51 protein-coding genes and 2 other RNA genes (2 of these 53 cut by a window edge) are annotated in these 57,351 nt (G+C 65.9%); 19 read left to right on the top strand and 34 right to left on the bottom strand.

The genetic code is table 11. The features are described from left to right. Together ABQ039_RS16715 and ABQ039_RS16720 are read right to left on the bottom strand one after the other, a co-directional pair. Positions 1–1,379, bottom strand: partial view of a transferrin receptor-like dimerization domain-containing protein gene (locus tag ABQ039_RS16715; protein WP_349778351.1) — the 5' portion only. The gene continues 907 nt to the left of window position 1, outside the view; only the first 1,379 of its 2,286 coding nucleotides appear in the window; the start codon lies at positions 1,377–1,379; its stop codon lies off the left edge, out of view. Between the two features lie 108 nt (positions 1,380–1,487). Beyond that, positions 1,488–4,109, bottom strand: a complete 2,622-nt coding sequence (locus ABQ039_RS16720) for a TonB-dependent siderophore receptor (protein ID WP_184611411.1) — start codon at positions 4,107–4,109, stop codon at positions 1,488–1,490. A 283-nt stretch (positions 4,110–4,392) separates the two neighbouring features. On the opposite strand from ABQ039_RS16720, the gene queD reads away from it, so the two are divergent. After that, entirely contained in the window at positions 4,393–4,746 is a 354-nt protein-coding gene (queD, locus tag ABQ039_RS16725) for a 6-carboxytetrahydropterin synthase QueD (protein ID WP_039529685.1), read from the top strand. 192 nt (positions 4,747–4,938) lie between these two features. Beyond that, a complete protein-coding gene (locus ABQ039_RS16730) occupies positions 4,939–5,301 on the top strand; it encodes a phasin family protein (protein ID WP_126966625.1) in 363 nt (120 codons plus the stop codon). Positions 5,302–5,559: 258 nt separating this feature from the next. Here the strand turns inward: ABQ039_RS16730 and bioD are convergent, their stop codons facing one another. Next, complete coding sequence (bioD, locus tag ABQ039_RS16735; RefSeq protein ID WP_126966624.1) at positions 5,560–6,234, bottom strand: dethiobiotin synthase; 675 nt, start codon at positions 6,232–6,234, stop codon at positions 5,560–5,562. A 117-nt stretch (positions 6,235–6,351) separates the two neighbouring features. On the opposite strand from bioD, the gene ABQ039_RS16740 reads away from it, so the two are divergent. Together ABQ039_RS16740 and ABQ039_RS16745 are read left to right on the top strand one after the other, a co-directional pair. Then, complete coding sequence (locus ABQ039_RS16740; RefSeq protein WP_054592358.1) at positions 6,352–6,834, top strand: GAF domain-containing protein; 483 nt, start codon at positions 6,352–6,354, stop codon at positions 6,832–6,834. Beyond that, positions 6,831–7,223 (top strand): TfoX/Sxy family protein, encoded by a 393-nt coding sequence (locus tag ABQ039_RS16745; RefSeq protein ID WP_024938378.1) that lies wholly within the window; start codon positions 6,831–6,833, stop codon positions 7,221–7,223. Before ABQ039_RS16740 ends, ABQ039_RS16745 begins: the two co-directional genes overlap by 4 nt. A gap of 107 nt (positions 7,224–7,330) precedes the next feature. Here ABQ039_RS16745 and ABQ039_RS16750 read toward each other — a convergent pair whose 3' ends face one another. The 4 genes from ABQ039_RS16750 to dinB all read right to left on the bottom strand — a co-directional run bounded on the left by ABQ039_RS16750 (position 7,331) and on the right by dinB (position 12,892). Next, positions 7,331–8,242, bottom strand: a complete 912-nt coding sequence (locus ABQ039_RS16750) for an alpha/beta hydrolase-fold protein (RefSeq protein ID WP_349778407.1) — start codon at positions 8,240–8,242, stop codon at positions 7,331–7,333. Between the two features lie 95 nt (positions 8,243–8,337). Beyond that, a complete protein-coding gene (locus ABQ039_RS16755) occupies positions 8,338–10,581 on the bottom strand; it encodes a TonB-dependent siderophore receptor (protein ID WP_349778352.1) in 2,244 nt (747 codons plus the stop codon). 407 nt (positions 10,582–10,988) lie between these two features. Continuing rightward, positions 10,989–11,639 (bottom strand): phosphoglycolate phosphatase, encoded by a 651-nt coding sequence (gph, locus tag ABQ039_RS16760; RefSeq protein ID WP_349778353.1) that lies wholly within the window; start codon positions 11,637–11,639, stop codon positions 10,989–10,991. Between the two features lie 173 nt (positions 11,640–11,812). Beyond that, the gene (dinB, locus tag ABQ039_RS16765; RefSeq protein ID WP_104593593.1) at positions 11,813–12,892 is read right to left on the bottom strand and encodes a DNA polymerase IV; all 1,080 of its coding nucleotides are present in this window, start codon (positions 12,890–12,892) and stop codon (positions 11,813–11,815) included. Positions 12,893–13,233: 341 nt separating this feature from the next. On the opposite strand from dinB, the gene fabA reads away from it, so the two are divergent. Continuing rightward, positions 13,234–13,749 carry a 3-hydroxyacyl-[acyl-carrier-protein] dehydratase FabA gene (fabA, locus tag ABQ039_RS16770; RefSeq protein ID WP_184611415.1) on the top strand — a complete coding sequence of 172 codons (516 nt, stop codon included), beginning with the start codon at positions 13,234–13,236 and terminating at the stop codon, positions 13,747–13,749. After that, positions 13,749–14,957: a beta-ketoacyl-ACP synthase I gene (gene fabB / locus ABQ039_RS16775; RefSeq protein WP_054592362.1), complete on the top strand. Its 1,209-nt coding sequence runs from the start codon at positions 13,749–13,751 to the stop codon at positions 14,955–14,957. Before fabA ends, fabB begins: the two co-directional genes overlap by 1 nt. Positions 14,958–15,053: 96 nt before the next feature. Here fabB and ABQ039_RS16780 read toward each other — a convergent pair whose 3' ends face one another. Further along, complete coding sequence (locus tag ABQ039_RS16780) at positions 15,054–17,078, bottom strand: M3 family metallopeptidase (RefSeq protein ID WP_349778354.1); 2,025 nt, start codon at positions 17,076–17,078, stop codon at positions 15,054–15,056. Positions 17,079–17,176: 98 nt separating this feature from the next. Continuing rightward, entirely contained in the window at positions 17,177–18,280 is a 1,104-nt protein-coding gene (locus ABQ039_RS16785; protein WP_024938387.1) for a PLP-dependent cysteine synthase family protein, read from the bottom strand. Between the two features lie 133 nt (positions 18,281–18,413). On the opposite strand from ABQ039_RS16785, the gene ABQ039_RS16790 reads away from it, so the two are divergent. From ABQ039_RS16790 to gloA, 4 genes are all read left to right on the top strand, one after another. Further along, complete coding sequence (locus ABQ039_RS16790) at positions 18,414–18,815, top strand: CopL family metal-binding regulatory protein (RefSeq protein WP_184611419.1); 402 nt, start codon at positions 18,414–18,416, stop codon at positions 18,813–18,815. 103 nt (positions 18,816–18,918) lie between these two features. Beyond that, positions 18,919–20,733, top strand: coding sequence for a copper resistance system multicopper oxidase (locus tag ABQ039_RS16795; RefSeq protein WP_221232451.1), 1,815 nt, complete (start codon positions 18,919–18,921; stop codon positions 20,731–20,733). Positions 20,734–20,966: 233 nt separating this feature from the next. Then, the gene (locus tag ABQ039_RS16800) at positions 20,967–22,031 is read left to right on the top strand and encodes a copper resistance protein B (RefSeq protein ID WP_374057812.1); all 1,065 of its coding nucleotides are present in this window, start codon (positions 20,967–20,969) and stop codon (positions 22,029–22,031) included. Between the two features lie 221 nt (positions 22,032–22,252). Continuing rightward, positions 22,253–22,777, top strand: a complete 525-nt coding sequence (gene gloA, locus ABQ039_RS16805) for a lactoylglutathione lyase (protein ID WP_184611423.1) — start codon at positions 22,253–22,255, stop codon at positions 22,775–22,777. Positions 22,778–22,908: 131 nt separating this feature from the next. Here gloA and ABQ039_RS16810 read toward each other — a convergent pair. The 4 genes from ABQ039_RS16810 to glmS all read right to left on the bottom strand — a co-directional run bounded on the left by ABQ039_RS16810 (position 22,909) and on the right by glmS (position 27,101). After that, positions 22,909–22,985: non-coding RNA, sX9 sRNA (locus tag ABQ039_RS16810), on the bottom strand. 99 nt (positions 22,986–23,084) lie between these two features. Continuing rightward, positions 23,085–24,233, bottom strand: coding sequence for a hypothetical protein (locus ABQ039_RS16815; RefSeq protein WP_184611425.1), 1,149 nt, complete (start codon positions 24,231–24,233; stop codon positions 23,085–23,087). 228 nt (positions 24,234–24,461) lie between these two features. Next, a complete protein-coding gene (locus tag ABQ039_RS16820; protein ID WP_054592368.1) occupies positions 24,462–24,935 on the bottom strand; it encodes a hypothetical protein in 474 nt (157 codons plus the stop codon). Between the two features lie 336 nt (positions 24,936–25,271). Next, on the bottom strand, positions 25,272–27,101 hold the full coding sequence (gene glmS, locus ABQ039_RS16825; protein ID WP_184611618.1) for a glutamine--fructose-6-phosphate transaminase (isomerizing): 1,830 nt from the start codon (positions 27,099–27,101) through the stop codon (positions 25,272–25,274). 204 nt (positions 27,102–27,305) lie between these two features. Here glmS and ABQ039_RS16830 point away from each other — a divergent pair, with 204 nt between their 5' ends. From ABQ039_RS16830 to ABQ039_RS16855, 6 genes are all read left to right on the top strand, one after another. Next, the gene (locus tag ABQ039_RS16830; RefSeq protein WP_166770221.1) at positions 27,306–28,577 is read left to right on the top strand and encodes an efflux RND transporter periplasmic adaptor subunit; all 1,272 of its coding nucleotides are present in this window, start codon (positions 27,306–27,308) and stop codon (positions 28,575–28,577) included. A gap of 101 nt (positions 28,578–28,678) precedes the next feature. Next, positions 28,679–29,398: an ABC transporter ATP-binding protein gene (locus ABQ039_RS16835; protein ID WP_184611429.1), complete on the top strand. Its 720-nt coding sequence runs from the start codon at positions 28,679–28,681 to the stop codon at positions 29,396–29,398. Positions 29,399–29,410: 12 nt separating this feature from the next. Then, the gene (locus tag ABQ039_RS16840) at positions 29,411–30,703 is read left to right on the top strand and encodes an ABC transporter permease (protein ID WP_046344456.1); all 1,293 of its coding nucleotides are present in this window, start codon (positions 29,411–29,413) and stop codon (positions 30,701–30,703) included. A gap of 62 nt (positions 30,704–30,765) precedes the next feature. Next, the gene (locus ABQ039_RS16845) at positions 30,766–31,974 is read left to right on the top strand and encodes an ABC transporter permease (protein ID WP_047129375.1); all 1,209 of its coding nucleotides are present in this window, start codon (positions 30,766–30,768) and stop codon (positions 31,972–31,974) included. A 452-nt stretch (positions 31,975–32,426) separates the two neighbouring features. After that, entirely contained in the window at positions 32,427–33,770 is a 1,344-nt protein-coding gene (locus ABQ039_RS16850) for a sigma-54 dependent transcriptional regulator (RefSeq protein WP_053045896.1), read from the top strand. Positions 33,771–33,778: 8 nt separating this feature from the next. After that, a complete protein-coding gene (locus ABQ039_RS16855) occupies positions 33,779–35,131 on the top strand; it encodes a HAMP domain-containing sensor histidine kinase (protein ID WP_349778355.1) in 1,353 nt (450 codons plus the stop codon). On the opposite strand, the gene ABQ039_RS16860 is transcribed toward ABQ039_RS16855, so the two are convergent. Both ABQ039_RS16860 and glmU read right to left on the bottom strand, forming a co-directional pair. Next, complete coding sequence (locus tag ABQ039_RS16860) at positions 35,128–36,099, bottom strand: right-handed parallel beta-helix repeat-containing protein (protein ID WP_349778356.1); 972 nt, start codon at positions 36,097–36,099, stop codon at positions 35,128–35,130. The two genes, ABQ039_RS16855 and ABQ039_RS16860, sit on opposite strands and share 4 nt — an antisense overlap. Before the next feature lie 109 nt (positions 36,100–36,208). Then, positions 36,209–37,573, bottom strand: coding sequence for a bifunctional UDP-N-acetylglucosamine diphosphorylase/glucosamine-1-phosphate N-acetyltransferase GlmU (gene glmU / locus ABQ039_RS16865; protein WP_349778357.1), 1,365 nt, complete (start codon positions 37,571–37,573; stop codon positions 36,209–36,211). Positions 37,574–37,718: 145 nt separating this feature from the next. On the opposite strand from glmU, the gene ABQ039_RS16870 reads away from it, so the two are divergent. After that, positions 37,719–38,102 carry a GtrA family protein gene (locus ABQ039_RS16870; RefSeq protein WP_016901007.1) on the top strand — a complete coding sequence of 128 codons (384 nt, stop codon included), beginning with the start codon at positions 37,719–37,721 and terminating at the stop codon, positions 38,100–38,102. Positions 38,103–38,144: 42 nt separating this feature from the next. On the opposite strand, the gene ABQ039_RS16875 is transcribed toward ABQ039_RS16870, so the two are convergent. The 10 genes from ABQ039_RS16875 to ABQ039_RS16920 form a co-directional block, all read right to left on the bottom strand. After that, positions 38,145–38,714: a chorismate mutase gene (locus ABQ039_RS16875; RefSeq protein ID WP_104555199.1), complete on the bottom strand. Its 570-nt coding sequence runs from the start codon at positions 38,712–38,714 to the stop codon at positions 38,145–38,147. A gap of 233 nt (positions 38,715–38,947) precedes the next feature. Then, positions 38,948–39,370, bottom strand: coding sequence for a F0F1 ATP synthase subunit epsilon (locus ABQ039_RS16880; RefSeq protein ID WP_024938404.1), 423 nt, complete (start codon positions 39,368–39,370; stop codon positions 38,948–38,950). A gap of 142 nt (positions 39,371–39,512) precedes the next feature. Next, positions 39,513–40,919 (bottom strand): F0F1 ATP synthase subunit beta, encoded by a 1,407-nt coding sequence (atpD, locus tag ABQ039_RS16885; protein WP_016901010.1) that lies wholly within the window; start codon positions 40,917–40,919, stop codon positions 39,513–39,515. A 144-nt stretch (positions 40,920–41,063) separates the two neighbouring features. Next, positions 41,064–41,927: a F0F1 ATP synthase subunit gamma gene (atpG, locus tag ABQ039_RS16890; protein ID WP_047129381.1), complete on the bottom strand. Its 864-nt coding sequence runs from the start codon at positions 41,925–41,927 to the stop codon at positions 41,064–41,066. A gap of 186 nt (positions 41,928–42,113) precedes the next feature. Next, complete coding sequence (atpA, locus tag ABQ039_RS16895; protein ID WP_039525261.1) at positions 42,114–43,661, bottom strand: F0F1 ATP synthase subunit alpha; 1,548 nt, start codon at positions 43,659–43,661, stop codon at positions 42,114–42,116. Between the two features lie 47 nt (positions 43,662–43,708). Further along, entirely contained in the window at positions 43,709–44,236 is a 528-nt protein-coding gene (locus ABQ039_RS16900) for a F0F1 ATP synthase subunit delta (protein ID WP_016901013.1), read from the bottom strand. Positions 44,237–44,239: 3 nt separating this feature from the next. Continuing rightward, positions 44,240–44,710, bottom strand: coding sequence for a F0F1 ATP synthase subunit B (locus tag ABQ039_RS16905; RefSeq protein ID WP_016901014.1), 471 nt, complete (start codon positions 44,708–44,710; stop codon positions 44,240–44,242). A 113-nt stretch (positions 44,711–44,823) separates the two neighbouring features. Continuing rightward, a complete protein-coding gene (gene atpE, locus ABQ039_RS16910) occupies positions 44,824–45,126 on the bottom strand; it encodes a F0F1 ATP synthase subunit C (RefSeq protein ID WP_002814105.1) in 303 nt (100 codons plus the stop codon). Between the two features lie 73 nt (positions 45,127–45,199). Beyond that, complete coding sequence (gene atpB / locus ABQ039_RS16915; protein ID WP_016901015.1) at positions 45,200–46,000, bottom strand: F0F1 ATP synthase subunit A; 801 nt, start codon at positions 45,998–46,000, stop codon at positions 45,200–45,202. A 25-nt stretch (positions 46,001–46,025) separates the two neighbouring features. Then, positions 46,026–46,391: a hypothetical protein gene (locus ABQ039_RS16920; protein WP_016901016.1), complete on the bottom strand. Its 366-nt coding sequence runs from the start codon at positions 46,389–46,391 to the stop codon at positions 46,026–46,028. A gap of 528 nt (positions 46,392–46,919) precedes the next feature. Between ABQ039_RS16920 and ABQ039_RS16925 the strand changes: the two genes are divergently transcribed. Then, entirely contained in the window at positions 46,920–47,732 is an 813-nt protein-coding gene (locus ABQ039_RS16925; RefSeq protein WP_026064024.1) for a hypothetical protein, read from the top strand. Between the two features lie 433 nt (positions 47,733–48,165). On the opposite strand, the gene lpdA is transcribed toward ABQ039_RS16925, so the two are convergent. The 5 genes from lpdA to ABQ039_RS16950 form a co-directional block, all read right to left on the bottom strand. Continuing rightward, positions 48,166–49,998: a dihydrolipoyl dehydrogenase gene (gene lpdA, locus ABQ039_RS16930; protein ID WP_039525258.1), complete on the bottom strand. Its 1,833-nt coding sequence runs from the start codon at positions 49,996–49,998 to the stop codon at positions 48,166–48,168. A gap of 16 nt (positions 49,999–50,014) precedes the next feature. Beyond that, positions 50,015–50,662: a hypothetical protein gene (locus ABQ039_RS16935; protein ID WP_054592378.1), complete on the bottom strand. Its 648-nt coding sequence runs from the start codon at positions 50,660–50,662 to the stop codon at positions 50,015–50,017. Next, positions 50,659–52,437 carry a dihydrolipoyllysine-residue acetyltransferase gene (locus ABQ039_RS16940; protein ID WP_184615156.1) on the bottom strand — a complete coding sequence of 593 codons (1,779 nt, stop codon included), beginning with the start codon at positions 52,435–52,437 and terminating at the stop codon, positions 50,659–50,661. The genes ABQ039_RS16935 and ABQ039_RS16940 overlap by 4 nt, the downstream gene beginning before the upstream one ends. A 128-nt stretch (positions 52,438–52,565) precedes the next feature. Beyond that, a complete protein-coding gene (locus ABQ039_RS16945; RefSeq protein WP_349778358.1) occupies positions 52,566–53,324 on the bottom strand; it encodes a DUF2884 family protein in 759 nt (252 codons plus the stop codon). 235 nt (positions 53,325–53,559) lie between these two features. Further along, on the bottom strand, positions 53,560–54,087 hold the full coding sequence (locus ABQ039_RS16950) for a DNA-deoxyinosine glycosylase (protein ID WP_374057872.1): 528 nt from the start codon (positions 54,085–54,087) through the stop codon (positions 53,560–53,562). 175 nt (positions 54,088–54,262) lie between these two features. Between ABQ039_RS16950 and ABQ039_RS16955 the strand changes: the two genes are divergently transcribed. Continuing rightward, on the top strand, positions 54,263–54,934 hold the full coding sequence (locus tag ABQ039_RS16955; RefSeq protein WP_016901022.1) for an OmpW family protein: 672 nt from the start codon (positions 54,263–54,265) through the stop codon (positions 54,932–54,934). 86 nt (positions 54,935–55,020) lie between these two features. On the opposite strand, the gene ABQ039_RS16960 is transcribed toward ABQ039_RS16955, so the two are convergent. From ABQ039_RS16960 to ABQ039_RS16975, 4 genes are all read right to left on the bottom strand, one after another. Continuing rightward, positions 55,021–55,578, bottom strand: a complete 558-nt coding sequence (locus tag ABQ039_RS16960) for a DUF1453 domain-containing protein (protein WP_349778359.1) — start codon at positions 55,576–55,578, stop codon at positions 55,021–55,023. 25 nt (positions 55,579–55,603) lie between these two features. Continuing rightward, positions 55,604–55,679: non-coding RNA, sX9 sRNA (locus ABQ039_RS16965), on the bottom strand. 62 nt (positions 55,680–55,741) lie between these two features. Continuing rightward, positions 55,742–56,551: a MetQ/NlpA family ABC transporter substrate-binding protein gene (locus ABQ039_RS16970; RefSeq protein ID WP_102255818.1), complete on the bottom strand. Its 810-nt coding sequence runs from the start codon at positions 56,549–56,551 to the stop codon at positions 55,742–55,744. Between the two features lie 136 nt (positions 56,552–56,687). Further along, positions 56,688–57,351, bottom strand: partial view of a methionine ABC transporter permease gene (locus ABQ039_RS16975; protein WP_024940266.1) — the 3' portion only. Its footprint extends 29 nt past the window's final position; the window shows 664 of its 693 coding nt (coding positions 30–693); its start codon lies beyond the right edge, outside the window; its stop codon occupies positions 56,688–56,690.

Raw genomic sequence — 57,351 nt, forward strand, 5'->3', positions numbered from 1 at the left:
TCGGGGTCGCGTAGATCCGCCGCCACGCCGTTGACCAGGCGTTGCAGCGCGTGGCTGCCGCCGGCATTGAGAAAGCCGCGCCCGTTGCCGTCGGTGTTGACGTACAGCACCGCCTTGCGGCGCAGTTCGTCGGCGTGCTGTTCGGCCCATTCGGTGGAGCCGAGCAGGCCGGCCTCCTCGCCGTCCCAACTGGCGTAGACGAGCGTGCGCTTGGGGCGCTGCCCCTGCCTGGCCAGCTCACCGATCGCCTTGGCTTCGGCCAGCAAGGCGGTGGTGCCCGAGAGCGGATCGGCCGCACCGAACACCCAGCCGTCGCGGTGATTGCCGCGCACCACCCACTGGTCCGGATACTCGCTGCCACGCAGGGTGGCGATGACGTTGTAGATGGTCTTGCTGCCCCACTCCGCATCCACCTCGAGATGCACGCGCGCGGTGTCGTCGCCGCCGATGCGGTAGGTGATCGGCAGCGCGCCGCGCCAGTCCTCCGGTGCCACCGGCCCGCCCAGCGCGGCCAGCAAGGGCTGCGCATCGCCCCAACTGATCGGCAGGGTCGGGATCTTCAACACGCTGCCGGCCTGGTCGATCTTCAGGCGTTTGGCGCCCTTGCTGGCGCCGACGCCCGGGGTCAGCGGATCGCCGGGATAGATCGCGAAATTGGCAATCGAGCCGCGTTGTACGCTCCATTGGTTGCGCGCCGGGCCATCCGGATACGCCCGATCCTGGAAGTAACCGTCGTCGCGCGGATCGGAATAGATGATCGCGCCGATCGCGCCATGCTCCTGCGCCAAGCGCGGCTTGAGCCCGCGCCAACCCTTGCCGTAGCGGGCGATGACGATCTTGCCGCGCACATCCACGCCGTTGCGCGCCAGCGCTTCGTAGTCTTCGGCGATGCCGTAATTGACGTAGACCAAATCGCCGGTGACATCGCCGTTGCCGCCGTAGATCACATACGGCGGCAGCACGTTCTCGGTCTGGGTGGAGGTGCTGTCGCCCGGCAGCGGCGGCTCCTTCAGACGCGCGACATACGGCTTGGGGCCGAGCAATTCCAGCTGCGAGCTCCTGGGCGAGGGCCACAGCACCTCGAAGGTTTCGATGCGCGCATCCCAACCGTAGCCGCGCAGGCGGTTTTGCAGATCGCGGGCGTTCTCCAGGTTATGCGGCGCGCCAACGTGATTGGGCGCCGATGCCCATTGCTTCAACCAGCCGCGATAATCGGCGTCCTTCAGGCCACTATCGAAACGCGCTTCCAGCGCGCGCTGCGCCTGTGCGGCAGCGGCGTCATAACCCGGCAGCGCGACGGGTTGGGCCGCAGGTTGGGCAGCGAGGGAAGGTGCGACAAAGGCCAGGGCGAGCAGCCAGGCATGCGGCGAAGACGTCATCGGAGTTCCTTGGAAAGTGTCCGGGGGCGAACGGCGATTGGGTTGAGACAGCACGCTGGAGCACGCACGCACCATCGCACGGGCGTGCATGGGCGGTGCGTATTCCGATCAGAATCGATAATCCAGGCCCACGGTGAAGTAACGCCCGCGCAGGTCGTACTGGGTAAAGTCGTAAGGCGCACGAATGCCCGGGAACGAGGCATCGACCGGCGGCTGCTTGTCGGCCAGGTTCTCGATCTTGGCGTACAGGGTCAGCTTGTCGATGCCGGTGTAACCCAGATACAGGTCGAACTGGTTGTAGTCGCCCACGCGCGACTGCACGGCACTGGCCGCGGCGCTGGCCTTCTGGTCGTAGCCGCCGGTGTAGTACCAGGTCAGTGCGGCGCTGACGGTGCCCAGGCTCCAGTCCAGCGTGGTGGTGGCCTTGTTGCGTGGCAGCGACGGGCCGAGATTGCTGCCGGCGTAATCCTGCAACGGGCCACCGACCACGGTGGGGCGGCGGTAATCGCGCACATGGGTGTAGGCGGTATTGAGGCCGAAGTTGCCGGCTGCCTCGGTGCGCCAGCGCTGACGCAGTTCGACATCGACTCCCGAGGTCGTCAGCTCGCTGAGGTTCTGGTAGCGGTTGTACACCGCCACCAGCGTGCCGCGCTCGTTGCGGATCACGTCGGCCGGGTCGTTGTTCTGCACGATGGTGGCGTTGTTGCCGGTGCCGACCAGGTTCTCCAGTTCGATCTTGTACCAGTCCACGCTCAGGCTGGTGTCGGCCCACGGCGACAGCACCACGCCCAGGTTGTAGCTGCGCGTGCGCTCGGGTTCGAGCGCTGTGTTGCCGACGGTGAAGAAGGTCGGGTTCTGGCGCGAGCCCGGCACGTCCGGATCGAACGGGTCGACCACCGAGCCGTAGGAGATGTTGGTGCTGGCCGCATTCTCCGACAACGACGGTGCGCGAAAGCCGCGCGAGGCGGCCGCGCGCACCAGCACGGCGTCCAGCGGCTGCCAGCGCAGGCTGGCCTTGGGCGAAAACGCCTCGCCGAAATCGCTGTAGTGATCGCCGCGCCCGGCCAGTTGCAGTTCCAGCGATCGCAGCAGCGGCAGGTTGACCTCGGCATACAGCGCCGACACCCTGCGCTCGCCATCCACCGCGGCAATCGCGGGGCGGATCTGCAGGCCCTGGTCGATCTGCCAGGGATTGCGCGAGACCAGTTCCTCCTGCCGCCACTCGGCACCGGCCGCGAACCCGGCGCTGCCGGCCGGCAGCTCGAACAGGTTGCCGGACACCTTGGCATCGACGCCGCGCAGCGTCGATTGCGCCGGGCGCAGCGTGCTGAGGTTGATGCCGTCGATCACCGACTGCGGCGTGGAGGACGGGTCGAGCAGGTTGTAGCTGCCGTCGGCCAGCGCCTGCGCCAGCGTGAAGCGGTTGGCGAAGCCACCGGATACGGTTTCGTGCTCGCTGCTGCGTGCGGCGAACGCAGCCGCCTCCCAATCCCAGCGTTCGGTCTTGCCGCGCACACCACCGAGAAAGCGGTAGGACTGCGAGCGATTGGTTTTGACCGTCTGGCCCAGGTCGAAGAAGGTGTATTCGATCGGCACCGCGGCGCCGTACGGGTTATATGGGCTGGAGGCCGGCAGCAGGTTGGACACCGGCTCGGCCAGCCCGCTGCTGGCGTTCAAGGCGAAGCGGCCGCCTTCCAGGGTGAAGTACGGGCTGGAGCCGAAGATCGACACGCCCTTGACCTCGCTGTAGAGCGCCTCGCCGAACGCCTCGACATTGTCGCTGAGCCGGAAGGTGGCATTGGTGTAGGCCTGATAGCGCTTGGTCGAGGGAATCAGCGTGGTGAACGGGGCCTGGTTGAAGCCGCAGGTGTCGCCGGCCAGGCCGTCGATCGGCGCGCTGGCGGTGAGTACGGTGCCGGTGGGGCAGTTGCCTTGCGCATCCAGCATCGGCACCGAGCGGCCGCCGACCAGGTAGCGCGCGCCCTTGGCCGACCAGCCGTTCCAGCGCCCGCCAGGCAGGTCGGTGTAGATGCCCGAGCGAGTCAGCGCGCGCTGATCCTGATCCAGCCGGTCGCGGTTGTAGGCGTCGAAACTGAAAAGGATGTTGTAGCCGTCGCGGTCAAGATCGCCGATGCCGCCGATGAACTTAGCGCGCTGGGTATCCATGCCGCCCTGATCGGAGGTGCCGCCGCTCAAGCCCAGCTCTGCGCCCTGGAAATCCTGCCGGGTGATGATGTTGACCACGCCGGCCACCGCGTCGGAGCCGTACACGGCAGAGGCGCCATCCTTGAGCACTTCGATGCGCTCCACTGCCACAAGCGGCAATGCGTTGAGGTTGACGAAGGTGTCGCCCAGGCCATTGGCGGGAAAGCCGTAGTTGGCCAGGCGGCGTCCGTTGAGCAGCACCAGGGTGTTCTTCTGCGACAGCCCGCGCAGGCCGATGCCCGCCGAGCCGGACGCCCAGCCGTTGTTGGTGGTTTCGTTGGTGGCGTTGCCGGTGTTGGCCGAGATCGAGCGCAGCGCGTCGGCCACGGTGACCTTGCCGGACTGCTCCAGCTGCTGGCGGTCGATCACCTGCACCGGGTTCGGGCCTTCGCTGTCGGTGCGCTTGATATTGGAGCCGGTGACGCTGACGGTGGCCAGGGTCTTGCCCGTGTCGGGTGTCGCGTCGTCGGCATGGGCAAGGGGAATCAGCGCCGACAGAACGGCAGCAGACAGCAGATAAGGCATCGGGCGCTTCACGCACGGCATCCATGAATGGGGGTTTTGCAGTGGGCCATGCGCAATCGATTAACAAAAATTACAGATCTGCATAGAGATATGACGCGCGGTGACACACGCCGCTGGCCGGACGCAGTAAGACGCGCGTCGGACTTTGTGCGGGCGACCGGGTGCGGCGCTCCGGCGCAACGCGACCAACCCCGTGTTGCGGGTGCCACGCCAGGGCGCAGAGACGCTGTGTCGCCGTGATCGGGTCAGCCCGGCAGGCACCGGCGCACTTACAATGGCGCGCATGGATATCTTCAAAGTCTTTACGCTCGAAGCCGCGCACCGGCTTCCCAATGTGCCGCCCGGCCACAAGTGCGCCCGCCTGCACGGGCATTCGTTCCGGGTCGAGCTGCATGTCAGCGGCGAACCCGGCGCCGAGACCGGCTGGATCATGGATTTCGGCGACATCAAGGCCGCCTTCCAACCGATCTACGACCGCCTGGACCACCACTACCTCAATGACATCGAGGGGCTGGAAAACCCGACCAGCGAGCGGCTGGCGATCTGGATCTGGAACCAGCTCAAGCCGGCGCTGCCACAGCTGAGCGAGATCGTGGTGCATGAAACCTGCACCTCCGGCTGCCGCTATCGCGGCTGATCGCGCAGCGCAGTCGTGTGACGCAAGGCCGCCTCCAGGGCGGCCTCGCCGTTTCTACGGCACGGGTAATGAATTGATTTAAAAAGGCTTTTGAGACGGTTTCGGAAATTTTCAGCAAACGTGTTGCATCGCAGCAATATCCGCGTATGCTGCAACGCAACAACGGTCACAGCCTTCCCCAAGGGGTTCGCAATGTCGGCGCAGTTCGAAAACGGCTTCAACAGCTTTGCCTCTGCAGCGGCACGCGCCAACCAGTTGGCGATGGAACACGCGGAAAACGCGTTTGGCCTGCAGCTGAAGACGCTCGAACGCAACGTCAGTGCGACCACCAGCTTCTTCGGTGAGTTTGCCCAGGCCCGCGACCTTGGCGCCTACCAGACGCTCTGGCCGAAGGGGCTGCAACTGGCCCGCGACAACCTGGAACGGCTGGCCTCGGTGAATCAGGAAGTGGTTGGACTGGGATTGAAGGCATCCGATGCGCTCGGCCAACTGGCCAAGCAGCAGTTCGAGGCCAACAGCGAGCAGGCCGCCAAAAGCAAGACCCGGCGCACGTAAGCGCCGACAAAAAATTCAGCGTCTTTGCATGGGTCCCTCCCCCCATGCAATCCGGCCCGACAGATCCCTCCCTCTGTCGGGCTTTTTTATTGTCTGCGCATTGCGCGCGCTGCCACTCCGACCAGGTGGTATCGCGGCACGGCGCAGGGTGCACTGGAAACGCCGGGACGCAGGGCGAGCGCCCGGCAGCGCGCAAGGCTGGGATGGCATCTGGCGATCCGCGTCGCAGTGACGCGGCCGCCAGACCGCCAACATCACTCAGACCGGCACGTGCAGCCCCAGCGACTGCGCCGCGGCATCGGCGCCCGGCCGCCAGCCGATCCGGCCCCAGCACGGCATCGCCAGGCGCTGGCGCAGCATGCCGATGTTCTCCTCGATGCGCTCCATCTGCGGGTCGACCTCGTTGGCGATCCAGCCGATGCAGTCCAGCCCGTCGGCAGCGATCGCCGCGGCGGTCAGGCGCGCGTGATTGATGCAGCCCAGCCGGATGCCGACCACCAGCACCACGGGCAGCTTGAGCGCACGCACCAGATCGGCCTGGTCCAGATCGGCGCTCAATGGCGCAGCCCAGCCGCCGACACCTTCCACCACCACCACCTCGGCCTGCGCGCGCAATTGCGCGAAGGCCTGGACGATCGGCTCCAGCGACAGGGTCACGCCGACATCGGCGGCGGCCAGTTCCGGCGCCAGCGGTGCCGGCAAGGCATAGGGATTGAGGGTGGCGTAATCGGGTTGCGGGGCGCTGGCGGCCTGCAGCGCCAGCGCGTCCTCGTTGCGCCAGCCCTGCGGCGTGTGCTCGCAACCGCTGGCCACCGGCTTCATGCCGACCGCCGTGTGGCCCTGTCTGCGCAGTGCGTGCAGCAGCGCGGTGCTGGCCATGGTCTTGCCGATGCCGGTGTCGGTGCCGGTGACATACAACGCCGGAAGCTGCATGCGTCTGTTCCTGCGGCCGCGCCGCGGTTGCCGTGGGGGCGCGCAGCATAGCGTGCGGATCCGAACGCGCGGCTGAGTCGCAATGCCGCTGCGGATGGCCGCTGCTAAACTTCGGCCATGTTCGCAACCTCTTCGCTGACCGGCAGCAAGCCGGAACAATACGCCCAGCTCACCGCCCAGGCCCAGGCCCTGGTGCATGGCGAGCCGGACCGGATCGCCAATGCCGCCAACCTGGCCGCACTGATCTTCAATGCGTTGCCGTCGCTCAACTGGGCCGGCTTCTATTTCTACGACGGCCGCGAGCTGGTGGTGGGGCCGTTCCAGGGCTTGCCGGCCTGCGTGCGCATTCCGCTGGACAAGGGCGTGTGCGGCGCGGCTGCCAGCACCCGGCAGAGTCAGCGCATTGCCGACGTGGATGCCTTCCCCGGGCATATCGCCTGCGATTCGGCCTCGCGCTCGGAGCTGGTGATTCCGCTGGTCAGGGGCGATGCGCTGATCGGCGTGCTGGATCTGGACAGCCCGGAGCTGGATCGCTTCGACGCCGACGATCAGCGCGGCCTGGAAGCCATTGCCCAGGTCTTCGTCGGCGCGCTGACGTGACCACCGAACGGCTGCGCAACATCGGCCCGAAAAGTGCGGCGTGGCTGCGCCAGGTCGGCCTGCGCACGCAGCAGGATCTGCAGGCGGTGGGCGCGGTGGGCGCATTCGTCAAAGTGCGCCGCGCCGGCTTCAAGCCCAGCCTCAACCTGCTGTATTCGCTGGAAGGCGCGTTGACCGACTGCCATTGGCAGGACGTGCCGGAAGCGCGCCGGCATGCCTTGCTGGCCGAATACGAGGCAGCCAGTGCGCTGTTGCCGGTGCGCGGGCGCGCGGTCGGTGGACCGGTGGAAACCGTGCACTACGCACGCGCCGACAACGACGATACGCACGGTGAGATAGGCGAAGCAGACGACGAGACTGCGGACCAGAGCGACACGCGCGACGATTGAGTGCCTGCGCCGAGGTGTCACCGCTGCATGCGTGCGGCATCAACACTGCGATCCGCAGCAGCGTGCTTGTCGAGCGGGTTTTCCTCGAGCGCCTGCTTGATGGGACGTCATCGACGCGTCGCTGCATCCCGCAACGTTGGCGCAAGCGATGCGCCCAACGTCTGGCCATGGCTGAGGCCTGGCAGCGGTTGATAGTCGGCGGTAAGGCCGGGTAACGACGACAACAGCGCGACGAGGCGTCGGGCGGCCTGTGGATCTGCGCGCGGCCGCCCCGGGCGATCCGGTTTTGCCTTGTTCGCCGATGGTGCGCCCTCGCCTGCCATCAGCGTCAGCCGACGCCTGGATGGCTGCGTGCCCGCCGAACGCTCCCGTGCATGGTCGACCACACGCTGCGCCTGCTGGACGACAAATCCATCGCCCCACCACAGCGACGGGTCGACCGCGACGTAGTGCTGGAATAGCTGCGGCTGCGTCAGCAACACCTGCAGCACGAACAATCCGCCATACGAATGGCCCCACAGCGTCTGCCGCTGACGGTCCACCGCCACGCGCGCTTCCACCTGCGGGCGGATGGCTGTTGCGATCAGCTGCGCGAACGCCGCCGCACCGCCGGTTCTGCGCTGCGGATCGAGTGGATCGGTTTCCACCCGCCCGTCGCTATGGCGCGCAGGCGTGTAGTCCAGGCTGCGCCCCACCGCATCGATGCGCAATGCGCTGTCGTCGGCGATGAACACCAGCACCGGCGCATCGCCGTGGGTGGTCAGGCTGTCGAGCAGGCGCTCATCCAGCTCCATCAGCGCGGCATTGCCATCCAGCAGATACACCACCGGATGTCCCGCAGCCGGCGGCGCAGCTTTGGGGGTGGCGATGCGCACGCGGTAATGGCGCTGGCCATCGGCCGAATCCAGGCGCAACGCGCTGAAGACATACGAGGCACTGGGACGATCGGCGACGGTGCTGCCGATCGTGCGGCTCAGGTCCGGCTGTGCGAACGCCGGCACAGCGCCGGCGATCCACATCAGCGCAGCGGCACACGCAAGCCGCCAACGATGCTGTCGGGTCATTGCACTCTCCTGTTGCGGCGCGCACGTTCGCGCGCGGCGCCGCATCGCTGTCAGAAACCGAAACTCAGGCTCGCCCAAAACGCACGACCGGGTTCGTTGTAGGTGGCTGCACCCGCCGCGCCGCCGGTGTTGTTGGTGCCTTCGCGGAACAGACGGGTGTCGAACAGATTGTCCACACCGACGCCCACGCTGACCTTGCGGGTGATCCGGTAACGCGCACTGACACCCCACAGGTCATAGGGGTCGCGCGTGTCGGGCGCGATGGCGCCGCCGCTGGTGCTCGATTGCGTGGCCGACTCCTGCTTGCCGTAGAAGGTCCCGGTGAGCAGCAGCGACAAGGCCTGGGTCGGCTGCCAATCCAGCGTGGTGTTGACGGTGTATTCCGGGATCACCGACAGCGGTTGATCGGTCACGGTGTTCTTGTTCTCGATCATGTAGGTGACATTGGTGTTCCACTTCAGCTCGCGGCCCTGCTCGCCCAACAGCGGCAACGTGAGATTACCTTCCACGCCCTGCACGATCGCTTCCGATGCATTGGTCCACTGGAACACCTGCCCGCGCCGGTCGACGGTGATACCGACCGGCGTCATGCCGGCGACGATCTTGTTGTCGTAGGCGTTATGGAAGTACGTCAGCGAGGCGTGGTGACCGGTTTGCGGTGCCCACTCGATGCCGATCTCCTTGTTGATGCTGGTCTCCGGATCGAGGTTGTCGTTGCCCTGGATATAGCAGCCCGAACCAAGATTGGGGAACAGCACCGGGCAGCCATTGCCGCGTGTGTAATACAGATAATTGGCGTTGGACTGATACAGGTTGGGCGCCTTGAAGGCGCGCGCGATGCCGCCCTTGAGCAACCAGTCGTCGCTGAGTTTGTACTGCACGTTGAGGCTGGGGCTGAGGTTGTTGCCAAACTGGCTGTGGTGATCCAGCCGCACACCGGGCGTCAGCGTCAGCCGCTCGCTGACATAGATGTTGTCTTCCAGATACACCGCGCTGAGCGTGGCCTCGCTGCGTGGGCTGCGCGTGCCGTTGGCAAGACCGGGAAAGCCGCCGCCGGCGCTCACCGTCTGCGACATCGAATACGCATCGCTGAGGCGGCTCTGGCGGCGCTCGAAACCCAGCGTCAGCACCTGCTCGGCCCAGGCCTGCAACGGCATGTTGAACTCGCCGTCGATGTTGAGGTTGTCGAGCGTGGCGGTGGAATTGAGCAGGCTGGCGGCAATGGAGCCTTCGGGGCCGCCGGCCAGGCCTTCGTTAAGGCGGGTATTGTCGGTGCCTTCATAGGCGGCGGTGAGGCGCGAGGTACCGAGCGCCCAGGTGCCGCGATGGGTCAGCGAGGCGGTGCGGCGGATCATGGTGTTGGTTTCGCTGCCGAACAGTGCGCCCAGATCGGCACCGGCCAGGCCATCGGCGCTGACCGCACGATCACCGGCGTACAGATTGCCCTGGCGGCTGAAGCCGGCATCGAGTTCGATCACCTGGCCTTCCATCGGATCCCAGCGCAGCAGGCCGTTGATGTCCTTGTTGCGCACGCCCTCGCGCCCGGCCGGCGGCACCGCGGCGGCACTGCTGGCAAAGCGGCGATTGAGCTCCAGCGAATCCGGATCGGTCTTGTTGAGGTTTCCATACAGGCGGAACGAGAACGTGTCGCTCAGCGGCCCGCTGAGCTGGAAGCCGGCACGCTGGCCACCGCCTTCGGCACTGTGCTGCGGCACCAGGCCGAACACCGTCATCGAACCGGTCAGGTCGCCGGTCGGCTTCTTGGTGATGATGTTGACCACACCGCCGGAGGCACCGGAGCCGTAACGTGCTGCGGCCGGGCCGCGCAGCACTTCGATACGCTCCACCGCTTCGGCCGGCACCCAGTTGGTGTCGCCGCGCGTATTGCGCTCGCCGCTGCGGCCCATGCGCACCGCATCGCGCGATCCCACCGGCTTGCCGTCGACCAGGATCAGCGTGTTTTCCGGGCCCATGCCGCGCAGATCGATCTGGCGGTTGTTGCCGTACTGGCCGGAGGCGCTGTTGCCGGTGAGGTTGACGCCAGGCATGGTGCGCAGCAACTGCGACAGATCGTTGACCGGTGGGCGCCGTTCGATGTCTTCGGCGGTGATCACCGATGACCCCAAGGCCTGGCGTGCGATCTGCGCGGCGGTGACGTGCACGGTGTCCAGCGACTGTGGCTCGGCTGCAACCTCTTCGGCCGATGCGCTGCAGATGCAGCTGCCGCAACCGAGAGCAATGGCCAGCACCAGCTGACGGTGGGACAACACGGGACGACGTGCAGGCGCAGACATCCATGACCGGCGTGATGCGGACATTCTCAAACCTCTCGACAGGAGATGGACCTCTGGCGACGGCTTGAGGTGACACGATGGGGGTGATGCATGCAGCGCCGCGCACGACGTGCATGCGCGGCGCTGACGCAGTCAAACTTGTCCGCGCATTCTACACAGATGCGATTCATTCTCAAATCGAAACGCTGCGCTTTCATGGCCACACGCGGGCATTGCCGCTTCCGGCAGCGCAGACGTCACCAATGACGCACACCGGTGGGGAACTGTACGCGTTAGCTGGCCGACGATGCGGCCAGCGTGCGAAAGGCCTTCATTCAAGGCGACAAACGCAGCCAGCCGATGGTGGTATTGGTTGCCGCGCCGCGGTGTGGACGATGCCTGCATCCGCGCTGGCAACACTGCGCGTCTTACTTCAACGTCAGCAATTGCCGCATGTCATCGATGATGGCCACGGCACCGGCGCTCTGCACATCGAAGCCGCGCAGATAGCCATAACGCACCATCGCCAGCGGCATTGCCGCGGCGTCTGCAGCCGCCGCGTCGGTGGCCGAATCGCCGACCATCAGGCATTGCTGCGGTGTGCGCCCGAACTGTTTGGCCAGGTGCAGCAGCGGCGCTGCATCGGGTTTGCGCTGCGGAAGCGAATCGCCACCGAGCACGCTGCTGAAATGCGCAGCGATGCCCAGGTGCTCGAGCAGCGGCGCGATGAAGCGCGCTGGCTTGTTGGTGCACAGCGCCAGCGTGGCGCCGGCCTCGCGCAGGCCGGCCAATGCCTCGGCAACACCGGGATACAGCTGCGGGTTGTGCAGCAGGCTGGCCTGGTAGTGGCGCATCATCAGCGGCATCTCGGTATCGGCATCGTGGGTGCCGCCGGCTTCGCGCAAGGCGGTGGCGAGCAGCACGTGCACGCCTTCGCCGATCCAGCTGCGGATCGTCGCCTCGCTGAACTGCTGCAGCCCGAGTTCCTGCAAGGTGGCATTGAGCGCTTCGGCGATATTGGGTGCGCTGTCCACCAGCGTGCCATCCAGGTCGAAGATCACCAGCGGATACGGAAACATGCGCACAGTCTCGTTGGGGGAGCGGCCTGCAGTGTACGAGCTGCGGGATTCAGGGCGCGTCACCGTGGCGCGATGCGAACGGCCGATGCCAGCGTCGATGCCTGCATGGGTGCAGTCATCGCTGCATGCACCGCACGCCGCAGCCGCGGTGCAGCAGCCATGCCGCCACGCACTCAGTGCGCCGGCGGCATGTCGCCAAATAACTCGCCCTGCACCGCGCCCTCTTCCGCGTCGCTGAAACCGCTCAATCCCACCCCGACCAGGCGATAGCGCGTGTCGTCGGGCAACTCCACGCGCCGGGTCAGCGCCAGCGCGATCTCCGCCAATGCCTCCAGCGAAGCCGGTGGCTGATCTGGCGTGTACGAGCGGGTCAGGATGCGGAAGTTGGAGGTCTTCAACTTGAGGACCACGGTGCGCCCGATGCGCTCGGTGCGGCGCGTGGCCAGCCAGGTCTTTTCGGCCAGGCGCAGGATGTGCGGATCCAGTGCCTCCAGCGCGATGTCCTCGCTGAAGGTATCTTCCGAGGACACCGATTGCACCTCCTGATCCGGCTCGACCGGGCGCTCGTCGATGCCGCGTGCGCGGCGGTACAGGCTCTGCCCGAAGCTGCCGAAATGTGCTTGCAGCTCTTCCAGGGGACGCAGCCGCAGATCGCTGACGGTGACGATCCCCAACGCCGCCAACTTGCCATCCATCACCTTGCCCACGCCGGGAATGCGGTTGACCGGCAGCGGCAGCAGGAACGCATCGACACGACTGGGCGCGATGACGAACTGCCCGTCGGGCTTGCGCCAGTCCGAGGCGATCTTGGCCAGGAACTTGTTCGGTGCGATGCCGGCCGATGCGGTGAGCTGGGTTTCCTCGCGGATCTGGCTGCGGATCAGTTGCGCGATTTCGGTGGCCAGCTGCATGCCGGTCTTGGCTTGCGTGACATCCAGATAGGCCTCGTCCAGGGACAGCGGCTCGACCAGATCGGTGTGGCGATGGAAGATCTCGCGCACCTGCCGCGACACCGCCTTGTAGCGCGCAAAATCCGGCGGCACGAATACCGCATCCGGACACAGGCGCTCGGCACGCAGCGCCGGCATGGCCGAACGGATGCCATAGGTGCGCGCTTCGTACGAGGCCGCGCACACCACCGAGCGCGCACCGCGCCAGGCCACCACCACCGGCTTGCCGCGCAGCGATGGATCGTCACGTTGCTCCACGGACGCGTAGAACGCATCCATGTCCACGTGCACGATCTTGCGCATCAAGCTGGCATCTCTCCGAAAACGTCGGGCCATGATAAATCAGCCGCGTCTCACGTCTTGCGCCGCGCCATCGCGCAAGCCCGGGCGCGAACGGACGCGAGCGCTGGCGGAACGCTCTGCTGCGTCTGTCCGGGTGCCGATCCACGCCGAGCAGGCATGCCTGACCGCGTTCCGCTGAATGCCGTCATCCGCGTTGGATCCTGTCTGCCACGCATGCTTGCCGCACTGCGCAACCGGCTGAAAACAGCACGCATGCGTACGGATAAAACGTTTGATTGAACCGCGCGCCCTCATGCACCCTTGCCGGCCTCGCCTTTCGCTTCTTGCAGGAAACGTTCGTCATGACTCGTCAAAGTGCGTACTCGCGCGACCAATTGCTGGCCAGCGCGCGCGGGGAATTGTTCGGAGCCGACAGTGCTCGCCTGCCCAACGACCCGATGCTGATGTTCGACCGCATCACCGAGATCAACGACAGCGGCGGCGCGCATGGCAAGGGCCTGATCCGCGCAGAACTCGACGTGCGCCCGGACCTGTGGTTCTTCGGCTGCCACTTCATCGACGACCCGGTGATGCCCGGCTGCCTGGGCCTGGACGCGATGTGGCAGCTGACCGGCTTCTTCCTCACCTGGATCGGCGCAACGGGCCGCGGCCGCGCACTGGGCTGCGGCGAGGTCAAGTTCACCGGCCAGGTGTTGCCGAGCGCGAAATTGGTCAGTTACGAAATCGATATCAGCCGCGTGATCAACCGCAAGCTGGTGATGGCCCAGTCCGATGCACGCATGCTGGTGGACGGGCGCGAAATCTACACGGCCAACGATCTGCGCGTGGGCATGTTCACTTCAACGGAGAATTTCTGATGCGTCGCGTCGTCGTCACCGGAATGGGCATCACTTCCTGCCTGGGCAATGATCTGGACACCGTCTCCAGCGCCTTGCGCGAGAGCCGCTCGGGCATCACCGCATTGCCCGATCATGCCGACGCCGGCCTGCGCAGCCAGGTCGGCGGTGCGGTGGCGCTGGATCTGGACAGCCTGATCGACCGCAAGCTCAAACGCTTCATGGGCGATGCCTCGGCCTATGCCTACCTGGCGATGCGCGATGCGATCGCCGATGCCGGACTGGATGCCGAGCAGGTCAGCGACCTGCGCACCGGCCTGATTGCCGGCTCCGGTGGCGGGTCCAGCCAGTGGCAGGTGGAAACCGCCGATCTGCTGCGCAACCGTGGCGTGCGCAAGGTCGGCCCGTACATGGTGCCGCGCACGATGTGTTCGTCGGTCTCCGCTTCGTTGGCGACCGCGTTCAAGATCCGTGGCCTGAGCTATTCGCTGTCGGCCGCGTGTGCGACCTCGGCGCATTGCATCGGCGCGGCCGCGGACCTGATCCGGCACGGCGCGCAGGATGTGATGTTCGCCGGCGGCGGCGAAGAACTGCACTGGACCATGAGCGTGATGTTCGATGCGATGGGCGCGCTGTCCACCGGCTTCAACGATCGCCCCGCCGTGGCCTCGCGGCCCTACGATGCGCAGCGCGACGGCTTTGTCATCGGCAGCGGCGGCGGCATGCTGGTGCTGGAAGACTATGACCACGCCATCGCGCGTGGCGCACGCATCCATGCCGAACTACTCGGCTATGGCGTGACCTCCGATGGCGCCGACATGGTGGCGCCCAGCGGCGAAGGTGCGGTGCGCTGCATGCACATGGCCATGCAGGGCCTGACGCAGCCGATCGACTACCTCAACACGCACGGCACCTCCACGCCGCTGGGCGATGTGACCGAGCTGGGCGCGGTACGCGAGGTGTTCGGCGACAACATCCCGCCGCTGTCCTCGACCAAGGCGCTGTCCGGCCATTCCTTGGGCGCGGCCAGCGTACACGAGGCGATCTACAGCCTGCTGATGCTGCGCGACGGCTTCATGGCCGGCTCGGCGCATATCGACGAACTCGACCCGCGCGCCGAAGGCTTCCCGATCCTGCGACAGACCCAGGACGCCACGTTGAACACGGTGATGTCCAACAGCTTCGGCTTCGGCGGCACCAACGCGGCGCTGGTGTTCGGCCGGGTGTGAGGGCGCGGCGCCGGGCGCCGCGCGGAATTGGGAATTGGGGATTTGTGCCGAGAGATCGCTCTCGCCACTCCCCAATCCCGATTCCCCACTCCCGGTTCAGCCCGCCATGCCGTTATGCCGCAGCAATGCGTCGATGTTCGGCGCACGCCCACGGAAGGCGCGGAAGTTGTCGGCCGCGCTGCGGCTGCCACCGCGCGACAACACTTCATGACGAAAACGTGCGCCGGTGTCAGCGACCTGTTCGGGCGCCTCTTCGAAGGCGGCGTAGGCATCGGCGCTGAGCACTTCGGCCCACTTGTAGCTGTAGTAACCGGCTGCGTAACCGCCGGCGAAGATATGGCTGAACTGGTGCGGGAAGCGATTCCATGCCGGCGGGCGGTTGACCGCCACCTCGTCGCGCACGCGCTCGATCAGCTGCAGCACGTTGTCCTGGGTCGGGTCGAAGCTGCTGTGCAGCTGCATGTCGAACAACGCAAATTCCAGCTGGCGCACGGTGAACATGCCGCTCTGGAAATTGCGTGCGGCCAGCAGCCGGTCGAACAGGTTGCGCGGCAGCGGCTCGCCGGTCTGCACGTGCGCGGTCATCGCCTGCACGCGCTCCCATTCCCAGCAGAAGTTCTCCATGAACTGGCTCGGCAGTTCCACCGCGTCCCATTCCACGCCGTTGATGCCGGCCACGCCCAACTCGCCGATGCGCGTCAGCAACTGATGCAGGCCGTGGCCCATTTCATGGAACAGCGTGGTGACCTCGCCATGCCGGAACGTGGCCGGCGTATCGCCACTGCCACGGCCGAAGTTGCACACCAGATACACCAGCGGCGTCTGCACGCCGTTGGCGGTGTCGCGGCGGTTGCGGCAATCGTCCATCCACGCACCGCCACGCTTGCCTTCGCGCGCGTACAGGTCCAGATAGAACTGACCGACCAGCTCGCCCTGCGCATCTTCCAGACGATAGAAGCGCACATCCGCATGCCAGACCGGCGCGCGATCGGGCTTGACGGTCAGGCCGTACAGGCTGTGGATCACATCGAACAGACCGGCCAGCACCTTGGGCTCGGTGAAGTACTGCTTCACCTCCTGCTCGGAGAAGCTATAGCGCGCCTGCTTGAGTTTCTCGGAGGCGTAGGCCAGATCCCAAGCCTGCAGTTCGTCCAGGCCAAGTTCGTCGCGGGCGAAGGCTTCGAGCTCGGCACGGTCGCGTTGCGCATACGGCCTGGCGCGCACTGCCAGATCGCGCAGGAAGCCCATCACTTCATCCGGGCTTTGCGCCATCTTGGTGGCGACCGAATACTCCGCGTAACTGGCAAAGCCGAGCAGCTGCGCCAGTTCGGCGCGCAGGGCCAGGATACGATCGATATTGGCGCTATTGTCCAGCGCGGCATCGCCGAACTCGGAGGCGCGCTCGGCGTTGGCGCGATACAGCCGCGCGCGCAGCTCACGATTGTCCGCATCGGTCTGCACCGGCAGATAGCACGGCATCTGCAAGGTCAGCTTCCAGCCCGGCATGCCGTCCTTTTCCGCAGCCGCGCGTGCAGCGGCGACCACCTCGGCCGGCAAACCAGACAGCTCGGTTGCGTCCTCGCTCACGTACGACCATGCATCGGTGGCATCGAGCACGTTCTGCGAAAACTTGGCGGCCAGTGCGGACAGTTCTTCCTGGACCTGCGCAAACCGCGCCTTGGACGCGTCATCGAGCTCGGCACCGCCGAGGCGGAAATCGCGCAGCGCGTTCTCCAGCACCTTGCGCCGCGCGGCGTCGTAGTGCGCCGCTTCCGGCGCTTCGGCCAGCGCCTTGTACTGCGCATACAGCGCCAGGTTCTGCGCCAGCGCACTGCCGAAGCGGCTGAGCTTGGGCAGATTGCTGTTGTAGGCCTCGCGCAGTTCCGGCGTATTGACCACCGCCTGCAGATGGCCGACCTGGCCCCAGGCACGCCACAGCCGCTCGGTAGCATCGTCCAGCGGCACCACGAAGCTGTCCCAGCTGACCGGGCTGACCTGCTCGGCCGCTTTCACCGCGGCCTCGGCCTCGGCCAGCAGTTGATCGATTGCCGGGCCCACGTGTTCTGGGCGGATCGCATCGAAGGACGGCAGTCCGGACAGGTCGAGCAGCGGGTTGGTCATGGGGCGCTCCGGCGATGGACTGGATCAGGAATCAGGGCGAGGGGTGGCAGACGCTGCCAGAGGCAGCGGTTTTGCCAGCAGCTGATCGGATATGGCGGTCATTCCAGCGCCGCACAAGGCAGCGCAGGCAAGTCGCCGCCGTTGACGGCGATGGCAATGGCCGCATCGCTGTCGGTGACGTCGATGTCGCGCGCCACGTACCAGGCCGGGTCGTAATAGCTGTGCGCATAGCGCTCGCCGGCATCGCACAGGATGGTGACGATGGAGCCGCTGCGGCCGGCCTGGCGCATGCGCTGGGCGGCCTGCAGCACGCCGACGAAGTTGGTGCCGGTGGAGCCACCGACGCGGCGGCCGAGCGTGGCGCTGACATGGCGCATGGCGGCCAGGCTCAGGGCGTCGGGCACCTTGATCATCACGTCCACGCAGCTGGCGATGAAGCTGGACTCCACCCGCGGGCGGCCGATGCCTTCGATGCGCGAGCCGCCGGTGATGGCCAGCTCCTTGGGGCACTGCCCGTCCACCGCGCGGCAATAGCCGTCGAAGAACACCGACACTTCCGGGTCGGCGCAGAGGATGCGGGTGGCGTGGCGCCGGTAGCGCACATAGCGGCCGAGCGTGGCGCTGGTGCCGCCGGTGCCGGGGCTGCAGACGATCCAGTCGGGAATCGGATGCGGCTCCTCGGCCAGCTGCTTGAAGATCGATTCGGCGATGTTGTTGTTGGCGCGCCAGTCGGTGGCGCGCTCGGCGTAGGTGAACTGGTCCATGAAATGACCGCCGGTCTCACGCGCCAGCTGGTGCGAGGCGCTGTCCAGATCGCAGGCACGCTCGACCAGATGGCAGCGGCCGCCCTGGAATTGAATCGCGGCGATCTTTTCCGGCGAGGTCGAAGCCGGCATCACCGCGATGAAGGGCACCCCCAGCAGCCGCGCGAAGTAGGCCTCGGAGATGGCGGTCGAGCCACTGGAGGCCTCGATCACCGGCCGCCCGGCCCGCAGCCAGCCGTTGGTCAGCGCGTACAGGAACAGCGAGCGCGCCAGCCGGTGCTTGAGGCTGCCGGTCGGGTGGCTGGACTCGTCCTTGAAATACAGGTCGATGCCCGGAAAACCCGGCAGGTCCATCGGAATCAGATGGGTGTCGGCCGAACGGTTGAAATCGGCCTCGATCTTCTGGATGGCGGCGGCCACCCACTGGCGCTGCGACATGGCAGGACTGTGCGGCGAAGGAAGCGCCAATTCTACCGCTGCCGGGCGCGCGGCCACGGCGGTCGGGTCATCGGGCGGACAGCTGGGAGCCGGTGCTATGCTCGTCGCACCTGACCGCCCGCCCTGACTGCCCGTGCTGCGTTGCCTGCTCCGTCTGCTGCTGTGCCTGTGCCTGGTTGCCAATACGGCCACCGGCGCGTGGGCGTCGGTGGGCATGGCGCTGCCGGGGATGGCGTCGGCCGGGACGGTTGCGGCCGCGTCGATGGCGCACGCGCCCATGCCGGCCGCGATGCCGTGCCATGCCGACATGCCGCCGCCCGCTGCGGCGCATACCCCCGATAAAACCCAGCACGCGCACGCGGCCGACTGCTGCAAGCTGGGTAGCTGCGACTGCCTGCAGCACTGCAGCCTCGCCTTGCTGACCCTACCTGCGGTGCCCGCCGGCCTGCCTGGCCGCGCCACCCTTCCTGCCACCCTGGCCGAAGGGCGCGGCAGCCCGGTGCCCGAACAACCGGTTCGACCTCCCATCGCCTGAGCGCTGACGGCCTTGGCCGTCATCGGGCCCGCGCGCTTGCTGCGCGGGGTTTATAAGCGATGCGATGCGTCCGCCTTCATCGGTGGGCTGCAGCGGAGATGTCATGTCTTTCGATCCCAATTGTTTCGATCCACCCTCCAACGGCGGCCTGAGCCGACGCCGCTTCGTTCAGGGCATGGCCCTGGGCGGTGTTGCCGCCGCCGGCGGCCTGTGGCGCAGCGATGCGCGTGCGTCCAACCCGATGAGCACGCCGGTCCTGCGCGGCAGCAGCCAGTCGCTGCAGATCGGCCGCATGCCGGTCAATCTCACCGGGCACCGCCGCCCCGCCATCACCGTCAACCAGAGCCTGCCGGCCCCCACGCTGCGCTGGCGCGAAGGCGACACGGTCAGCGTGCGCGTGCGCAACGCGCTGGCCGACCAACCCACCTCGGTGCACTGGCACGGCCTGTTGCTGCCGGCCAACATGGACGGCGTGCCGGGGATGAGTTTCGACGGCATCGCGCCGGGCCAGGAGTACCACTACCGCTTCACGCTGCGCCAGTCCGGCACCTACTGGTATCACAGCCATTCGATGTTTCAGGAACAGGCCGGCCTGTACGGCGCGATCGTCATCGACCCGCTGACACCGCCGCCGTATCGGCACGATCGCGAGCATGTGGTGCTGCTCTCGGACTGGACCGACCTGGACCCCGCCGCGCTGTTCCGGCGGCTCAAGCAGATGCCCAGCCACGACAATTACGCGCAGCGCACGGTGGGCGATTTCCTGCGCGATGCGCGCGACGACGGCCTGCGCGCAACGCTGGCCGACCGCGGCATGTGGGGGCGCATGCGCATGACCCCGACCGACCTGTCCGACGTCAACGCCAACACCTACACCTACCTGCTCAACGGCGTCGCCCCGGCCGGCAACTGGACCGGCCTGTTCAGGCCAGGCGAAAAGGTACTGCTGCGTTTCATCAACGGCTCGTCGATGACCTACTTCGACATCCGTATCCCCGGCCTGCGCATGACCGTGGTGGCCGCCGACGGCCAGTACGTGCATCCGGTCAGCGTGGACGAGCTGCGCATTGCGGCGGCCGAGACCTTCGACGTGCTTGTCGAGCCCATCGGCCAGGACGCGTTTACCTTGTTCGCGCAGGACATGGGCCGCACCGGATTCGCCTGCGGCACGCTGGCGGTGCGGCATGGGCTGCAGGCACCGATTCCCGCGCTGGATCCGCGCGCGATCCTCACCATGCAGGACATGGGGCACGGCGATGGCATGGCGCATGCAGGTCACGCCATGCACGGCGCCGACACGCCGCACAGCGACCCGCATGCGGCACACGCGATGGCCATGCCGATGCCAGCCGCACAGATGCACGGGCATGCAAGCGGCGATGCGCAGCGCAAGACACCGCACCACCCTGCCAGCGAAGACGGCAACCCGCTGATCGACATGCGCAGCAATGCCACTTCACCGCGCCTGGACGATCCCGGGGTTGGCCTGCGCGACAACGGCCGCCGGGTGCTGCGCTACGCCGACCTGCACAGCATGTTCGAGGATCCGGATGGACGCGAGCCCGGGCGCGAGATCGAACTGCATCTGACCGGGCATATGGAAAAATTCGCCTGGTCGTTCGACGGCATCGCCTTCGCCTCGGCAGAGACCTTGCGGCTGCAGTACGGCGAGCGGCTGCGCATCGTACTGGTCAACGACACCATGATGCAGCACCCCATCCACCTGCACGGCATGTGGAGCGATCTGGAAGACGCCGATGGTAATTTCCAGGTGCGCAAGCACACCATCGACATGCCGCCCGGCACACGCCGCAGCTATCGCGTCCGCGCCGATGCGCTGGGCCGCTGGGCCTACCACTGCCATCTGCTGTACCACATGGAAGCGGGCATGATGCGCGAAGTGCGGGTGGAGGCATGAGTACGCTACGGACGCAATACATGACGCTGCTCGCACTGCTGCTGAGCGCATCGGCCACTGCACAGGAGCATCAGCATGCGGCGATGGAGTCATCCGCGCATGCCGACGGCGCACATGCAATGCAGATAGCCGACCAGGCAACGGCGGCCCAGCCGCAGACATCCATCGCAACGGAGGCATCGCCGCCATCCGTGCAGCAGAGCGCAGAGGCGATGCAAATGGAGCATGCGCAGATGCAGCACGCGCAGCACTCCAGCACTGCATCGGCAAACGCTGCTGACAGCACGCCTGCGCAACGCCCGGTACAGGCCGACGTTTCGGCAGCGCCGACATCGATGCACCACGCAGGCATGCAGCACGCCGATGTCCAGCACGCCGCACACCAGACCTCTGCAAATCCACAACTGGACCACGCCCGGCAATCACAGGCAGACAGCGACCACGATGCAATGGAGCACGCATCGATGGATCATGCGTCGATGCAGCACGGGCAACAGCATGGGGCGATGGATCACTCCGACATGGAGCACGCGCCGCATGCCGAAGCGGTGACGCAAACGCCGGCATCGCCCGGCACCGGCGCACTGCCACGTACGCCGATCCCCGAGCCCACTGCCGAGGAGATCGCGGCGGCATTCGCCCCCTTGCAGCACCATGCGATGCACGCGCCAGGCATCAATCACTACGTGTTGCTCGATCGACTGGAAGCCTTCGACACCACGCGCGGCAGTGGCCAGGACTGGGAAGCGCGCGCCTGGATCGGCGGCGATATCGACCGGCTCTGGTTGCGCAGCGAAGGCGAGCGGCAGGACGGGCGCACGCAGGCCGCATCGGTGGAGGCGTTCTATGGCCACGCCATCTCGCCATGGTGGGACCTGCTGGTCGGCGCACGTCAGGACATCGGAGCGGGTGAGCAGCGCAGTTGGGCCGCCTTCGGCGTGCAGGGCCTGGCGCCCTACAAGTTCGAGACCGAAGCCACGCTCTATGTCGGCAGCGGCAGCCGTGCCGCGCTGCGACTGGAGGGCGAATACGAGGTGCTGCTCACCAATCGGCTGATCCTGCAGCCGCGCGTGGAAGCCGATATCGCCCTCACCGACGATGACCGGCGCGGCGTTGGCAGCGGGCTGGAGCAGGTCGAGGTGGGCCTGCGGCTGCGCTACGAAATCACCCGCCGCTTCGCCCCCTACATCGGCTGGGTGCACAGCCGCAGTTTCGGCGACACCGCCCGCCGCGCCGCGATCGACGATGAGCCTGCACGCGACAGCCGGTTTGTTGCCGGCCTGCGCATCTGGTTCTGAAGACAACCGCTGTGCGCATGGGCCTGACCGTTCGTATTCGGATGCAGGCCCATGCCACGGCCTTGAACAGCACAGTTCGTGCCGCCGCGCGCGATCAATCAGATAGCGGCGCGGCCAGACCGCCGACGCGCACGGTGCAGACATGCCGACAACCATTGCCCCGCTAACATCCACCTCCAGTGCAGCCTGACTTGCCCCCGCATTCCATCGAGGAGACCGCAATGCCTTTGACCGACCTGCAACACGTCCCCGGCGCCAGCGCCGCACCTGCCGACACTGCCGGTTTCGTGTTCAACCACACCATGCTGCGCGTCAAGGATGCGCAGCGTTCGCTGGATTTCTACACGCGCGTGCTGGGCTTCCGCTTGCTGGACGCACGTGATTTTCCGGATGCGCAGTTCAGCCTGTACTTCCTGGCCCTGCTGCCCGACGACACCGCCATCCCCGACGACGATGCCGCGCGTCGGCTGTGGATGGCCGGCATCCCCGGCGTGCTCGAACTCACCCACAACCACGGCACCGAAACCCAGGACGGCCCGGTCTACCACGACGGCAACAGCGACCCGCGCGGCTTTGGCCACATCTGCATCTCGGTGCCCGACATCCACGCCGCTTGCGTACGTTTCGACAGCCTCAACGTGCCGTACCAGAAACGCCTGGAAGACGGCCGCATGAAGCACCTGGCCTTCATCAAGGACCCGGACGGCTACTGGGTGGAGATCATTTCCAATACGCCGCTGGCGTAACCCATAACAAAATGCCCGGGGTTCCCGGGCATTTTTGTTTCAGGCACATGCGCTGTCGGTACTTCGCTTTCGAGCACGGTATATCGGCAGAGAACGCCCACACAATTGGATGCGCGTAGCGCACTTCCAGCGGCTAACGCAACCTAGCGTGCGGTCATCAGGTGGGCGCGGACGGCGCTCTCAGAACCGGAACGTACGAGTGGTACATGCCGATGCCGAGCACCGGCCGCGCCCGCCTGACGGCGGCGCAGTAGTTTTGGTAGCCACTCCTAGATGCAGGCGCCATCCTGCAGCATCACGCGTTGCCTCAATTGGAGGTGGCAACTGCCTCTCTATCCGGGAACCACTGCGGTAACTGCTCGGCAAATTTCGCGGCGCATTCCTCGCTGTAGGCCTGTGCGGCCTGCTTGACCAGCGCGTAGTCGTTTGCCTCCCACTCCTCGAGCGATGCGGTGCGCGGTGTGGGCGCGCAGTCCAGATTGACCGGACTCGCCTTGCGCTTCAACAGTCCGGAGCGTTCACCGCCGATCGTCACCGCGTAGCGCAACTCGTAGGGCGACTTGGTATCGGCCAGGCTCTGGTAGACGAGCAGCCAGTCGGACATCAGGACCTGCAGCGGAAACGGTTCCGCCGGCAGTGCTGCCGGATGCCCGGTGAAGTAGCTCTTCAGGCGCGCATTGACCGCATCGCGCTGCAGTTGATAGCCGGGATTGCCCACGCCCTCCATCTTCTCGCCTTTCAGCTGCCCCTTGCCGAAGGCCGACACTGCGACGCCGCGTGTGAACAGGCTGGTGGCGATCTGCAGGCCTACCACTGCCCCGGTGTGCCCGCGCCGCACCACGCGCAACATTTCGTCGCCGTTGGGCAGGCCGTTGGACCCCACGCGCATGCTGGCATGCAACGGCAGCTGCAACGCCCAATCCGCCGATGGTGTAATGGCTGCGTCGGTATCGCCCTGCGTCTGTGCGGAGGGCTGTTGCTGTGTCTCGGCGACCAACAGCGTGCCGGCAACTGCAGCCGCGGCATAGGTCGTTGCCGTCGAAAAATCGCCGTTGGCAAATGCGGGCACCACTGCCACCGCCTCGGCGCCACGGGTGGCGGTACAGAACGTGCTGGAGGCACGCATCTGGACTTCATGAAATGCGATGCCGTTGACTTGATGCACGGCCGCATCCTGGCCGTACTGCGCAACCAGCCTGGCAACGATGGCGTCCTGCTCGACAGGCTGCTGGCCGCAGACCTTGGCCGCAGCGATGCGCGACCAGGCGAACTGCAGCGCCGGATCCCACCCCATCGCGTCTTCGCCAACGAAGCCATGGTCGTAGTGATAGGCATAGATGGCCGGGTCGATGTCCTGCAAGGTCATGCCGCCCACACCCGCATAACCGGGCGGCACATCGCTGGCCATTGTGGCGCCGCTCAGCGCCGAGATCGCCACTGCAATTAATGCTTTCATGGATTCCTTCCCCTGGAGAGCGTCGCATTGCGTGTCCCCCACGCAATGCGACATGGCACTGTCAGATCGCGCGGACAGCGATCAACGGCACAGTGCTTTGGTCCATCAGACAACGGTCCGCAGTCGGCTAGAACGCTCAGTTGCGAACTTAGTGTGAGCGCATCATGCGCAATTGGCAGTCGGGGCGGTCCCCACAGCTGTAGGGACCGCCCCGGAAGTGACGCTTATCTACGCATGCAGCAGCCCGCCGTGACTGCGCTGCCACTCGCGCGGCGGGCGCAGCGCCGCAAGCGTGCGGACCAACTCGCGATAGGTGGCGGCCAACTGCGCGAACAGACCCGCATCGCTGTAACGCGTGTCGGCTACTTCGAAATACGCGCCGCGGCCCAACGCGATGAAGTAGTCGACGCTGAGCCGCCGGCGCTGCGCAATCCCGGGAAACAGGCCTGCAATCAGCAGGCATTGATCTCCGATGTCGCGCAATGCATCGGCCCGCAGACTGCCGGTCTGGTCGTGCGCGTGCAACCAGGCCAGGGCCTGCGTGCGCGAAAACAGCTGCGCATCGCGCTGCAGGCGCAGCAACACGAAAACCAGATAATGCTCGCGCGATTCGTCCAGCGGCTGTGCAATCCGCTGCCCCGCCTCACGTACCAACGCCTGCCACAATTCCGCCGGCGCGCCCTGTTTGAAAGACTCGTGCATACGTCCTCCTGCGTGATGGGACCCTCGCAGGAAGCGTATGCATAACCTGGGCCATCGCGTTGGCAGCCGGAGCAGCAGTCTGCCAAGCTTGGGTTGCTGCGGCACCGGCAGCGACCCGGGCACGTTGCGAAACACGCCTCCACGCGGCCACTGGGCGATACCGACGCGGGGCCCCAGCAACGCCACCGATGTCCGCAGGCTGCAGGCAATCGCGACAAAGAAACAGGGCGGGCAGTCGTTGGGCATGCGCACCGAGCCACAGCGCATGCAGGGAGATGCCTCACCCGGCGGCGGCGACGCTGATCGCGGCGAGCGCAGCCCCCTCGATCGGCCGCGCTACTCCACCGTCACCGACTTGGCCAGGTTACGCGGCTTGTCCACATCCGTGCCGCGCGCCAGTGCGGTGTGGTAGGCCAGCAACTGCACCGGGATGGTGTGGATCACCGGCGACAGCACGCCGGCGTGGCGCGGGGTGCGGATCACGTGCACGCCTTCGGACTCGCTGAAGTGGCTGTCCTGATCGGCGAACACGAACAGCTCGCCGCCACGGGCGCGCACTTCCTGCATGTTGGATTTGACCTTCTCCAGCAGCCGATCGTTCGGCGCGATCACCACCACCGGCATCGCCGCGTCCACCAGGGCCAGCGGGCCGTGCTTCAACTCGCCGGCCGGATACGCCTCGGCGTGGATATAGGAGATTTCCTTGAGCTTGAGCGCGCCTTCCAGCGCGATCGGGTAATGCAGGCCGCGGCCGAGAAACAATGCGTTTTCCTTGACCGAAAAACGCTCGGCCCAGGCCATGATCTGCGGCTCCAGATTCAGCGCGTGCTGCACGCTGCCCGGCAGGAAGCGCAGCTGCTCCAGATACTCCGCTTCTTCGGCCTCGCTGATGCGCCCCTGCAACTTGCCCAGCACCATGGTGAGCTGGAACAACACCGCCAGCTGGGTGGTGAACGCCTTTGTCGAGGCCACGCCGATCTCGGCGCCGGCACGTGTGTAGCACACCAGTTCGCTGGCGCGCGGAATCGCGCTTTCGGGCACGTTGCAGATCGACAAGGTGTGCAGGTGCCCCAGCGATTTGGCGTATTTCAACGCCTCCATCGTGTCCAGCGTTTCGCCGGACTGGGAGATGGTGACGATCAGGTGCCTGGGATTGGCGTACGCCGCGCGGTAACGGTATTCGCTGGCGATCTCCACGCTGCACGGCAGCCCGGCGATGGCTTCGATCCAGTAGCGCGCAGTCATGCCGGCGTAGTAGCTGGTGCCGCAGGCCAGGATCTGCACGCCGTCGATGTCGCGCAACACCGCTTCGGCATTGGCGCCGAACAATGACGCAGGGAAGCCCTTGGCATCGATCGCCGCCTCGATGGTATCGGCCAGCGCACGCGGCTGCTCGTGGATCTCCTTCTGCATGAAGTGGCGGAACGGGCCCAGTTCCAACGATGCCAGCGACACGTCCGACAGATGCAGCGGGCGTTCGACCGGGGCGTCGTTGCCATCGAAGATGCGCACGCCATCGCGGCGCAGGTCGGCGGTGTCGCCCTCTTCCAGGAAGATCACCTGGCGGGTGGCCTGCACGATGGCCGAGACATCGGAGGCGACGAAGTTCTCGCCCTCGCCCACGCCGATCAGCAGCGGGCAGCCCATGCGCGCGCAGACGAAGCGCTCCGGTTCGGCCTGGCTCATCACCGCCAGCGCGTAGGCACCGGTGAGCTCCTTGACGGTGCGCTGCAGCGCGGTCAACAGGTCGCCTGCGCTGCCCAGATGGTGATGGATCAGGTGCGCGATCACTTCGGTATCGGTCTGCGACTCGAAGGTGTAGCCCAGCGCGCGCAGCTTCTCCCGCTGCTGTTCGTGGTTTTCGATGATGCCGTTGTGCACCAGTGCCACGCCGTCACTGATGTGCGGGTGCGCATTGGCCTCGGTGACGCCGCCATGGGTGGCCCAGCGGGTGTGGCCGATGCCCAGCGTGGCGCCGAACTGCTCGGCCTGCGCCGCCTGCGCCATCTCCGCCACGCGCCCGGTGCGGCGCACGCGGCGTACCTGCGCGCCATCGAGCACGGCGATGCCGGAGGAATCGTAGCCGCGGTACTCAAGGCGCTTGAGTCCTTCGATCAGGACCGGGACCACATCGCGCCCGGCGATCGCTCCGACAATGCCGCACATAGGACAACCCTTGAGGACGAAGCCGGGCATTTTAGCGTGTCCGCTCTTGTCCGCTGCATGACCATGCCCGGACAGCGTGTCCGCAGCAGTGTCCGCGGACACTGCGGACACTGGCCGCAAACTTCTAAAAGCTAATGCATTCAACGACTTGGAGGTTGGCACACGTCCTGCTTTATCGCAGTGACGCCACCGAGCCAGCCGACCATGATTCGCGATACCTCCGCCCAGGACCAGGTTCTCCGTACACCCGCCCAGAGCGCGCCCTGGCGCCGCTGGCTATGGCCCGGCATCGCGGTGGTCGCCTTGTTGGCCGGTATTGGTTGGGCGGTCACCGCGTGGAGCGCCGGCAGCCGCTCGTTCGATGCCAGCCGGGTGCGGATCGCCACGGTCAGCCAGGGCGACCTGGTGCGCGACATCGCCGCCGACGGGCGCGTCATCGCCGCCAACAGCCCCGTGCTGTATGCCATCTCGGCCGGCACGGTGACGCTGAGCGTGGTGGCCGGCGACGTGGTCAAGCAGGGCCAGGAGCTGGCCCGTATCGACAGCCCGGAGCTGCGCAGCAAGCTGGCGCAGGAGCAGGCCACGCTGGCCGGGCTGGAAGCCGAGTCCAGCCGCGCCGCCCTGGACGCCACCCTGGCCCGCGCCACGGCCAGCAAGCTCACTGACCAGGCCAAGATCGACAAGCAGGCCGCCGCGCGCGACCTGGAGCGCTACCAGCGCGGCTACGATGGCGGCGCGGTGCCGCAGGTGGAGCTGGCCAAGGCGCAGGACACCTTGAAGAAGACCGACATCGACCTGCAGCACGCCCAGCGGGATGCGTCGCTGAAGAGCCAGGGCGCGGACCTGGATTCGCGCAACAAGCGCCTGCTCGCCGACCGCCAGCGCGCGGTGGTGGCCGAGGTGCAGCGCCAGGTCGATGCGCTCACGCTGCTGTCGCCGTTCGATGGCCAGGTCGGCCAGGTGCAGGCGGTGCAGCACACCCAGGTCGCGGCGAACGCGCCGATCCTGGGCGTGGTGGACCTGTCCAAGTTCGAAGTGGAGATCAAGGTGCCGGAAAGTTTTGCGCGCGATCTGGCAATCGGCATGCCGGCGCAGCTCACCAGCGGCAGTGGCGAGCCATTCCCTGGCGCGATCTCGGCGGTGTCGCCGGAAGTGGTCAATGGCGAAGTCACCGCGCGCATCCGCTTTGCCGACAAGCAGCCGCCGGGCCTGCGCCAGAGCCAACGCATGAGCGCACGCGTGGTGATGGACACGCGCCGCAACGTGCTCAAGGTCGAGCGCGGCCCGTTCGTCGAACAGTCCGGCGGCAGCTACGCCTATGTGATGGATGGCAACACCGCGGTGCGCCGTCCGGTGCGCATGGGTGTCAGCAGCCTGGGCGAGGTGCAGGTGCTGTCCGGGCTGCAGGTCGGCGACCGCGTGGTGGTCTCCGGTGCAGACAACTTCGGGGATGCACCGCGCGTCACCGTTCACTAAAGGCGACCAGCACCTGCTGCGCAGCCGTCAGGCTGCTCGCCACGGTTTGTCAGCCACTCTCACTCTCTTTCGCACACACCTTCTTCGTAAAGGAATCGGCAATGCTCAAGATGCAATCGGTCTCCAAGGTCTTCCGCACCCAACAGGTGGAAACGCACGCGCTGCGCTCGCTGGACCTGCATGTGCGCGAAGGCGAATTCGTTGCGGTCACCGGCCCCTCCGGCTCGGGCAAGACCACCTTCCTCAACCTGGCCGGGCTGCTGGAGACCTTCACCAGCGGGCAGTACCTGCTCGACGGCGAAGACGTCAGCCACCTGTCCGACGACGCGCGTTCGCGCCTGCGCAACCGCAAGATCGGTTTCATCTTTCAGGGCTTCAATCTGATTCCCGATCTCAACCTGTTCGACAACGTCGATGTGCCGCTGCGCTATCGCGGCATGGCCGCGGCCGAGCGCAAGCAGCGCATCGAAGAAGCCTTGACCAAGGTCGGCCTGGGCTCGCGCTTGAAGCACTACCCCACCGAGCTGTCCGGTGGTCAGCAGCAGCGTGCGGCCATCGCGCGTGCGCTGGCCGGCAGCCCGCGCCTGTTGCTGGCCGACGAACCCACCGGCAACCTCGACTCGCAGATGGCACGCGGGGTGATGGAACTGCTGGAAGAGATCAACAGCCAGGGCACCACCATCGTCATGGTCACCCACGACCCGGAACTGGCCGCACGTGCGCAGCGCAACGTGCATATCGTCGACGGCCAGGCCACCGATCTGGAACGCAACCCCGCCCTGATGCGCGCGCGCGACAGCACCGCCACCCTGGCCGAGTAAGAGGCACATCCCATGTTCGGCTACTACCTCAATCTTGCCTTACGCAGCTTCCGCCGCAACAAGGTGCTCACCGCGCTGATGGTGCTGGCCATCGCGCTCGGCATCGGCGCCAGCATGACCACCCTGACGGTGTTCTACATCCTGTCTGGCGATCCGTTGCCGGGGAAAAGCGGCACGCTGTTTCATCCGCAGCTCGATGCGCGTTCGTTGGGCTACCAAGAAGACGATGCACTGGATCAGTTGACCCGCTTCGATGCCGAGGCGCTGCTACGGGAAAAGCGTGGAGACCGTCAGGTCATGATGACCGCAGGCACCGTTCCGCTGGAGCCGGACAACACCACGTTGCGGCCAATGATGCTGGACGCGCGTTACACGTCCGTTGATTTCTTCCCCATGTTCAATGTGCCCTTCCTTTATGGCGGCCCTTGGACGGTGAATGATGATGGCAGCCGTGCACGGGTGGTGGTGATCTCCGAAGCACTGAACAAGAAGCTCTTCCATGGTGAGGACAGCGTCGGCCGCACGGTGAACGTCAATCGCAACATCATGCGGGTTGTGGGTGTTGTTCGCGAATGGCGGTTGACCCCAGCGTTCTACAACCTGGGTGGCCAGGCCTACGACAAGTCCGAGCAGGTCTTCCTGCCGTTCAGTACCGCAATGGAACTGAAACTATCAAACAGTGGACAGCGTTCGTGCTGGGGCGAAAGCAGTTCGCCGGAAGATATCAACGCAGCCTGTTCCTGGGTCCAGTACTGGGTGCAACTGGATACTCCGCAGAAGGTCACTACGTACCGTCAGTACCTGGAGAACTATTCGGATCAACAGCGACGGGCCGGGCGCTTCGAGCAACCCACGAACGTCCAGCTGCGCAGCGTGATGGAGTGGCTGGACTTCAAGAAGGTCGTTCCCAGCGATGTGCGCCTGCAGACCTGGCTGGCGTTCGGGTTCCTGCTGGTGTGCCTGGTCAATACCGTCGGCCTGTTGCTGGCCAAGTTCATGCGCCGCAGTGGAGAGATCGGCGTGCGCCGGGCACTGGGCGCAACCAAGCGCAGCATCTTCGCGCAGTCCCTGGTCGAGGCAGGAACCATCGGTCTGGTCGGCGGCATCCTGGGGCTCGGTCTTGCCGCGTTGGGGCTGTGGGGGGTGCGTCAACAACCCGCTCAATATGCCGACCTGGCAAGGCTGGATCCGGCAATGTTGCTGGCCACGTTTGCCCTCGCGCTGGTGGCCAGCATCGTGGCCGGGCTGCTGCCCGCATGGCGCGCATGCACCGTGCCACCGGCCATCCAACTCAAAGCGCAGTGAGCTGACCTCCGAACCGCGCGCCCTCTCGCAGCGTTTCGCCAGCCCCTCTCAAGGAATCGCCCATGGAAATCCGTCCCATTCTGTCCACCCTGCGGCGCCACAAAACGGCGGCTGCCCTGATCGTGCTCGAGGTGGCACTCAGTTGCGCCATCATCTCCAATGCCTTGTTCCTGATCGGCGATCGCCTGGAGCGCACACAACGCCCCAGCGGTCTGGCAGAGAACGAACTGGTGACGCTCAGCATCAGCGGTATCGGGCGCGATGAAGACGCGCGCGCACTCACTGAGACAGACCTGGCTGCACTGCGCAGCATTCCCGGCGTCAAATATGCCTCCAGCGTCAGCCAGATTCCTTATGGCGACAATATGTGGGTCAGCGGCCTGAAACTGACGGCTGACCAGAAGAACTCCACGATCAACGTCAACGACTACACCGGGGACAGTCAGACCCTGGATACGATGGGCCTGACGCTGGTACAGGGGCGCCGTTTCACGGAAGGCGAATTCACCTGGTCCGATGACAAGACGGCCAACGTCCCAAGTGCCATTCTGACCAGAAGTGCAGCCGACAAGCTGTTCCCCGGCCAGTCAGCCCTGGGGAAATCGATCTATCGCGGCGACACGCCCATGAAGATCGTCGGCATCGTGGAGCATCTGGCGCGAGTCAACGACTATGGCGGCGCAGCTGTTTACGACGATTCGATGCTGACCCCGATCAAGATGACCTACAAGGACGGCGGCCGCTATCTGCTACGCACCGATCCGGCGCGTCGTGACGAGGTGCTGCGTCAGGCAGTGGCAGCGCTGGAAAAGAACAGCGCAAGCCGCATCATCGAAAAACCGAAGGTGTTCGAGCAGATGCGGCGCAATTTCTATCGACAGGATCGCTCCATGGCCTGGCTGCTGATCACCATGAGCATCGCGCTGCTGATCGTCACCGCGCTGGGCATCGTCGGCCTGGCCAGCTTCTGGGTGCAGCAGCGCACCAAGCAGATCGGCATCCGCCGTGCACTGGGTGCCACACGTGGCCAGATCCTGCGTTACTTCCAGATCGAGAATTTTCTGCTGGCCTCAGTCGGCATCGTGCTCGGCATGTTGCTGGCGTACTCGATCAATGTCTGGCTGATGGCCCGCTACGAATTGCCGCGCCTGCCGGTGCTGTATCTGCCGATCGGCGCACTATTGCTCTGGGCGCTGGGTCAGATCGCCGTGTACTGGCCCGCACGGCGCGCCGCGATGGTGCCGCCGGCGGTGGCCACGCGCAGCGCGTAATGCGCACGCTGCGCGTCAGCGGTCGCTGTCGACCCGCTGACACGCGGTACGCGGTACGAGGCACACGGCACACGGCACACGGCACACGGCACACGGCCATGTTGCGCAGATCCTGCGCGATGGCAGCATCGCTACAAGCGACTTTGCCGTCGGCCGCCTGGGCAATGCCGATTCCGTCACCACCGCCCTGTCTACCAAGGCGCCTGTGTTGCAGGCGCCTGCCCCGTGCTGATAGCCAGCGTTACGCCGGGACCTTCGCTTGAGCTCGGCATCGACGCATGCCCGCTGCCAACCTCGTCGCACCGATCAGACCATCACTGCATTGCCGGAATCAGCTCCGTCTGGCAAAGGCCTGTCAGCCGCACGCCCTCCCTATTGCTCGCACAGTTCCGCCACGCGCCGAATCCTGTTCTGATAGCCCTTCCCTCCCGCGCCTTTCACCGAGCACCGCGATGCCGCAGATCCTGATCATCGACGACAACACCGCTGTGGCCACTGCGCTGGAGGTGCTGTTCTCGCTGCACGATATCGAGGCGCGGCATGCGCACTCGCCGCAGGCCGGGTTGGCGCTGCTGGACGAGCAGGGGTTCGATCTGGTGATCCAGGACATGAACTTCACCGCCGACACCACCTCCGGCGAGGAAGGCGAAGCGCTGTTCACCCAGATCCGTCAGCGCCATCCGGACCTGCCGGTGATCCTGCTCACCGCCTGGACCCACCTGGGCAGCGCGGTGGGCCTGGTCAAGGCCGGTGCGGCCGACTACATCGCCAAGCCCTGGGACGACACCAAGCTGCTGACCACGGTCAACAACCTGCTGGAGCTGTCCGAAGCGCGCCGCGAGCTGGAACGTCGGCGCGAGCGCGAGCGGCGCGGTCGCGAGCAGCTGACCCAACGTTACGACCTGCGTGGCGCGGTGTTCGCCGACCCCGCCAGCGAACGCGCGATCGCGCTCGCCTGCCAGGTCGCACGCTCGGATCTGCCGGTGCTGATCACCGGCCCCAACGGCAGCGGCAAGGAGAAGATCGCCGAGATCATCCAGGCCAACTCTCCCGCCAAACACGGCCCCTTCATTGCGCTCAATTGCGGCGCATTGCCGGGCGAACTGATCGAAGCCGAGCTGTTCGGCGCCGAAGCCGGCGCGTATACCGGCGCCAACAAGGCGCGCGAAGGCAAGTTCGAAGCCGCCGATGGCGGCACGCTGTTTCTGGACGAAATCGGCAACCTGCCGCTGGCCGGGCAGATGAAGTTGCTGCGCGTGCTGGAAACCGGCCGCTACGAGCGCCTGGGCTCCAACCGCGAACGCCACGCCAAGGTGCGGGTGATCAGCGCCACCAATGCCGACCTGCAGGCCATGATCCGCGATGGCAGCTTCCGCGAAGACCTGTATTACCGCCTCAACACGGTGGAAATCGCGCTGCCCGCCCTGGCCGAACGTCCCGGCGATATCGGGCCGTTGGCCGAGCACTTCCTGGCTGGCGAAAAACCCTTGTCCACGCAGGCCCGGGATGCCCTGCAGCGGCACGCCTGGCCCGGCAACGTGCGCGAGCTGCGCAATGTGCTGCAACGCGCGTCGCTGCTTGCGCAAGGCGTGCGCATCGAAGCCGGCGATCTGAACCTGCCGCGCGCAGCCGTGTCGCGCCCGGCCGCGCCGGCAACCGGCGAGCCGGATCGCGCCCGTATCGAGCAGGCACTGGCGCGCGCGCAGGGCGTCATCGCCCAGGCCGCTGCCGAGCTGGGGCTGAGCCGGCAGGCGCTGTACCGGCGCATGGACCGCTACGGCATCACTTCGGAATGATTCCCGACATGTGGCAACGTTCCTTCACGTTCTCGCTGTTCCTGCGGCTGTTGCCGGTGCTGGCGCTGGCCGCCGCGCTGCCCTGGTTCATGGCGTACTGGATGGACCGTGGCTGGCAAGTGGCCGCGGTGTCGGTGGTCGTGCTGCTGTCGGCGATGTGGTTCAGCCTCAGCCGCGCCACTGCGCCAATGCGCTCGCTGTTCCGTGCCCTGGCCGGCACCACCAGCAGCTACCGCGATGGCGAATACAATTTCGGCGTGTACTGGCGCGGCAACGACGAGCTGGCGCAGCTGGTGCAGGCGCACGCGGAACTGGGCGAGGTGCTGCGCGCGCAACGGCGCAACCTGGTGCAGCGCGAACTGATGCTCGACACCATGCTGCAGAACACACCGGTGGCGATGCTGCTGGTGGTGGCCGGTGGCGATGGCGTGCGCCGCATCGGCTTTTCCAACAACGCCGCACGCAAGCTGCTGCACGATGGCCGCAAGCTCGAAGGCCAGCACCTCGACGACGTACTGGCGCGCATGCCCGGCGAACTGCGCGATGCGCTGGCCCGCGGCGGCGATTGCCTGTTTGCGGTCCGCGAGGACGGCGATGACGAAGACGACGAGCAGATCTATCACCTGTCACGCCGCAGTTTCCATCTCAACGGACGCGGTCACGAGCTGCTGCTGATCCGCACCCTCACCACCGAACTGCGGCGCCAGGAAGTGCAGACCTGGAAGAAGGTCATCCGGGTGATCAGCCATGAATTGAACAACTCGCTCGCGCCGATCGCCTCGCTGGCGCATTCCGGTGCCGAGTTGCTGCGCCGCGAACGCACCGACCGGCTCGGCACGGTGTTCGAGACCATCGAAGAACGCGCACGTCATCTGGAAGGCTTCATCCGCGGCTACGCCCGCTTTGCCAAGTTGCCGCAGCCACAGTTGCAGACCATCGAATGGGCCCCGTTCCTGGAGCGTTTGCGGCAGCAGATTCCGTTCCAGCTGCAGGGCGCACTGAGCGACGTCTCCAGCCGCATCGATGCCGCGCAGATCGAGCAGGCGCTGCTCAACCTGCTCAAGAACGCGCACGAAGCCTGCAGCGAAGCGCAGCCGCCCAACAGCGATGTCGCCGTGCGCGTCACGCGTGTGCCGCAATGGCTGCGGATCGAAGTGCTGGACCGCGGCAACGGCATGAACGAGGCCGTGCTGCATAACGCACTGATGCCGTTCTACTCGACCAAGCGCAATGGCACCGGGCTCGGGCTTGCGCTCACCCGCGAGATCGCCGAAGCACACGGCGGGCGCATCTCGCTGCATAACCGCGAACACGGCGGGTTGTGCGTCACCTTGCTGTTGCCGGCGGCGGTGGCCGGCTAGTTGCCGCGCATCGTTCCACGCTCTTGGATCCGCGGTTGTTTCAACGCACCACAGGCATCGTCGGCACCGCTGGTGCCGGTGGCGGCGATGGCGCCGTAATAGCCGGCTCCCACGGTGTTGTCGACAAACTGCCCGCCTTGCGACGGACATTCGCCATCGGGCTTGATCCAGTCCGAAAACGCCGCGTACTTGCCGGCCCGGACGAAACGGTTGGACGCCACGTAGGTGTTGTCGGAGGCATCGCGGGTACGCACGGCATCGCCGTTGACGTCGGTGAAGATATTGCCTTCGATACGGTTGCCGGACGAGTGGCGCGCCAGGTAGATCGCGTGCACGAAACCCGAGGTCCGGGTGTCGTTTTCGATCGACACGAAGCGATTGCGTTCGATGCGGTTGTCGCGCGAGTTCTGCAGGCGGATCGCCGCGAACGAATAGGCGGCCTCACTGCTGCTGCCGTGGACCCCGCCGATCCGCTCGAAGGTCATGTTGCGGATGATGTTGCCGCTGTTGCCGTCCGCGCTGCGCTTGCTGCTGCCCAGGTCCATCGCCATCCAGTAATTGCTGACCTTCAACCCGGTGAAGGTCAGCCGGGTGGCTACATCGCCGCCGCCCTTCAGCGTGAACCAGGTCGCGCCACCGCGCCCGTCGAACCACGGTGGCGTGGCAGCGTCGGGCACGGCGATGAAGCGAATGGGCGCCCCGTTGGTGAACGTCCATTGCACCGACTGCCGCAGATACGTGCCTGCAGCGATCACCACGTCCACCGCACCGCTGGGCCGCTGCTCCAATAACCGCTGCTGGGCGGCCGCCAGACTCCGCAACGCGGTCGTTGCGCTGGTGCCTGCCGCCGCATCGTTGCCGTCCGGCGCCAGATACAGCCGGTAGGTTTGCGCATGGGCCGCAGCTGGCAACACTGCCGCCAATAGCAGCAGCCATGTCACCAGCAACACGCAACGCGGCGTTCGCATCGTGCACCTCCTGAGCCATCGTGACGGGCATAGCCTATGCATGGCATCGCTTTACAGCAGCTGTGTGCGCTGCAGCGACATGCAGCCAGGCCGCAGGCCTGCAGGCAGGCTACTTCTTGGTCGGGCGTTGCCAGCCTTCGACCACGGTCTGACGCGCACGCGTGACGCTGAGCTGCCCGGCAGGCGCATCGCGGGTGATCACCGAGCCTGCGCCAATGGTGGCCATGGCGCCGATCTCGATCGGTGCCACCAGTGCGCTGTTGGAACCGACAAAGGCGCCATCGCCGATGCTGGTCTGCGACTTGTTCACTCCATCGTAGTTGCAGGTGATGGTGCCGGCACCGATGTTGACCTTGCTGCCGATCACCGCATCGCCCAGGTAGGTCAGATGGTTGGCCTTGCTGCCCACGCCCATCGTGACCTTCTTGGTCTCGACAAAGTTGCCGATATGCACGCCATCGGCCAGCACGGTGCCAGGACGCAGCCGCGCGAACGGACCGATCTGCACCGCCCCTTCCGTCACCACGCCTTCCAGATCGCAATGTGCGCGTACCTGCGTACCGGCGCCGAGCGTCACATCGCGCAGGCGCACGAACGGACCGACCACCACGCCATCGCCCAGCGTCACATCGCCTTCCAGGATCACGTCGATATCCAGCTGCACGTCGCTGCCCACCGTCACCGTGCCGCGCTGCTCCACGCGCGCCGGGTCGGCCAGGCGCACGCCCTGCAGGCAGAGCGCACGGGCGGCACGCAGCTGCCAGGCGCGTTCCAGCTGCGCCAGTTGCCAGGGGTCGTTGGCGCCTTCCACATCCTGCACGTCGGCCACATGCACCATGTCGGCCGGGGTGAAATCGGCGGCGGCGCTGGCAAACACGTCGGTGAGGTAGAACTCGCCCTGCGCATTCTCGTTGGACAGGCCGGCCAGCCAGCGGCGCAGCGCCGTGGACTCGGCAGTGAGGATGCCGGTGTTGATGGTGCGGATGCGGCGCTGCTCGTCGTTGGCATCCTTCTGCTCGACGATCGCGGCGACCTTGCCCTCGGCATCGCGCAGGATGCGGCCATAACCGGTGGGATTGGGCACATCGGCCACCAGCACCGCCATGCGCCCGGGTGCGTGCAGCAGCTGCAGCAGGTCCTGGGACTGGATCAGCGGCACATCGCCGTACAGCACCAGCACCGTGGCCGCATCCGGAATCGCATCCATCGCCTGCTGCACTGCATGCCCGGTGCCCAGTTGCTGCCGTTGCTCGGCCCAGTGCAGATCGCTCTGCGCGGCAAACGCCGCCTGCACCTGCTCGCCGCCGTGCCCGTGCACCACATGGATCGCTGCCGGCTGCAGCTGCCGCGCCGTGGCGATCACATGTGCCAGCATCGGCTGGCCCGCCAGCGGCTGCAGCACCTTGGGCAGGGACGAGCGCATGCGCTTGCCCTCGCCCGCGGCCAGGATCACGACGTGCAGGGGCAGAGTCATCGAAGCGTTCCAGAACATGGGAGAGCCAAATTCTAGTCGCTGTCCAAGCAGTGCGTCGTGTCCTGCCTGCAGCATGCGCGACGATGACACTTTTCAAGCGCCGCTGCCGTTAGCATGAGCGCCCTTCCACGATGACACGGCCTGCATGAGTCTGTTCCGCCAAGGCAGCCAATTCATGATCATTGGCGCCCTGCAGCTGGCGGTGGACTGCGGCATCTTCATCGCCGCCACCGCGGCCGGCATGCCGGCCGTGCCTGCCAATCTGCTCGGGCGGATCAGCGGCGCGGTGCTGGGCTTCTGGCTCAACGGCCGCTACACCTTTGCCCAGGAAGGTGGCGCACGTCTGGGCTGGCCGCGTTTTCGCCGCTTTGCGCTGATGTGGCTGGCGCTGACACTCATCAGCACCTGGCTGTTGTCGGCAACGGTGGATCTGGTTGGCCTGCGCCAGGCCTGGCTGGCCAAACCGCTGGTGGAAGGCGGCCTGGCGATCGTGTCGTTTTTCCTGGGCCGGCACGTGGTGTATCGCTGAGCGCGCGTCCCTGAGCCCGGGCAGTGTCGGACCCGGCGCGTATCAGTGGCAGAAATCGCCCAGGCTGCGTACCAGCGCGGCGCGATGCAGCGCGTCCAGCTGCCATTGCGCGGCGTAATGGGCCGCCGCACGCGCGGTGCTGGTCGCGCATTGCGGCGCTGTACGTGCCGGCGCGACCTCGGCCAGTGCGTCGAGCAATTGACCTTGCAGTTGATCCAGACGCGTGCGCAGGATCGCCAGATCCGGACGCGCGGTGTCCGGCGCGCGTCCGCGTTCGCGCCAGTGGTGCAACAACGCGTATTGCACCGCCTTGTTGGCCTCGATCTGCGCAGCGAAGAAACGCGCCGCATCGTCGGCCTCCAGCCCATGCGCAGGCGCTTGCTCGCGTACGCTCTGCAACACCGCCGCCTCGCGGGTCTGGTCCAGCACCGGCTTGCCGCTGTCCCACTTGCTCAGCGCCACCGCATCGCCGATGGCATTGCGTTGCACGATGCGATCTAGCAGCGGATCCAGCGGCGGCTGGCTGCGGGCCGGCAGCGCGCACCCCAGCATCGCCACGGCCAGCAGGCCGCTCAGCGCATAATTACGAAAGCCATCGATCGTGCGGGTCATCGGGTGTTCCTCGACGTGCGTGAGTGAGAGGCCGCGCCGTCTGTAACAAGCGGCACAGCGCAACGCAGGCAGTGTGCCTGCTGTGCCCAGGCATGGGGGCGGCGCCACGCACGCGCAGCTCCAGAAACGAAAACGCCGACCCTGAGGTCGGCGTTTCCAGTCCACACCGGCGTGCGGCGCTGCATCGGGTATCACGTTTGCGTGCGCTAGCAAATGCGCGCACGCCCGCGTGCTTAGTGCTTGAGGTTGCGACGCAGGCGTTCCAGTGCCTGCAGCTGCACGGTCGCCTCGGCGAGCCGACGCTGCGCATCGGCCACATCCACCGTGTCGCCACGGTTGGCCAGCAGACGCTCGGCCTCTTCCTTGACCTTGCGCACGGCAGCTTCGTCGATGTCCTGCGCGCGCACCGCGGTATCGACCAGCACGGTCACTACCTGCGGCTGCACTTCCAAAATGCCACCGGAAATGGCGAAGTCCAGCTGTTCGCCGCTGGCGGTGGTGACCACCACCTTGCCCGGCTTCAGGCGCGTGATCAGCGGTGCGTGCTTGGGCGCGATGCCCAGCTCACCCAACTCGCCGGTGGCCACGACCAGCGTCGCCTCACCGTGGAAGATTTCCTTCTCGGCGCTGACGATGTCGCAACGGATAGTGCTCATGGTGCCTCGCGTTGTGAGGCGGGGATTGGGGATTGGGGATTGGGGATTGGCAACAGCGGCGTTCACCGTCGTTCCCATCCTCATCCACCGTCCCAATCACCGCCGTACCAAATCCCGAATCCCGAATGCCAAATCCCGGCTCTTACGCCTTGGCGCTCATCTTGTTGGCTTTCTCGACGGCTTCTTCGATGCTGCCGACCATGTAAAACGCCTGCTCCGGCAGGTGGTCGTACTCGCCGTCGCAGATCGCCTTGAAGCCGCGGATGGTGTCCTTCAGCGAGACGTACTTGCCCGGCGAGCCGGTGAACACTTCGGCCACGTGGAAGGGCTGGCTGAAGAAGCGCTCGATCTTGCGTGCGCGCGACACCGACTGCTTGTCTTCTTCGCTCAGCTCGTCCATGCCCAGGATCGCGATGATGTCCTTCAGTTCCTTGTACTTCTGCAAGGTCTGCTGGACGCGCTGGGCGGTGTCGTAATGCTCGGTGCCGATCACCAGCGGGTCCATCTGGCGGCTGGTGGAATCCAGCGGATCCACCGCCGGGTAGATACCCAGCGAAGCGATGTTACGGCTCAGCGTGACGGTGGAGTCCAGGTGGGCGAAGGTGGTCGCCGGCGACGGGTCGGTCAGGTCGTCCGCAGGCACGTACACGGCCTGGATCGAGGTGATCGAACCGCTCTTGGTCGAGGTGATGCGCTCCTGCAACACGCCCATTTCCTCGGCCAGGGTCGGCTGGTAGCCCACTGCCGACGGCATGCGGCCGAGCAGCGCGGACACTTCGGTACCGGCCAGCGTGTAGCGGTAGATGTTGTCCACGAACAGCAGCACGTCCTTGCCCTTGCCGTTCTCGTCCTTTTCGTCGCGGAAGTACTCGGCCATGGTCAGGCCGGTCAGCGCAACGCGCAGACGGTTGCCCGGCGGCTCGTTCATCTGGCCGTACACCATCGCGACCTTGTCCAGCACGTTGGAGTCTTTCATCTCGTGGTAGAAGTCGTTGCCCTCACGGGTACGCTCGCCCACGCCGGCAAACACGGACAGACCCGAGTGCGCCTTGGCGATGTTGTTGATCAGCTCCATCATGTTGACGGTCTTGCCGACGCCGGCGCCGCCGAACAGGCCGACCTTGCCGCCCTTGGCGAACGGGCACATCAGGTCGATGACCTTGATGCCGGTTTCCAGCAGCTCGGTGCTGGAGGACTGGTCTTCATACGACGGCGCAGCGCGATGGATTTCCCAATGGTCCGAAGCCTGCACGTCGCCAGCCTCGTCGATCGGACGACCCAACACGTCCATGATGCGGCCCAGCGTCCCGGCACCGACCGGCACCGAAATCGCGCGCTCGGTATTGGTGGCCAGCAGGTTGCGCTTCAGGCCGTCGGTGGAGCCGAGCGCAATCGTGCGCACCACGCCATCGCCGAGCTGCTGCTGCACTTCCAGGGTGATTTCGGTGCCTTCGACCTTCAACGCGTGATAGACCTTCGGCACTTCATTGCGCTGGAATTCGACGTCGACGACCGCGCCGATGATCTGAACGATCTTGCCCTGACTCATTTTGCTGCTCCGGTTAGCTTTGTTCTGTCCGAGTGGCAGATGCCATCTCGTGGAATTTTGTGATTTGGGATTCGTGATTGGGGATTCGCAAGGGCGCAGTTCGCTGCGCTCCTACCAATCCCGAATCCCCAATCCCGGCCGTGCTTATACCGCGGCCGCGCCGCTGACGATTTCCGAAATTTCCTGGGTGATCGCCGCCTGACGCGCCTTGTTGTAGACCAGTTGCAAGGTGCCGATCATCTTGTTGGCGTTGTCGCTGGCGGCCTTCATCGCCACCATGCGCGCAGCATGTTCGGAGGCCACGTTTTCCAGCACGGCCTGGTACACCAGCGACTCGATGTAACGCGTCATCACGTGCTCCAGCACGGTCGCGGCATCGGGTTCGTACAGGTAATCCCAATCGTGGTGCGCCACCTTGTGCTCGGCGGCCGGCAGCGGCAGCAGCTGATCGAAGCTGGCCTTCTGCGTCATCGTGTTCACGAAGCGGTTGTAGACCAGATACACGCGGTCCACCCTGCCCTCGACGAAGGCATCCAGCATCACCTTGATCACACCGATCAACTGCTCGATCTGCGGACTGTCGCCCAGATGGGTGACGCTGCCGACCATGTTGACCTTGATGCGACGGAAGAACGCCGAAGCCTTCTGGCCGATGGTCACTACGTCGATCTCGGCACCCTTGTCCTGCCACGGGCGCACTTCGCCCAGCATCCTGCGGAACAGGTTGTTGTTCAGGCCGCCGGCCAGGCCGCGATCGGAAGAGATCACGATGTAACCGACCCGCTTGACCTGCTCGCGCTCGACCAGGAACGGATGCTGGTAATCGGTGCTGGCCTGCGCCAGATGCCCGATCACCTGCTTCATCGCCTGCGCGTACGGACGCGAGGTCTTCATACGGTCCTGCGCCTTGCGGATCTTGGAGGCCGAGACCATTTCGAGCGCGCGCGTCACCTTGCGGGTGTTCTGCACGCTCTTGATCTTGGTTTTGATTTCGCGTCCGCCTGCCATACTCGCTCGCTTCGATGGTGGGATTTGAGATGGGTGATTCGGGATTGGCCAAAGCCGCCGACGTCACCTCACCCACAAACCCCGAGTACCTGAATCTGGAGATCCGAACTGGTGATCCTGGGCGTTCAAGCCCTCAGATCACCGCTCCTACGAATCCCGAATGCCCAATCCCGACTCCCGGCGCTGTTACCAGCTGCCCGTGGTCTTGAACTCTTCGATGCCCTTCTTGAAGGCAGCTTCGATGTCGTTGTCCCAGCCGCCGGTGCTGTTGATCTTGGAGACCAGCTCACCCTGGGTGTTGGCGAAGTGCGCGTGCAGGCCTTCTTCGAACGCCAGCAGCTTGTTGACCGGCACTTCGTCGAGGTAGCCCTCGTTGACGGCATAGATCGACAGCGCCTGGTTGGCGATGGACATCGGCGCGTACTGCTTCTGCTTCATCAGCTCGGTGACGCGCTGACCGCGCTCGAGCTGCTTGCGGGTGGCTTCGTCCAGGTCCGAGGCGAACTGCGCGAACGCGGCCAGCTCACGGTACTGCGCCAGCGAGATACGGATGCCGCCGGACAGCTTCTTGATGATCTTGGTCTGGGCCGCACCACCGACGCGCGACACCGAGATACCGGCGTTCACGGCAGGGCGGATGCCGGCGTTGAACAGGTCGGTTTCCAGGAAGATCTGGCCGTCGGTGATCGAGATCACGTTGGTCGGCACGAACGCGGACACGTCGCCGGCCTGCGTTTCGATGATCGGCAGCGCGGTCAGCGAACCGGTCTTGCCGGTCACCGCACCGTTGGTGAACTTCTCCACGTATTCCTCGGACACGCGCGCAGCGCGCTCGAGCAGGCGGGAGTGCAGATAGAACACGTCGCCCGGATAGGCTTCGCGGCCCGGCGGGCGCTTGAGCAGCAGCGAGATCTGGCGGTAGGCCACGGCCTGCTTGGACAGATCGTCGTACACGATCAGCGCGTCTTCGCCGCGGTCCATGAAGTACTCGCCCATGGTGCAGCCGGCATACGGGCTGATGTACTGCATCGCGGCCGATTCGGACGCGGTCGCAGCCACCACCACGGTGTGCGCCAGCGCGCCGTTCTCTTCGAGCTTGCGCACGATGTTGGCAACGGTCGAGGCCTTCTGGCCGATCGCCACGTACACGCACTTGATGCCGGTGCCCTTCTGGTTGATCACCGCATCGATCGCCAGCGCGGTCTTGCCGGTCTGGCGGTCACCGATGACCAGCTCGCGCTGGCCGCGGCCGATCGGGATCATCGCATCGACCGACTTGTAGCCGGTCTGCACCGGCTGGTCGACCGACTTGCGCCAGATCACGCCGGGCGCAACGCGCTCCACCGGTGCGGTCTGGGTGGCGCCCAACGGGCCCTTGCCGTCGATCGGCTCGCCCAGCGCGTTGACCACGCGACCGAGCAGTTCCGGACCGACCGGCACTTCCAGGATGCGGCCGGTGGTCTTGGCCACGTCGCCTTCGCGCAGGTTCTCGTAATCGCCCAGCACCACGGCGCCGACCGAATCGCGCTCCAGGTTCAGTGCGAGCGCGAAGGTGTTGTTCGGCAGTTCGATCATTTCGCCCTGCATCACGTCGGCCAGGCCGAAGATGCGCACGATGCCGTCGGACACGCTGGTCACGGAGCCTTCGTTGCGCGACTCTGCGGACAGCTTGACCGCCTCGATGCGGGTCTTGATCAGGTCGCTGATTTCGGAGGGGTTGAGCGTGGTTGCCATCGTTCAGTCCTAGGTGCCGGCCGCGAGGGCCATGCGTTTATGTGAATTCAGTGGGCGAGCGAGCTTTGCAGACGCGCAAGCTTGCCCTTCAGCGAGCCGTCGATGACCACGTCGCCGGTGTCGATCACCGCGCCGCCGATCAACGAAGCATCCACCGCGGTGGTGATGTCCACCTCGCGGCCGAAACGCTTCTTCAGCGCAGCAGCGATCGTGTCCAGTTCCGCCTGGCTCATTGCAGCCGCCGAGGTCACCGTCGCCTTGACGACGTGTTCGGCTTCGGCCCGCAGTTGTTCGTACAGTCCTGCCACTTCCGGCAGCAGCGACAGCCGCTGCGCGTCGGCCAGCAGGCCGAGGAAACGCAGATAGTCTTCGCTCGCCTGCGGCGGCGCCAGCAACGTCACTGCCTGATCCTGGCCCAGGGCCGGGTTGAGCAGCAGCGCGGCCACGCGCGGGTCGCCGGCCACCTGCGCCGAAAACGCCAGCGCATCGGACCAGGGCGCGAAGTTGCCGCCCTCACGCGCGATCGCAAACGCGGCGCGGCCGTACGGACGGGCAAGTGTGAGGGCCTGACTCATCGATTAAATCTCCGCCGCCAGCTCGTCGAGCAGCGCCTTGTGGGCGTTGGCATCGATTTCGCGCTTGAGCAGCTTCTCGGCACCGCTGACGGCCAGCACGGACACCTGCTTGCGCAGTTCCTCGCGGGCACGCGTGGCGGACGCGTCGATCTCGGTCTGCGCCAGATCCTTCTGACGGTTGGCTTCGGCAATTGCCTCGTGCTTGGCCGCTTCGATGATCTGGTTGGCGCGCGCATGGGCCTGATCGATGATCTCGTTGGCCTTGGTGCGTGCGTCCTTCAGTGCTTCGTTGACCTTTTCCTGCGCCTGCGCCAGATCCTTCTGACTGCGATCGGCCGCAGCCAGACCTTCAGCGATCTTTTGCTGACGCTCTTCGATCGCCTGCAGCAGCGGCGGCCAGATCTTGGTCGCGACGATCCAGATCAGACCGGCGAAGGCCAGCGCCTGGGCAAAGATGGTAAGGGTGATATCCATGGGTCGCTCAATCGCTGTTTAGGGGTGAAAGCGCCACCGCATGGCGACGCTTTCCGACCTTCATCCGCGGACGCAACCGCGAGCGGTTGCCTCCACATCCTGCTACCGCTGGATCAGCCGGCAGCCTGCGACAGACGCTCGATGAACACCTGGGCCAGCGGGTTGGCGAAGGCGAACAGCAGGCCGACGGCGACGCTGATGATGAACGCGGCGTCGATCAGGCCGGCGGTGATGAACATGCGGACCTGCAGCACCGGGATCAGTTCCGGCTGGCGCGCAGCCGATTCCAGGAACTTGCCAGCCATGATGGCCAGACCGAGGCCGGCACCCAGCGCGGCCAGGCCGATCATGATGCCGACGGCGAGGACGGTGGAGCTCTGGACTTGAGCGAGGTTGGTCAGGACGGCGAGGTACATGGTGATCTCCGAACGAAAGTTTCTAAGGGTGATGGATGAATCGGGATGAAGCGTATGAAGGGTGCAGCGAAACTCAGTGACTGTCTTCGGCAAGGCTCAGATACACGATCGACAGCATCATGAAAATGAAGGCCTGCAGCGGAATCACCAACAGGTGGAACAGCATCCAGCCGAGGCCGAATACGCCGCCAGCGACCATGCCGGCGATGCCCGCACCGCCCAGCACCCAGATCAGCAGGAAGACGATCTCGCCGCCGAACATGTTGCCGAACAGTCGCATCGCCAGCGAAATCGGCTTGCTCAGCCACTCGACGATGTTCAAAAGCAGGTTGAACGGCATCATCCACTTGCCGAACGGCGCCGTCAGGAATTCCTTGGTCATGCCGCCCACGCCCTTGGAGCGCAGCGAGAAGACGATCATGAGGAAGAACACGCTGATCGACATGCCCAGGGTGGCATTGACGTCGGCGGTGGGCACCGGCTTCCAGGCGTGGATGCCGGCCCAGCCCAGCGGGATGGCGATGAAATCGGCCGGGATCATCTTGATGAGGTTCATCAACAGGATCCAGAAGAAGATGGTGATCGCGATCGGCGTCACCAGCTTGCTGCTGCCGTGATAGGTGTCCTTGGCCTGGCGGTCGACAAACTCCAGGCAGATTTCGACAAACGCCTGCCACTTGCCCGGCACGCCGGCGGTGGCATTGCGGGTCGCCGTCCAGAACGCGAAGACCATCACCAGGCCCATCAGCACCGCCATGACCAGGGTGTCGACGTGGATGGTCCAAAACGTGCCGCCACCCTCGCGAACCGGATAGATCAGGTTCTGCAAGTGATGCTGGATATAGGAGGTAGGTGTTGCTGCCTCGCCCGCCATGTGTCCGGAGCCCTTTAAGTTCGAATCAACGCCTGGCCAGAGCCAGAACCTGAAAAATCAGCCCGATGGCGATACCCGCCAGCAAGGCCAGAGGAGGCAGCCGCCACAGGCCGAAGCCAAGCGCCAGCGCCACGAAAACCAACACCCACTTCAACACCATCGCCAGGATCAGCCGGACCATGGCAATGCCGGCTGCCTGGATACCGCCACCTAGCGCGGTACGTGCTGCCACCCAACCGCCAAGCACCGTCGCAAACCCGGTCAATGCCAGACCGGCAGAGTAACGGGGACCGACCAACAGCAACCCCAGACTGGTTATAGCTACAGCGGCAAGCGGATATACCGCAGCGCGCAGCATCAACCGCCGACCCGCGTCAACGGAGTTCAGCACTACGGTTACCTTACGTGTGAATGAGTGGGAAGCGCAGATGCGCCTCGTCGAGCCGCGAAAGTATAGCAATGGGACAAATTGCGAGACAACCGGCAGAGGTCATCCGTTGCTGCGTCGCACCATACAGGGTTGCCGCGGCGGGTGGGAACTTTGCCACAAACCGGAGGTCATAACCCGCGAGGCCTGCACATCCTCGTCGAAAGGTCCCGCCGCAGGTCGCGTATGGGAGCCCCGGAGCATCGGGGCTCCTGCTTTTTACGCATTTTGTCGCACCCTGCGACCTTCCCGTTGACGGTCCAATCGGTGCCATGGCGGCTTGACCCATGCCGTGGCGCTTCGCGCCTGGCGCCCGGATTGCGCAACGTACGACTAAAGTCTGACCCCTGCAGCAGCGGACCGTTTTGTCCGATTGCTATCTCGGCCTTCACGGCAATGCGACAGCTCCTTCACTTATGAAAGACGCCGTCTTATCGAAGATGCGCCGCACAGGCAGAAACGCCTGACCATTCCAAGAATTCGGAGCTCCCCATGAAACACCTTCTCGCACTGGCCATCCCGTGCGTATTGGCTGCCGCCTACGCCGCGCCGGCGCACGCCGAAGATACCGATGACCGCTTCCAGCTCCGTCTGGGTGCGATGAACGTCGACAACGACAACACCATCCGTGGCAACACGCTGGTGGCAGGCAACAATGTGTCGGTCAACGAAGACTTCAAGCTCGGCGGCAAGGAATGGGAGCCGCGCGTCGACGGCGTGTTCCGCATCAGCACCCGCCAGCGCCTGATCTTCGATTACTTCAAGTACGACAAGGATCGCCGCGAGACCCTGACCCAGGACATCAGCGGCGGTGGCGTCACCGTGCCGACCGGCAGCTTCATCAAGGGCGAGCTGAAGTATCAGGTTGCCACCCTGGTGTATGACTACTCGGTGATCGACTCGCCGGAATTCAGCCTGGGCCTGCAGATCGGCGCCGAATACGCCAAGGTCGAAGCCAACGCGTACGCCGACCTGGGCAGCGTCTTCAGCGGCGATGTGCTGGACGAAAGCGAAGACGGCGTTGCGCCGGTGGTCGGCATCCGCTTCACCGCGCGCCCGAGCGAGCATTGGCTGTTCAACGTGCAGGGCCAGTACCTCAACACCAGCTGGGGCGACTTTGGCGATTACGACGGCGACCTGAGCCGCGCCAACGCGATTGCCGAATACCGCTTCACCAAGAACTTCGGCATCTTCGCCGGCTATGACTGGTTCAAGCTCGACGTCGACCAGCGCGGCAGCGATGGCCTGATCGGTCTGAAGCAGGAGTTCAAGGGCCCGGTTGCGGGCGTGACGTTCGCGTTCTGATCGACGCGCAGCGTTGCACCAAAAGGCCCGCGTTTTGCGGGCCTTTTGTTTTCTTGTGCGGTGCCGACGGCACCAGCGAGTGCGCCGGTATCGCCATGCGCGACCTGTTGCGTCAGCGCACCCGACATCTGCGCCTTGAAGACCGGATCGGCATGGCAATGCCGCACCAGCATCCACACCGTCACGCCCGCCTGCGCCGCACGGCAGGTCATTGTGCCCGGCGACGATGCGCCGGACCCTCGTCCCGCTGCGCAGCTGCAACGCGCCATGGGACCACAGCGCAGAGCATCAGCACTGCGAGCACTGCATTCCGTGGCGCATGCAGCGCCCCGGTGGGAACGGCCGCACCCTGCAACCCCTCCCGGCAGCACACCGAAACGACAACGCCCCGCGCAAGGCGGGGCGTCGCTGGCCGTGCCGCAAGTGGCGGCGCTTACTTCTTCTTGGGGATGTACAGGTCGGTGATGGTGCCGTCGTAGACCTCGGCGGCCATGCCGACCGATTCGCTCAGGGTCGGATGCGCGTGGATGGTGTGGCCGATGTCTTCGGCCTCGGCGCCCATCTCGATCGCCAGGCCGATCTCGGCCAGCAGATCACCGGCATGCACGCCGACGATGGCACCACCGATCACGCGGTGGGTTTCTTCGTCGAAGATCAGCTTGGTGAAGCCTTCGGTGCGGCCGATGCCGATCGCGCGGCCACTGGCGGCCCACGGGAACTTGGCCACGCCGACCTTCAGACCCTTGGCCTTGGCTTCGGTCTCGGTCACGCCGACCCAGGCGATTTCCGGGTTGGTGTAGGCGACCGACGGAATCACCCGCGCCACCCATTCCTTCTTCTCGCCGGCAGCCACTTCGGCGGCCAGCTTGCCCTCGTGGGTGGCCTTGTGCGCCAGCATCGGGTTACCGACGATGTCGCCGATGGCGAAGATGTGCGGCACGTTGGTGCGCATCTGCCGATCGACCGGAATGAAGCCGCGCTCGGTGATGGTCACGCCGGCCTTGTCGGCACCGATCTTCTTGCCGTTGGGCGTGCGGCCAACCGCCACCAGCACGCGGTCGTAGGCGGTGGCCTGCAGACCCGGCTTCTCGCCTTCGGTGGCCGCTTCGAACGACACCGTGATGCCGCCGGCGTCGGCCTTGACGTCGGTGGCCTTGGTCTTGAGATGGACCTCCACGCCCTGCTTCTTCAGGCGATCGGCCAGCGGCTTGACCAGGTCCTTGTCGGCGCCCGGCATCAGCTGGTCCATGAACTCGACCACGGTGACCTTGCTGCCGAGCGCGCTGTACACCGTGGCCATTTCCAGGCCGATGATGCCGCCGCCGACCACCAGCAGGGTCTTGGGAATGTCGTGCAGTTCCAGCGCGTCGGTGGAGTCCATCACGCGCTTGTCGTCCCACGGGAAGTTCGGCAGCTTCACCGCCTGCGAACCGGCGGCGATGATGCAGTGCTCGAAGCGCAGCAGCTGGGTCTTGCCGTCGTCGCCGACGATCTCCAGCTCGTTGGGCGACACGAACGATGCCACGCCGGTGACGGTGCGCACCTTGCGCTGCTTGGCCATGCTGGCCAGGCCACCGGTGAGCTTGCCGACCACCTTTTCCTTGTACTCGCGCAGCTTGTCCAGGGTGATCCTGGGCTGGCCGAAGTCCACGCCGAAATCGCCGGCGTGCGCCACTTCGTCGATCACCGCGGCGGCATGCAGCAGCGCCTTGGACGGGATGCAGCCGACATTGAGGCAGACCCCGCCCAGGCTGGCGTAGCGCTCGATCAGCACCGTATCCAGGCCCAGGTCGGCGGCACGGAACGCGGCGGTGTAGCCGCCAGGGCCGGCGCCGAGCACCACCATCTTGCATTCGATATCGGCCGGCTTGCCGCTGGCCAGCGCCGGCTTGGACGGCGCGGGTTCGGCCGGGGCGCGATGCGACGGCGTTACCGGCGGCTTGCTGCCGGGCGCGGCGGCAGGCGCTGCAGCCGCCGGTGCGGGCTTGCTGTCGGCCTTGGCGGGCGCAGCCGGTGCGGCGGCCTCACCTTCGGCTTCCAGCAGCAGCACCAGCGCACCTTCGGACAGGCTGTCACCCACCTTGACCTTGAGCTCCTTGACCACACCGGCGGCCGAGGACGGCACTTCCAGCGTGGCCTTATCCGACTCCAGCGTCACCAGGCCCTGATCCTTGACCACGCTGTCGCCGACGGCGACCAGCACTTCGATGACGGGGACATCGCTGTAATCGCCGATGTCGGGAACCTTGATTTCAATGACCGCCATTTGCTTCTCCTGTGGCTCAACCGGCCGTGCCGGCAAGCGTCTGCTGGAGTTCATCCAGCGACGATTCGATTTGGGTCCAGCGCTTGTCGCGCTTCTTTTCCTTGCCTTCGCTGGCTTCGATCAGCAACGCGGCCTGCTGCAGCAGCAACTCGCCGGCGCCGCAGCTCGGGCGGGTGCCGCTGTAACGCACGCCATCGACCTGGAACGACAGCACCTCGCCCTCGCTCACCGGGGCGCTGCGACCGCTCGGCGCCAGTTGCGTCAGGGCGCCGGTCCAGTTGCTGACCAGGCGCCTTGCCAACGCCGCCGGAATCGGGATCTCGACCGTTTCCGGAGTCTGCGCGGTGCGGAACTGCACGCTGCCGCGATCGCTCTGGCTGACCCAGCTGTAGACGCGCTCGTCGGCGCGGCTATGCCGCAGGGTCCAGTCGGCACCGTCCTTGCCCGGCACCAGCGATACGCCGCTTTCCACGCCGCGGGTAGGCAGCGTCAGCAGCGACAGGCTCGGCCTGGTGCCGGCGTCGAGCAGCGTGGTCACCGCGGTGCCGTAATTGCCCACCGCCGGCGGCCAGCCGCGCCCGAGCGTGCTCTCGCACTCGCGTGCCGCCGCGGATGTCCACGGCAGCACGCCCAGCAGGGCGAAGGTCAGCAGCGCTGCTCTCACAGCAGGACGCGGCGCATGTCGGCCAGCACCTGGCTGAGGTAGGTGGTGAAACGTGCGGCCAGCGCGCCGTCGATGACGCGGTGGTCGTAGCTCAACGACAGCGGCAGCATCAGCTTGGGGGCGAACTCCTTGCCGTTCCACACCGGCTGCATCGCCGACTTGGACACGCCCAGGATCGCCACTTCCGGCGCATTGATGATCGGCGTGAATGCCGTACCACCGATGCCGCCCAGCGAGCTGATCGAGAAGCAGCCGCCGCTCATGTCGGCCGGGCCGAGCTTGCCGTCGCGCGCCTTCTTGGCCAGCTCGCCGCTTTCCTGCGCGATCTGCAGCACGCCCTTCTTGTCGACATCGCGGATCACCGGCACAACCAGGCCGTTCGGCGTGTCGGCGGCGAAGCCGATGTTGATGTACTTCTTCAAGGTCAGGTTTTCGCCGGCCGCATCCAGCGAGGCGTTGAACTCGGGGAACTTCTTCAACGCCGCGGCGCTGGCCTTGACCAGGAAGGCGAGCATGGTCAGCTTGATGCCGGCCTTCTCGTTTTCCTTGTTCAGCGCCACGCGCAGGGCTTCCAGGTCGGTGATGTCGGCCGATTCGAACTGGGTGACGTGCGGAATCATCGCCCAGTTGCGTGCCAGGTTGGCACCGGAAATCTTCTTGATGCGCGACAGCGGCTGGGTCTCGGTCTCGCCGAACTTGCTGAAGTCCACCTTCGGCCAGGCCAGCAGGTTCAGGCCGTTGCCACCACCGGCCGGTGCGGCACCGGCTGCGGCAGGCGCGCCGCCGCTGAGTGCGGCCTTGACGAAGCGCTGCACGTCCTCACGGGTGATGCGGCCGCCCTTTTCGCTGCCCTTGAGCTGGTTCAGATCCACGCCGAGCTCGCGTGCGAACACGCGCACCACCGGGCTGGCGTAGGCCACCTTGGACGGCAGCACGCTGTCGGCGTCGAAGGTCACCGGCGGGCTGGACGGCTGCCCGGCCGACGGCTGACCGCCCTGCGCAGGCTGCGCGGCCTCGCTGGACCGGGCGCCCTGCACCTGCGCGATCTCGCGCTGGGCCAGCTTGTCCGGCACCGCAGACACGGCGACCGGCTCGACCTTGCCGGCGGTTTCGGCGGTGTCGGTGCTGGGCTTGGCCGGGGACTGCGCCGCACCGGCGCCGCCATCGCTGGCAGCGATGATCGCCACCACATTGCCCTGCGAGAGCGTGTCGCCGACCTTGACCTTGAGTTCCTTGACCACACCGGCGGCCGAGGACGGCACTTCCATCGTGGCCTTGTCCGATTCCAGCGTGACCAGGCTCTGGTCCTTGGCGACGGTATCGCCGACGGCGACCAGCACCTCGATCACCGGGATGTCGGTGTAATCGCCGATATCGGGCACACGGGCCTCGACCAGGCCGCCGTCCGAGGACGCGGCAGGCGCAGCCGGCTCGGCCTTGGCGACAGGCGCCGGCGCGGCAACGGGCGCAGCCTTGGCCGGGGCGGCGGGAGCGGCGGCCGGGGCGGGTGCGGCGGCGGTTTCGGCGCCGGCGTCGGCCACTTCGATCAGCGCGACCAGCGCGCCCTGCGACAGCGAATCACCGACCTTGACCTTGATCTCCTTGACCACGCCGGCCACCGACGAGGGCACTTCCATCGTGGCCTTGTCCGATTCCAGCGTGACCAGGCTCTGGTCCTTGCTGACAGTATCGCCGACCGACACCAGCACCTCGATTACCGGGACATCGCTGTAGTCACCGATATCGGGGACAAGTGCTTCCTTGATTTCGGCCATACGGGGAACTCCGGCAACAGAATGGGGAAACCCCTATTGTGGCCGGCTGCGGGCCGCAGCGCCAACCATTGCCGTGGAAAAAGTCGCGCACCGGACGGGATGCAGCGTTCGCCGGCGCATGCGTCGGATCATTTCGACGCGCGTCGATCGACCCGCAACAGTTGCAGTGGCTCGCCCGAGGGCAAACGATACGCCAGCGCATTGTCCAAGCCGTCGAGCGCCTCGACCCGCGTGCACAGTTGCTGCGCGCGTGGCCGCAACGCACGCGCCTGCGGCTCGATCAGGCGCTCGATGCGCGTTTCCACCCCTTCCAGCGACCGCAGCTGCAGATCGTTTCCGGTCAGTGCCGACTGCACCGCACCGGCGACGACATCGCCGATCAGCTGCGGCAGCAGCTCGGCCACCATCGCGCCGATGTCGTCATCGATATCGATCGAGGTGAGCTGGCTCTTGCCGAAACTCTGCTTCAGGCGGGTGTCGATCTTTTCGCGCACGGCCGCCAGCTGCACGCGTGTGGCCTCGGGGCTGCGGCTGAAGCCGGCCGCCACCTCGCCCAGCGCAGTGACGGCGATATCGGCCGCTTCACGCCCGACCTCCTGCGCCAGCGGCACCACGTCGCGGGTCTGCCGCTCGAAGTTGATCAAACGCGTGCGATCGTCCGCGCTCACCGCGACCCAGCGGTCGTAGACGAACAACGCGCCCTGGCGCATCACCAGTCGCTGCGGCGTACCCGACGCGCGGATCAGGATCAGGCTGCGCGGGTTGAGCGTAAGGTCGTAGTCGCTGCTGACATTGCAGTGCAAATCGTCGGCGCTGGCAGCCGGTACGGCGACCAGCAGGCCCAGCAGCAGGCCCGCTGCCATCGGTAGTGCGTGCTTGATCGCCATCTGGTCGCTTCCGTTGATGCGTTGGCTGCAGCATGCCTGCACGGGAGTGGCACTTGCCCGTGCCGGACGCTGGCATGACTTCCGGCCGGTGGCTGCGCCCTGACCTACACGGCCGGCGTTGCGGTGGTGACAGATGTCGGCCAACTCCGCCACGACGCAGGCACATGGCTCGCATGGCGCCATTGGCTCGCTGATGTCTTCGCTCATGAATTGGTTGCGCGGCGATCCGACGTCGCTAATCCAGTGCGTCGCGCAGCGGCTGCCAGGCCGCGCACAGCCGTGGCAGCGACCATGCCGCATTGGCCGGGCTGGTGGACGGCAAGGCCCATACCGGCAGCGTGTGCAGGGCGACCGGCAGCAGCGGCTGCACATGGCGGCGCCACGCCTGCGCAGCGGCCGCACCGTTGCAGGCGACCGCGCGCAGCTGCAGCAGCGTCGCCAGCCGCGACGCCAGCGGGTTGACCACGATGCTGCTGGCGACGATGGCGGTGTCCAGGCTGCCGCGCCGCTCGCATTGGCCGATCACATCCCACAGGCCGACCTTGCAGTCGGCCAGCGCTTGCAGGCGCGCCGGATATGCCAACCCGGCGTGGATGCCCAGCAGTTCCTGCATCAGCGGCCAGAAACGGTTGCGCGGATGGGCGTAGTACATCGCCGTGTGCAACGAGGCGTTGCCCGGCATCGAGCCGAGCACCAGGACACGGCAATCGTTAGGAATGTGCGCTGGAAGGCCCTGCAACAGGTCGGTTTTCGTCACGGCGATCGCATCTGCGTGAATGTCTTTTTCAGCTTGCCTGCTGCAGCCACGGCCTTCTCCGGAAACTTGCTGAACAAACGAAATTTTAGCGAGCCACGGGTGGGCGTGGATTCAGATTTTCAGGAATAGCTTTGGCGCGGCCCACTCCACGGGCCTAACAAGAACACTGAGGAGACCCCCAATGCGTGCCATTTCCATCCTGAGCCTGGCTGCCGTATCCGCACTTGCGTTTGCGCCGTCGGCATTTGCACAAGACACCACCTACACCGGCGACACCTCCTCGGCTTCCACCAGCGCCGATAGCGCTTCCGGAAAGCATTGGGCAGTGGTCGGCGGTGTTGCTCTGATCAAGCCAAAGAACGATCCGGCTCCCGGCCTGGACGTCGATGGCGGCCCGGCACCGACGCTGAGCGCCAGCTACTACATCAACGACAACTGGGCCGTTGAGCTGTGGGGCGCCGCTGACAAGTTCAACCACCGTGTCAACGCCGATGGCGTGGGCAAGATCGGTACCGTCGAGCAGCAGCCGATCGCCATCAGCGGCCAGTACCACTTCGGCCAGGCCGATAACGTGTTCCGTCCGTTCGTGGGCGTGGGCTACTACGAGTCGAACTTCAGCAACGAGAAGATCGACGCGGCGTCGGCCACCGGCCAGCACGTGGGCCTGGACACCGCCAAGGGTGTCATCGGCACCGTCGGCGTGGACATGAACATCAACTCCACCTGGTTCGCACGTGCCGACGCCCGCTACATGCGTTCGCGTCCGGAACTGCGCGTGGGCGGCCAGGGCACCGGCAGCGAGCTGGAACTGGATCCGTGGACCGTCGGCTTCGGCGTCGGCGCGCGCTTCTAAGCACGCCGGCAAGCGACGTTTCAGTCGAACAAAAAGCGGGCCGCAAGGCCCGTTTTTTTATGCTTTGAAATCGTGGCGCCGCCCGCTCAGCGCCAGTAGACGCTGCCGCGCAGGCGCGCGCTGCGCCAGCGCCACCACAGCAAGGTGGCATAGGCGAGCGCATAGCCGAGCAATACGCCGGCCGCGCCCAACAGGCTGGCGTGACTGAGCCACCCTTCCGTGGGCCAGGCAGCACCCTGCCAGGTGCTGCGCCCCCCCTGCACCATGCCGGCGATCACGCGTACCACCACCAGCGCGGTCAGGGCCAGCACCAGCCACAGGTTGGGCCGGTAGAACAGGCCCTGCTGGGTGCGCTCGAAGCGGGTCAGACGCAGTGCCAGCAGCCCCAGCGCCAGCCCGCAGGCCCAGCCGAAGGCGGCATGGCTGATCGCGCCGGGCCAGAACGCGGCGGCGATCAACACGAAGATCACGAACAACACGGTGGAAAGGCCGGCCGAGACCAAATTGATCATCAACAGCCAGCCGCGTGCCTGCCGCCGCGCGGTGCCGACACGAAAGCGCTGCACCAGCGACAACGGCAACAGCACCGCGAACACCGCCAGGGCGATGATCACGGCCAGCGGTATGGCGAGGAGAAGTGGCATCACATGCTCGGTGGCGGCGAAGAGTGGTTGGCAACCCGAAACGCGCGGACGCCAGGTGAACGTGGACGGCGCGCAGCAACCGGCGTGTCCGCGAGGTGCATGCCGATGCCGGGCGCCGGCCGCACCCGCCTGGCGGTGAGCGCGGTCGGTTGGACCGCCGCTCTTAGAACGCCGGCAATACCGCGCCTTTGTACTTCTGCTCGATAAACGCCTTCACTTCCGGGCTGGTCAGGGCCTTGGCCAGCTTCTGCACGCGCGGGTCGTCCTTGTTGTCCGGGCGCGAGACCAGGAAGTTCACGTACGGCGAGTCCTTGCTCTCGATCGCCAGCGCGTCGCGGGTCGGATTGAGGCCGGCATCGAGCGCGTAGTTGGTGTTGATCAGCGCCAGGTCGACCTGGTCGAGCACGCGCGGCAGCATCGCCGAGTCGAGCTCGCGGAACTTCAGCTGCTTGGGGTTCTCGACGATGTCGCGCTGGCTGGACAGGGCATTGCTCGGGTCCTTGAGTTTGATCACGCCCGCCTTGTCGAGCAGGATCAGCGCGCGGCTGTTGTTGCTCGGGTCGTTGGGAATCACCACATCTGCGCCGGTAGGCAGCTCGGCCAGCGTCTTGAACCGGCGCGAATACGCGCCGAACGGCTCGATATGCACGCCGACCACGGTCACCAGCTGGCTCTTGCGGTCGCGGTTGTAGGCATCCAGGTACGGCTCGGTCTGGAAGTAGTTGACGTCGATCTGCTTCTGCACGACCTGGTCGTTGGGCTGCACGTAGTCGTTGAACACGCGCACGTCCAGCTTGACGCCCTGCTTGGCCAGCAGCGGTTCGACCACCTCCAGGATCTCGGCATGCGGCACCGCGGTGGCGGCCACCGTCAGCGTGTCGCCGCCGCTGCTGCCACCGCTACCGCTACCGCCACAGGAAGCCAGGGCCAGCGTGGCCGCAGCCAGGAGGGAACGAAACGCGAATGTGTTCATGTGGGGGTCCGTGGGAGGAGGAATGCGGCACTGCCGCAAGCGCTAAACCTAGCAGACCGCAGGTGGAGCCGCGATCGGCAGGCCCGTGTGCTTGCTGGGCCCTGCGCGCGCCGGCAACACGCGATCGCGGTCCAGCTCAGCGCCGGCTGTAGCGCGCCACCAGCCAGTCGCCCAGCATCTGCAGCAGCTGCACCAGCACCAGCAGGGCGATCACGGTGATCAGCGCGACATCCGAATGCGAGCGCAGATAGCCCTCGCGGTACGCGACATCGCCCAGCCCGCCGGAGCCGATCGCACCGCCCATCGCGGTGAAACCGATCAGCGCGATGGTGGTCACGGTGGCGCCGGCGATCAGGCCCGGGCGCGCTTCGGGCAGCAGCACGCGCAGCACCAGCTGGCGGGTGGTGGCGCCCATCGCCTGGCTGGCTTCGATGATCCCGCGGTCCACTTCGCGCAAGGCGGTTTCCACCAGCCGTGCATAGAACGGTGCGGCGCCGACCACCAGCGGCAGGATCGCGCCGCGCACGCCCAGCGAGGTCCCCATCAGCATCAGCGTGAGCGGAATCATCGCGATCATCAGGATGATGAAGGGCACCGAGCGCAGCAGGTTGATCAGTGCCGCGAGCACCCCGTACAGCACCGGGCGGCGGCGCAGCTGCGGGGCACCGCACAGGAACAGCGCAACGCCCAGCGGCAGGCCGATCAGCAGCGTCAGCGGCAGCGCGCCGGCCAGCATCAGCAAGGTATCGAGCGTGGCCTGGCCGATATCGCCCCACTTGGCGGCATCGAGATTGCGGAAA

The organism is Xanthomonas sp. WHRI 6108 (genome assembly GCF_040202385.2).
Lineage (GTDB): Bacteria > Pseudomonadota > Gammaproteobacteria > Xanthomonadales > Xanthomonadaceae > Xanthomonas > Xanthomonas arboricola.

Bases quoted from the DNA above. Each gene is read 5' to 3' on its own strand.
- ABQ039_RS16845 (WP_047129375.1), top strand. From the start codon at position 30,766: ATGGAAATCCGTCCCATTCTGTCCACCCTGCGGCGCCACAAAACGGCG.
- atpA (WP_039525261.1), bottom strand. From the start codon at position 43,661: ATGGCAACCACGCTCAACCCCTCCGAAATCAGCGACCTGATCAAGACC.
- glmS (WP_184611618.1), bottom strand. From the start codon at position 27,101: ATGTGCGGCATTGTCGGAGCGATCGCCGGGCGCGATGTGGTCCCGGTC.
- ABQ039_RS16925 (WP_026064024.1), top strand. From the start codon at position 46,920: ATGAAACACCTTCTCGCACTGGCCATCCCGTGCGTATTGGCTGCCGCC.
- ABQ039_RS16940 (WP_184615156.1), bottom strand. From the start codon at position 52,437: ATGGCCGAAATCAAGGAAGCACTTGTCCCCGATATCGGTGACTACAGC.
- ABQ039_RS16855 (WP_349778355.1), top strand. From the start codon at position 33,779: ATGTGGCAACGTTCCTTCACGTTCTCGCTGTTCCTGCGGCTGTTGCCG.
- fabB (WP_054592362.1), top strand. From the start codon at position 13,749: ATGCGTCGCGTCGTCGTCACCGGAATGGGCATCACTTCCTGCCTGGGC.
- atpD (WP_016901010.1), bottom strand. From the start codon at position 40,919: ATGAGTCAGGGCAAGATCGTTCAGATCATCGGCGCGGTCGTCGACGTC.
- ABQ039_RS16720 (WP_184611411.1), bottom strand. From the start codon at position 4,109: ATGCCTTATCTGCTGTCTGCTGCCGTTCTGTCGGCGCTGATTCCCCTT.
- atpB (WP_016901015.1), bottom strand. From the start codon at position 46,000: ATGGCGGGCGAGGCAGCAACACCTACCTCCTATATCCAGCATCACTTG.
- fabA (WP_184611415.1), top strand. From the start codon at position 13,234: ATGACTCGTCAAAGTGCGTACTCGCGCGACCAATTGCTGGCCAGCGCG.
- ABQ039_RS16795 (WP_221232451.1), top strand. From the start codon at position 18,919: ATGTCTTTCGATCCCAATTGTTTCGATCCACCCTCCAACGGCGGCCTG.
- ABQ039_RS16860 (WP_349778356.1), bottom strand. From the start codon at position 36,099: ATGCGAACGCCGCGTTGCGTGTTGCTGGTGACATGGCTGCTGCTATTG.
- ABQ039_RS16840 (WP_046344456.1), top strand. From the start codon at position 29,411: ATGTTCGGCTACTACCTCAATCTTGCCTTACGCAGCTTCCGCCGCAAC.
- atpG (WP_047129381.1), bottom strand. From the start codon at position 41,927: ATGGCAGGCGGACGCGAAATCAAAACCAAGATCAAGAGCGTGCAGAAC.
- ABQ039_RS16835 (WP_184611429.1), top strand. From the start codon at position 28,679: ATGCTCAAGATGCAATCGGTCTCCAAGGTCTTCCGCACCCAACAGGTG.
- ABQ039_RS16870 (WP_016901007.1), top strand. From the start codon at position 37,719: ATGAGTCTGTTCCGCCAAGGCAGCCAATTCATGATCATTGGCGCCCTG.
- ABQ039_RS16820 (WP_054592368.1), bottom strand. From the start codon at position 24,935: ATGCACGAGTCTTTCAAACAGGGCGCGCCGGCGGAATTGTGGCAGGCG.
- ABQ039_RS16785 (WP_024938387.1), bottom strand. From the start codon at position 18,280: ATGTCGCAGCGCCAGTGGGTGGCCGCCGCCATCCAGAAGATCGAGGCC.
- ABQ039_RS16830 (WP_166770221.1), top strand. From the start codon at position 27,306: ATGATTCGCGATACCTCCGCCCAGGACCAGGTTCTCCGTACACCCGCC.
- ABQ039_RS16740 (WP_054592358.1), top strand. From the start codon at position 6,352: ATGTTCGCAACCTCTTCGCTGACCGGCAGCAAGCCGGAACAATACGCC.
- ABQ039_RS16780 (WP_349778354.1), bottom strand. From the start codon at position 17,078: ATGACCAACCCGCTGCTCGACCTGTCCGGACTGCCGTCCTTCGATGCG.
- ABQ039_RS16905 (WP_016901014.1), bottom strand. From the start codon at position 44,710: ATGGATATCACCCTTACCATCTTTGCCCAGGCGCTGGCCTTCGCCGGT.
- gloA (WP_184611423.1), top strand. From the start codon at position 22,253: ATGCCTTTGACCGACCTGCAACACGTCCCCGGCGCCAGCGCCGCACCT.
- ABQ039_RS16945 (WP_349778358.1), bottom strand. From the start codon at position 53,324: ATGGCGATCAAGCACGCACTACCGATGGCAGCGGGCCTGCTGCTGGGC.
- glmU (WP_349778357.1), bottom strand. From the start codon at position 37,573: ATGACTCTGCCCCTGCACGTCGTGATCCTGGCCGCGGGCGAGGGCAAG.
- queD (WP_039529685.1), top strand. From the start codon at position 4,393: ATGGATATCTTCAAAGTCTTTACGCTCGAAGCCGCGCACCGGCTTCCC.
- atpE (WP_002814105.1), bottom strand. From the start codon at position 45,126: ATGTACCTCGCCGTCCTGACCAACCTCGCTCAAGTCCAGAGCTCCACC.
- ABQ039_RS16875 (WP_104555199.1), bottom strand. From the start codon at position 38,714: ATGACCCGCACGATCGATGGCTTTCGTAATTATGCGCTGAGCGGCCTG.
- ABQ039_RS16900 (WP_016901013.1), bottom strand. From the start codon at position 44,236: ATGAGTCAGGCCCTCACACTTGCCCGTCCGTACGGCCGCGCCGCGTTT.
- ABQ039_RS16970 (WP_102255818.1), bottom strand. From the start codon at position 56,551: ATGAACACATTCGCGTTTCGTTCCCTCCTGGCTGCGGCCACGCTGGCC.
- bioD (WP_126966624.1), bottom strand. From the start codon at position 6,234: ATGCAGCTTCCGGCGTTGTATGTCACCGGCACCGACACCGGCATCGGC.
- gph (WP_349778353.1), bottom strand. From the start codon at position 11,639: ATGTTTCCGTATCCGCTGGTGATCTTCGACCTGGATGGCACGCTGGTG.
- ABQ039_RS16815 (WP_184611425.1), bottom strand. From the start codon at position 24,233: ATGAAAGCATTAATTGCAGTGGCGATCTCGGCGCTGAGCGGCGCCACA.
- lpdA (WP_039525258.1), bottom strand. From the start codon at position 49,998: ATGGCGGTCATTGAAATCAAGGTTCCCGACATCGGCGATTACAGCGAT.
- ABQ039_RS16955 (WP_016901022.1), top strand. From the start codon at position 54,263: ATGCGTGCCATTTCCATCCTGAGCCTGGCTGCCGTATCCGCACTTGCG.
- ABQ039_RS16730 (WP_126966625.1), top strand. From the start codon at position 4,939: ATGTCGGCGCAGTTCGAAAACGGCTTCAACAGCTTTGCCTCTGCAGCG.
- ABQ039_RS16960 (WP_349778359.1), bottom strand. From the start codon at position 55,578: ATGCCACTTCTCCTCGCCATACCGCTGGCCGTGATCATCGCCCTGGCG.
- ABQ039_RS16850 (WP_053045896.1), top strand. From the start codon at position 32,427: ATGCCGCAGATCCTGATCATCGACGACAACACCGCTGTGGCCACTGCG.
- dinB (WP_104593593.1), bottom strand. From the start codon at position 12,892: ATGCGCAAGATCGTGCACGTGGACATGGATGCGTTCTACGCGTCCGTG.
- ABQ039_RS16755 (WP_349778352.1), bottom strand. From the start codon at position 10,581: ATGTCTGCGCCTGCACGTCGTCCCGTGTTGTCCCACCGTCAGCTGGTG.
- ABQ039_RS16750 (WP_349778407.1), bottom strand. From the start codon at position 8,242: ATGTGGATCGCCGGCGCTGTGCCGGCGTTCGCACAGCCGGACCTGAGC.
- ABQ039_RS16800 (WP_374057812.1), top strand. From the start codon at position 20,967: ATGCAGCACGCGCAGCACTCCAGCACTGCATCGGCAAACGCTGCTGAC.
- ABQ039_RS16880 (WP_024938404.1), bottom strand. From the start codon at position 39,370: ATGAGCACTATCCGTTGCGACATCGTCAGCGCCGAGAAGGAAATCTTC.